The sequence below is a fragment of the Prevotella sp. P5-92 genome, from assembly GCF_002251245.1.
GTDB lineage: Bacteria > Bacteroidota > Bacteroidia > Bacteroidales > Bacteroidaceae > Prevotella.
Genome location: NZ_NPJG01000082.1, coordinates 57,672 through 115,342 on the forward strand (window position 1 = coordinate 57,672; position 57,671 = coordinate 115,342).

Genomic DNA, 57,671 nt, shown 5'->3' on the forward strand with positions numbered 1-57,671 from the left:
TCACCTACAAGGTTTATACCGTGGTGGGACTTACCAGCCTGCGCGGCGACATGCCCGACATGAAGGGCTTCCACTCTCAGGAGATTCCTTTGCCCAGGGAGAAGAACTTCGTCGTGGAGATGTTTAACGGCCGACCATACAAGACGGTGAAATGGCAGCAGTGGGTGGTGTTCCCGCAGATGACCGGCAAGCTGCAGATACCAAGCATCACCTTCGAGGGTATCGTGGTGCAGCAGAACAGGGACGTGGATCCCTTCGAGGCGTTCTTCAACGGCGGCTCGGGTTATGTGGAGGTGAAGAAGAAGATTGTGGCTCCGGGACTTGAGATACAGGTCGATCCGCTCCCCTCGCGTCCTGCCAACTTCTCGGGCGGCGTGGGTAAGTTTAACATCACCGCACAGATAGACAAGACCGAGGTGAAGGCCAACGACCCCATTTCGCTCAGGATCATCGTGAGCGGTTCGGGCAACCTTAAGCTCATCAAGGAACCTGCCGTCGTCTTCCCAAAGGACTTTGACAAATACGACGCAAAGGTCACCGACAAGACAAAGATCACTCCTAACGGTGTGGAAGGCAGTATGGTGTATGACATCATGACTGTGCCGCGCCATCAGGGTACTTACGAGATATCGCCAGTGGAGTTCACCTACTACGACACCTCGACCAACTCCTACAAGACCCTCAAGAGCGAAGGGTTTAAGATAAACGTGGTCAAGGGCAGCAGCGCAGCTGTGACCACCTACTCTGAGGATGTGGAACAGCTTAACAAGGACATACGTTACATCAAGACCGGCGACGCTGAGGTACGCCCGCTCGACGACTTCTTCTTTGGCTCAGCAGCCTACTGGATATCACTCGCCGTGCTTGCTGTCATCTTTGTCTCACTGTTTGTAGTCTTCCGCCAGCGTGCCATCGACAATTCCAACATCGGCAAGATGAGGGGCAAGAAGGCCAACAAAGTGGCCACACGACGCCTGCGTGCCGCAAAGAAGCTCATGGCCGAAAATCGCCAGGCTGAGTTCTACGACGAGACCCTCCGTGCCCTCTGGGGCTATGTGGGCGACAAGCTCAACATGCCCGTCGAGAGTCTCTCGCGCGAGAACATTCAGCAGCGTCTCGCCGAACGCGAGGTGACCGACGACACTATAATGAAGTTTATCAACGCCATTGACGAGTGTGAGTTTGAGCGCTACGCCCCTGGCGATGCCAAGGGAAATATGAACAAGACTTTTGAAGCTGCCATGACAGCCATAATGGATATCGAAGACAAGATGAAAAGCAAGCGAAATACAGCATCCGCCAAGTCGGTGATGCTACTCATGTGGCTCATGCTGCTCTGTTCTAACGGGGCAATGGCAATGGCCACAAAGGCAAATGCCGACCGCGCCTACGCCAAGGAACAATACCAGCAAGCCATAGCCGACTACGAGGAACTGCTAAAGGGCGGCTCCTCGGCAGAGATATATTTCAACCTCGGCAACGCATACTACCGCAGTGGCAACATCACACGTGCCATCATCAACTACGAGCGTGCTTTGCTCCTCGCACCAGCCGACGGCGACATCCGCTTCAACCTGCAGCTGGCACGCTCAAAGACCATCGACAAGATCACACCACAGTCGGAGATGTTCTTCTTCGACTGGTACAGACAGCTGGTCAATGCCATGAGTGTTGACGGATGGGCACGCGTGGCGCTGCTCGCCCTTGCCATAGCCATCGTCTGTGCCCTCTACTATCTCTTCTCCGAGAGAATGTGGATGCGTAAGGGTGGATTCTTCGGCGCCATAGCGATGGTGCTCCTGTTTGTTATGGCAAATGTGATGGCACAACAGCAGAAGTCGCGCCTGCTTAACCGCACTGGAGCCGTCGTCGTCTCGCCAGCGGCAGAGGTGAAGAGCTCTCCGGCAAGTAATGGCACCGTACTGTTCAACATCCACGAGGGAACAAAGGTGGAGATAACAGACGGCACCATGAAGCAGTGGAAGGAGATAAAGATTGCCGACGGAAAGCGCGGATGGATAGAATCCTCAAAAATTGAACTTATATGATAGACTCGATACTGCAATACGATAAGCAGTTGCTGCTCAGCCTGAACGGCAGCCATTCGCTCTTCGCCGACGGACTCATGCTCACGCTGACCGACGCCAAGACGTGGATACCGATGTATGTGGCTTTGCTCTATCTCGTCATCAAAAACAACAACTCGATGACAAAGATACTCGCCATCATTGCGGGTGCAGCCCTCTGCGTGCTGTTCACGGGCACCCTCGACGACCTCTTCGTCAAGCCCGTGGTGGCACGATGGCGACCCACCCACGACCCTGAAATAGGATACATGGTAGATGTGGTGGATGGCTACAGGGGAGGCCGCTACGGATTCTTCTCAGCTCATGCCGCAAACACGTTCTCGATTGCCCTCTTCTTCGTACTGCTGGTGCGCAGCCGCTGGTTGAGCGTCGCGCTCGTCTTATGGTCGCTCATCAACTGCTGGACACGCATCTATCTTGGCGTCCACTATCCCATTGACATCGCCGTGGGACTACTCTGGGGAGCCTTCGTGGCGGTGCTGGTGTATGTCCTCTTCAATGTCGTCACTCGCAGTACCAACGGTCACAACAATTACATCTCCACGCAATATACCTCCACGGGATATGTCGTCACCGACACCGACGTGGTGGTGAGCGTATTCGTGTTTACCCTAATGTACGCCCTCGTGAGGGCAAGCATCATAATATAGTACATACACCGACAATGGATACAAGACATATACATATCAGCGACTATAACTATCCCCTCCCCGACGAGCGGATAGCCAAGTTTCCGCTTTCGCAGCGCGACCATTCCAAACTCTTGATATACAGGAAGGGCGAGATATCAGAAGACCATTTCTATAATCTGCCCTCATACTTGCCAAAGGGGGCGTTAATGATATTCAACAACACCAAGGTCATACAGGCACGTCTGCACTTCCGTAAGCCTACGGGCGCCCTCGTGGAGGTGTTCCTTCTCGAACCCGCCGCGCCAGCTGACTACGAGCAGATGTTTCAGACACGTCAGAGCTGCGATTGGCACTGCCTCGTGGGCAACCTCAAGAAGTGGAAAGAAGGCACACTCGAGCGCACGTTTGACGTAGCTGGCCACACCATCACCCTCACCGCCTCTTATCTCGAGGCGGAACGCACGTGCCACCTCATACGCTTCACATGGGACAACAGCTCCGTGTCGTTTGCCGAGATACTTGATACCGTCGGCGAACTGCCCATACCGCCCTACCTCAACCGCGACACCGAGGAGAGCGATAAGACCACATACCAGACGGTATATTCGAAGATCAAGGGCAGCGTAGCAGCTCCCACCGCCGGACTACACTTCACCGACAAGGTGCTTGCCGACATCGACGCCCAGGGCATAGAGCGCGAGGAACTGACGCTGCACGTGGGAGCAGGCACGTTTAAGCCTGTGAAGAGCGAGGAGATCAACGAGCACGAGATGCACACTGAGTTTATCGCCGTGCATCGCGACACCATAAGGAAACTCATCGCACATAATGCCGAGGCCATAGCCGTGGGCACCACCAGCGTGCGCACCCTTGAGAGCTTGTACTTCATGGGACTTAAGGTAATGGTCAACCCCGACATCGCCTCCGAACAACTGCATGTATTGCAGTGGGAGCCATACGACAATGCCACAGACGTCAGTCCGCTCGACTCCCTGCGCGCCCTCGACGCTTATCTCGAGCGTCACCAGCTCTCCACCCTTCATTCCAGCACACAGATCATCATTGCCCCGGGCTATGAGTATAAGATCGTGAAGACACTCGTCACCAATTTTCATCAGCCGCAGAGCACCCTCCTGTTGCTTGTCAGCGCTCTCGTCAAAGGTGACTGGCGCCGCATCTACGACTATGCCCTCGACCACAACTTCCGTTTCCTGAGCTATGGCGACAGTTGCCTGATATTACCATAAAGGAGACAGTTGATTGACAATAGCTTTTTTACTTTTTGATAAGAACAATTAATGAATATACAATGAAAATAGGAGATAAAGTAAGATTTCTTAGCGAGACCGGAGGCGGCCGCGTAGCCGGCTTCCAAGGTAACAACATCGTGCTCGTGGAAGACGAGGACGGATTCCAGGTGCCAACACCAATAAAAGAGGTGGTCGTGATAGACAACGACGACTACAGCACCGCACGCATGGTGGCCGAGAAACAGAAGAACGCCAACCTTCAGGCTGACGACGACACCGACTACGACCCAGCCGACCGCCCCATCACCTTCAAGGCTCCCGCCGAGGAACGCAAGGGCGGCGACAAGCTCTCGGCATATCTCGCCTATGTACCCATGTCGCCAAAGGAGATGACCACCACACGCTTCGAGACATATATTGTCAACGACAGCAACTACTACATGCACTTCGCCTACATGACCGCCGAAGGCAACAACTGGACCCTCCGCGCCACAGGCGAGATTGACCCAAACACGAAACTCTATATCGAAGAGTTCGGACGCGAGGACCTCAACAGTCTCAACCGCGTGGCGATGCAGCTCATAGCCTATAAGCGCAGCAAGACATTCCTCATCAAACCCGCTGTCGATGTGCAGTTGAGAGTCGATCCCGTGAAGTTCTACAAGCTACACACATTCCAGGAAAACGACTTCTTCGAACAGCCAGCTTACGTGCTCACACTCGTGGAAAACGACGAGGAGGCACGACCGCTGGTCATCGACACCAAACGACTTAAACAGGAGATGATGGGGAAGATAAACGCCGACCGGCCGAAGTCACATGCGCCAAAGCACAAGAAAGACGACCCCGACGCTCCCGTAGTGGTCGATCTGCACGCCTCAGAACTACTTGAGACCACAGCAGGCATGTCGGCCTCCGACATACTCAACTACCAGCTCGACCACTTCCGCAAGACCCTCCAGCAGTATTCTGACAAGAAGGGCAAGAAGCTCGTCTTCATCCACGGCAAGGGCGAAGGCATACTTCGTCAGGCTCTCGTCAACGAGCTGCGCTACCGGTATAAGACATACACTTATCAGGACGCCTCGTTCCAGGAATATGGCTATGGGGCGACACAGGTAACCATAAAATAAAACACATTCAACATGAAGTACGGATTAGTAACTGTAGCGGCAGCCATACCACGAGTGAGGGTGGCTGACACATCTTACAACGAACAGGCCATCGAGGAACAGATAGCCGCCGCCGAGCAACGTGGAGTGGATATCATCGTCTTCCCCGAACTCTCCATCACGGGATACTCATGCCAAGACCTCTTCCGCTCCGAACTGCTTCTCGAACGCGCCGAGGAAGCCATCGTCCATCTGCTCGACTTCACACGCAAGCTCGACATCATCTCCATCGTGGGCATGCCAGTCGTGGTGGGCAACACGCTGCTCAACTGCGCCGTGGTTATACAGCAAGGCTCCATACTCGGCATTGTGCCAAAGACATTTCTGCCCAACTACGGCGAGTTCTACGAGAAACGCTGGTTCGCCTCGTCTCTCGATACCCGTCAGCAACAGATATACATAGCAGGAAGCCCCGTCACCATATCGCCCTCGCCTACGGTGTTCGTCACCGCCGACGACGTGAAGTTCGCCATCGAGATATGCGAGGACCTCTGGTCTCCCCTTCCGCCCAGCGATAACCTCGCCCTCGCCGGCGCCGACATCATCTTCAACCTCTCAGCCAGCGACGAGCTCATAGGCAAGCACGACTACCTGCGTCAGCTCGTCTCGCAGCAGAGCGCACGCACCATATCGGCTTATGTCTATTCAAGCTGCGGATATGGTGAGAGCACACAGGACGTTGTGTATGGAGGCAATGCCATCATAGCCGAAAACGGACATGTACTCGCCGAGGCGTCGCGCTTCTCGCTCGAACCGCAACTCACCATCACACAGATAGACATTGAGCGCCTGCGCAGCGAACGACGTCTCAACACCACCTTCTCCATAGCACAGCGCAAGGCTAATGCCGACTTCATCGACGCTAAGCCAACGGCGATGCGCGACTTCGTGCTCACACGACAGTTCGACCCCACCCCGTTCATTCCCAAAGGCGACGACATGAAACGCTCGTGCGAGGAGATACTCAACATACAGACCTTAGGCCTCGCCCGACGTCTCGACCACACCCACTGCAAGAATGTCGTCGTGGGCATCAGCGGCGGACTCGACTCCACACTCGCCCTCCTCGTGTGCGTCAGGGCGTTCGACTATCTCGGTTTCGACCGTAAGGGCATACACGGCATCACCATGCCTGGCTTCGGCACCACCAACCGAACCCACGGCAACGCCGTCAACCTCATGAAGTCGCTCGGCGTCAGCGTCAGCGAGATATCCATAGCACGCAGCGTGACACAGCACTTTGAGGACATTGGCCACGACATTGCCACCCACGACGTCACCTACGAGAACGGACAGGCACGCGAGCGCACCCAGATACTCATGGACGTGGCAAACAAGGTGGGAGGAATGGTGGTAGGTACCGGCGACCTCAGCGAACTCGCCCTCGGATGGGCCACATACAACGGCGACCACATGTCGATGTATGGCGTCAACGCCAGCATACCCAAGACCCTCATACGCCATCTGGTAAGCTACGTGGCCGACAACGAGGTGGACGAACTCTCGCGCACCACCCTGCTAGACATCATCGACACGCCAATCAGCCCCGAGCTCATCCCCGCAGACGAGCAGGGCAACATCAGTCAGAAGACAGAAGACCTCGTGGGACCATATGAGCTCCACGACTTCTTCCTCTACAACTATCTCCGTTTCGGCTATCGTCCGTCGAAGCTCTTCGTCATGGCAAAGGCAGCATTCAACGGTCACGAGCCGTCGGTCAGCAGCTACGACGACGACACCATAAAGCATTGGCTGAGAGTGTTCTTCCGCCGCTTCTTCGCGCAGCAGTTCAAACGCTCCTGCCTACCCGACGGGCCAAAGGTGGGAAGCGTCAGCCTCAGTCCTCGAGGTGACTGGCGCATGCCATCCGACGCCTCAAGCCAACTCTGGCTTGAGGAAATCGAAGGATTATGATATAAAACATGACTGCCCTTACCAGCCTACAATCCGCCGTTGCCCGCCGACAACGGCGGATTGTAGGCGGATTTTCGGCGACCGTCTGCTACCTTTGCGGCGAATTTTCATTTTAATTTAAGGAGTTTTTTCGATTTATCTGTAGTTTTTCAACCCTAACCGTAGTCAAACGTTCGTAACATTTAAACACAACAATGGACAATAGTGAACAACTCTTCTCCAACCTCGTCCGCGAACACAAGTCCACGATTTACACCGTGTGCTATATGTTCTCGAAAGACAACGACGAGGTGGCAGATCTCTTTCAGGAAATCCTTATCAAACTCTGGAAAGGATTCCAAAGCTTCGAGGGACGAAGCGATATCAAGACGTGGGTCTATCGCGTCAGCCTGAACACCTGTATCTCCCTCGACCGAAAAAAGAAACGCCGTAAGAAAAGCGACTCCCTGGCGATGGACATCAACCTCTATGATGACAACGACAGCGATACACGGCAAGTGAAACAACTCTACGAACGCATCAACCGGCTGGGCGTCTTCGACCGCGCCATCATACTGCTGTGGCTCGAAGGCATACCCTACGACGAGATAGCCGACATCGTGGGCATCTCAACAAAGAATGTATCGGTGAAGCTCTACCGAATACGTGAGCAATTGAAAAACATGAAATAAGAAACTCCTTAAATAAATATTTTTATGACAGACATTGAAAACAGCCAAGAGTTAGCAGACCTCAAGGCGCAACTCAACATACTCAAATCGAAACTTGAGCGTCAGACCATCATCAACGACGAACACATACGCACAGCCATGAAGGGAAAGATGTCGTGGATAAGGCGATACATCTGGATCGAACTCCTCGTGATCCTCCCCTTGTGCATCCTTGACTTCGTCTTCCTAAAGTTTATGATCCCCAACATGTCGTGGGCGCCCATCATAGCCATCCTCGTGTTCCTCGCCATACAGATAGGTCTCGACTTCTACATCAACCGCATCAACGACAACGATTGGGAGAACGAAAACCTCGTGGCCACCAGCCTTAAGCTCGTGCGCATGAAGCGTGCCCGCTGGATACAGGTAGCCGTATCGCTCCCCATAGCCGTAGCCCTCTTTGCTTGGTTCTCAAGCTACTTCGAGGGTCCGCAAGGCCAAGCCATGACCTATGGCATGTATATAGGAGGCGTAATCGGCTTCTGCGTAGGCATCGGCATCCTCGTGAGAATGAACCGCACCAACGACCAACTCGTAAAGCAGATCAACCTCCTGCTTAGCGACAAGTAGCAGGAAAACCGGAACTCCCGGAATCTCCAGAACTTCCGGAATCTCCAGAACTTCCGGAATCTCCAGAACTCCCGGAATCTCTGGAATATCCGGAAACCCCGCTTCCCCCGGAACCTCCGGAAACGCAACGTTACGTTTACAGAAGCGTAACGTTGCGGATAAATAAGCGCAACGTTAGGGATAGTACGTCCTGACGTTGCACCAAATAACCAGGAAGGAGGAGCAGAGAAATCTACTGGAGGTAAGAGCCACAGTATGAGCAGTCTACAGGAGGTAAGGACCACAGCTTGGGCAGACGTGCTTTGTGCTTCCGCCCATCTTATTCTTTTCGAAAACAAAACGATATGTGTTCATACTTTCTATTGTTTTTGCGGAGATTTTCGCCAATCTGCCAATCGCCTACATATACAGGCGAATTGGCAAATTGGCAATGGTATCTTATCTCCGTTGGATTAGAAAAATGGCAAACTTTGCCGACCATTGGCTATCTGATTGGCAACCTTTCTTTTGTCTCTTAGATACTTGGTTTTCATCTGCGCCGGTTTTCGTGCAATATCCAAAAGCTACGGACAAGACAATAGTATCGGAGGTATAAGAAGAAAAAAACGGGAAAACGTTTGGCGGTTTCGCTGAAAATGCGTATCTTCGCGACTTGAATGTTGACAATTTGTCCTACAAATATAGAAAGAGCGAAATAGTCGTCCGGATTTTGTTTCTGACATGGCTGATGAATAAAATTTTTAACTTATAAATAATATTTTTGCATTATGATCAAGAGAATTGTAATTATCGTATTGACGTTTTTGCTGAACGTCTTAGCTATCAACGCACAACTGCTATACAAGATTAGCGGTAAGGATATTAAGAAACCTTCTTACATCGTGGGCACGTTCCATCTGGCACAGTCGTCGTTTATCGACTCCATACCAGGACTGCGCGCCGCTATGGAAGAGGCGGAACAGGTGTGTGGCGAACTCGTGACAAGCGAGATGCAGCAGCCGGAGAACCTTCAGAAGATGACGGAGGCAATGATGTTGGAAGGAGGAAAAACCGTCAACGACATCTTCACCCCCGCGGAGATGACACGTCTCAACGCTTTCACCAAGTCGCTGCTTACGGTGGATTTCACCAATCCGATGGTGATGCAGCAGCTCGGCAAGATGACTCCAATGGCCCTCGGACAGCAGTTTTCGGTTCTTATGGTGGCCAGGCGCATGCCAGGCTTCAACCCTCAAGACCTGCTCGACGACTCGTTCCAGAAATATGCCTTAGAGAAGCAGAAGCCAGTGCTCGGCCTTGAGACATTCGACTTTCAGGTCAAGACACTCTTTCTCGGCAAGACTCTCAAACGCCAGAAGGAGGTGCTGATGTGTCTTGTTGACAATCCCGAATACGAAAACCTGCTGTCCGACAACATGATAGCGGCTTACTATGCCAAGGACTTGCAGAAACTATATGATTTAGTAAACGAAAAGCGTAACAACCAGTGCGACGCTACACCTGAGGAAGACGACCTGCTATTCAACAACCGCAACCGCGACTGGATCACTAAGATGCCTGCCATCATGGCTGCCCACTCTACCCTCTTCTGCGTGGGTGCAGGCCATCTGCCTGGAAAGACAGGTGTGTTGCAGCTGCTGAAGGAAGCTGGATACAGTGTAGAGGAGGTAAAGTAGGTGGAGCGTCAGAGGCGGTCACTCCAAATGGGAGATGGTGACGTCGTCAAACTCGTTGATGAGATTGAGGATGCGCTCGTTATGGCCGCCACGCTTTATCCTTATGTCGGCCGTGACGTCGAAGACTTCGCCGTATTTCGTCGAACGAATTTTCATCTCAAACGAACTGATTGAGATGTCTTCTTGCTTAAGACGGTTGAGCACCTCGCTCACCGTCTTTTTTGATTCTGTGGTGAAGCCAAGCTGTACGGCTGCCTTGCCGAGCTGAGGAAGGAGCGTGTGGAGCGACTCCAGGCCTATGAGGACAAGACCTGTGGTGATGGCTGCCACGGCAAACAGTCCCGTACCGCAGGCAAGACCGATGGCTGCCGTGACCCATAAGCCTGCCGCCGTGGTCAGTCCGCGCACCATGTTCTTCTGGAATATGATAGTGCCTGCTCCAAGGAAACCTATGCCTGACACAACCTGAGCCGCCACACGCGACGAGTCCTTGAGGTCGATGCCGAAGCCATACTGCGATACGACGGTGAAGAGCGCACTGCCGAGCGCCACGAGGAAGTGGGTGCGGAAGCCTGCATCCTTGGAGCGGAACTCCCGTTCTATGCCTATTGCTCCTCCAAGGAACATGGCTGCTACGAGTCGAAATGTTATGTCAAGTATCATATGCAAATGGTTTTATAGTTAACTTACTGATGCCGTATTAAGAATTATCCCCCGATTCACATCGAGGGATAACAACAACACAAACACAAAATTATTCTGGATTAACCAGAAATTCATGATAAATAATTGTCATAATATTCTATTGGATGCCTCTCTCGCGAAGCTTCACCTGCCAGTTCCAGGCAGACTTCAGAGTGTCTTCGAGGCTTGTCTCTGCCTTCCAGCCAAGCACGTTGTTGGCCTTCTCAGGATTAGCCCACACCTTCTCGATATCGCCCGGACGACGGGGAGCGAAGGTCCAGTTAAGCTTCACGCCTGTCGATTTCTCAAAGGCGTCAACAATCTCTTTCGTGCTCACGCCCTTGCCCGTGCCAACGTTAAACACCTCGAGTTTGTCGCTATCGGTATCGAGCACGCGCTGCATGGCCTTCACGTGGGCCTTGGCCAGATCCACTACATAGATGTAGTCGCGTATGCATGTGCCGTCAGGAGTGTCATAGTCGTTGCCAAACACCTTTAGCTGCTCGCGTATTCCCATGGCGGTCTGTGTGACGTAAGGGATGAGGTTCATTGGCACGCCGTTAGGCATCTCGCCGATGATGGCAGAGGGATGAGAGCCTATTGGGTTGAAGTAGCGGAGGAGGATGGCCTTGATGTCGGCACCGCTATTGATAAAGTCACGTATTATCTCCTCGTTTACCTGCTTGGTGTTGCCATAAGGGCTCTCGGCAGGTTTTACGGGAGCATCCTCCGTCACGGGGAGGTTCTCAGGGGCGGGCTGTCCATAGACGGTGCAGCTTGATGAGAAGATGATACCCTTGACGCCGTATTTGGGCATGAGTTCAAGAAGGTTGACAAGGCTGACGATGTTGTTGCGATAGTAGAGTAGCGGCTTTTCGACGCTCTCGCCAACTGCCTTGCTGGCGGCAAAATGGATGATGCCCTCAATATCAGGATATTTTGCAAACACCTTGTCCATGCCGTCGAGGTCGCAGCAGTCCATCTTCTCGAATGCAGGACGCACGCCTGTAATCTTCTCTATACCGTCGATGACGTCTGCCTGTGAGTTTGACAGATTATCGACTATCACTACTTTGTATCCTGCATTGATCAGTTCCACGGTGGTGTGTGAACCGATGAAGCCTGTACCTCCAGTGACGAGTATTGTCTGTTTCATATTAAGATTTTTTTTTAAAAAATTATTGATTAGCGCTGCAAAATTAATGATTTTTTCTTATATAAAAGAAAAAGTGACGTATAAATTCAGTTAAACGCCACTTTTTCCCCCTTTTTAGGCTTGTTTATGAAGCTTTTATTCCAATCCGAAGACTATTTTCAGTCCTCCATCGACACCAGAGAAGCCCATGAAGGCAAGGCTGAGTAGTCCAGCGGTGATCATCGTGATGGCCACGCCCTGCATGCCTTTTGGCAGGTTGGAGAACTCGAGTTGCTCGCGCAGGCCGGCAAATACCGTGAGCGCAACACCAAAGCCGATGGCTGTGGAGAAGGCATAGACGATGCTCTCCACGAGCGAGAAGTCTTTCTGGATGACAAGGATTGCCACGCCGAGCACGGCACAGTTGGTGGTGATGAGCGGCAGGAAGATGCCGAGAGCCTGATAGAGTGCGGGCGACACCTTCTTCATGACTATCTCTACCATCTGCACGAGGGCGGCGATGACGAGGATGAACGCTATAGTCTGCAGGTACTGCAGTCCGAAGGCGTCGAGGACGGTCTTCTGTATTATATAGGTGACGATTGTGGCAAGGGTCATGACGAATGCCACTGCAGCACTCATGCCGAGAGCTGTGCTGACCTTTTTCGACACGCCGAGGAATGGACAGATGCCGAGAAACTGTGAGAGGACAATGTTGTTGACGAATATCGCCGAGATAAATATCAGTATGTATTCCATAACGCTATGCCTTCTTAATGTTGTTGATGATTGCTATGAGATAGCCCAAGGAGATGAAAGCTCCCGGAGGCAGGATGAAGAGAAGGATGTTGTAGGTCTCGGGCAACAGGGCGATGCCGAATAGCGAGCCCGCGCCGAGCAGCTCACGTACCATGCCGAGCAACGTGAGGCCGAGGGTGAAGCCGAGGCCAATGCCGACACCGTCGAAGAGGCTTGCCACAGGACCGTTCTTGCAGGCGAATGCCTCTGCACGGCCAAGGATGATGCAGTTGACCACGATGAGAGGTATGAACAGTCCTAGCGACTTGTTTATCTCTGGCAGATAGGCTTTGAGGCACATCTGGAGGATGGTGACGAAAGAGGCTATGACCACAACAAAGACAGGTATGCGTACCTTATCGGGCGTGAGATTCTTTATCAGTGATATTACGATGTTGGAGCAGATGAGCACAAACATCGTGGCAAGGCCCATCGACAAGCCATTGATGGCTGACGTGGTGGTGGCAAGTGTAGGACACATGCCAAGGAGAAGCACAAACGTTGGGTTCTCCTTTACAATGCCGTTGGTAAGTATCTTAATGTATTGCATAATATTATTTTGATATTTAAATATTGAAATATTGAAATATAAAAATATGGATTATTGAAATATGAGAGGAGACTCTCACCATGTCAATCCTCTGGATTTTGGTGATGTTTACCTGCCTGCTGGCTTGCGCCTGAAGAGCCGTCAGTGTCTTGTCCGCGGTCTTGTCCGGCATACACCTGATATGCCTGGTTGACAGCCTTGAGGAAGGCGCGCGAAGTGATGGTAGAGGCGGTAATGGCTTCAACGTCGCCATCGTCGTTCTTCACCTTCAGAGGATTGTCGGCTTTCTTGCCGATGATAGATCCCTTGCCGTCAGCCTGGAACCACTTGTCGGCCTTTGCGCCTAACCCAGGGGTCTCTGATGCCTGAAGGATAGTGTATCCGAGTACTTTGCCCTCGGCATCGAAACCTACAAGCACCTTCAGATCGCCGCCGAAACCCATGGTGACGCTCTCTACGGCTGCGCCCAAGAACTTGCCGCTGCCGTCTGCCACCTTGTGGACTACAAACTTTAGTTCCTTGCCGTCGAAAGTCTGTGAGATCTCATCGTCGGCAGTGACCTTGAGGTCGTCAGCACACATCACCTCTTTGATACCATTGGCAAGTGCCATTTCGTCCTGTAGCTTTATCGGTCCCTCGGTTACATGGTTTACCCATGCGAGAAGTCCGCCGGTGATGACTGCCACGCCTACGAGTACAGCCACCATATTCACGAGTGTAGATTCGAGCTTTTTCATTTCTTTGTTACCTCCCCGAAACGTTTTGGTTTGATGTAAGTGTTAATTAGAGGTGTAAAGGCGTTCATGATCAGTATGGCAAACGACATTCCCTCTGGATAGGCTCCCCAGTTGCGGATGATGACCGTCAACAGGCCGATGCCCACACCATAGACGATCTGTCCGCGACCGCACATGGGCGAGGTGACATAGTCAGTGGCCATGAAGATGGCACCCAACATCAGACCGCCGCTGAACAGCACGGCAATAGGGTCGGCATAGGCCGGATTAGACAGATGGAGCAAGCCGCTGAGCACAAACACCGTGAGAAGGACGCTCACAGGGGTGTGCCAGGTGATGATCTTGCGCCAGAGCATGAAGGCAAGGCCGAGCAGAAGGGCCAAACCACACACCTCGCCAAGCGAACCAGCACCAGCTTGGCAGCTATCAGGCATGCCGATCATGAGGCTAAGACTGCCGGGAAGCTGTTCAAGGACGCTGGCGTCGCCACTCTTTATCGCCCACTTCATAACCGAGAGAGGCGTGGCGCCCGTCTCAGCATCGAGATAAGAGGTGAGCTGTCCGGCCTGTGGCCATGAGGTCATCTGGGCTGGGAAGCTGACGAGTAGGAAACAACGGCCCACTAGGGCGGGGTTGAACAGGTTACTGCCAAGACCGCCAAACGACATCTTTCCCACGCCGATGGCCACAAGGGCACCGATGATGATGATCCACACGGGGAGGTTTGACGGGAGGTTGAAGCCGAGCAGCAGACCGGTAAGGATGGCTGAACCGTCGCATACCGTGGTGCGCTGACTCTTAAGTATATATTTGGCTATGGCCCACTCGAAGACGACGCAGGCGAGGACGCTGGTGGCGCACACTATAGCAGAGCCGATGCCGAAGAGCACCAGCGACACGATGAGGGCGGGCATCAAGGCAATGATGACGCCATACATGTTGCGCTCTACCGAGTCGGTGCCATGGGCATGGGGCGAAAGTGAAACTATTAGTTTTCCCATTTTTTTCTTTTTGGAGACGTTAATTATTTGCTTTTGCTCCGTGGAGCTTAGCTTGGTTATATATAATAAGGTGGCGACGGCATGTCACCACCAGGGTGAACACTATTTGGCGTTGCGAGCGCGGATGATGCCCATCACCGTCTGCTTGCCGAAACGGATGTTGTCGAGGATGGGGCGATGCGACGGGCAGGTGAACTGACACGAGCCGCACTCGATACACGAGGTGACGTCTTCCGCCTCTACCCTATCCCACATCTTCTTTGCCGACATGGTGGCGAGGAGATATGGCTCAAGACCCATCGGACACACGTTGACACACTTGCCGCAACGGATGCAAGGATCCATGGGCTTGCGGCGTGCCTCGTCGTCGCTGATGATGGTGACGCTGTTAGTGCCCTTACATACAGGTACGTCGGCAGTGGTCAGTGCCTTACCCATCATTGGGCCGCCAGCAAGCAGCTTGTTGTCGCCCTCGGGCATGCCGCCACAAAGGTCGATAAGGTTGCGCATAGGTGTTCCCATACGCACAAGGAAGTTACCTGGACTTTGTAGCTTCTTACCCGTGACGGTGGTGTAACGCTCGAAGAGAGGCTTTTGCTTCATCACTGCTTGATAGACGGCGAAGGCAGTGCCCACGTTCTGCACGATGGCACCCACGTTGACGGGGATGGCAGGGGGAGCTGGCACCTGACGGCGTATGACGGCATCGACAAGCTGTTTCTCGCCGCCCTGTGGATAGCGCTGCTTCAGCGGAACCACCTCGATGCGCGGATCGCCTGCCGTCTTCTCTGTGAGAAGGCGTATGGCCTGAGGCTTATTGGTCTCTATACCTATATATCCTTTCTCCACCTTGGCTGCCTTCATGAGGAGCTCAAGACCCACGATGATCTCGTCGGCATGTTCCATCATCAGACGATAGTCGGAGGTGATATACGGTTCGCACTCCACTGCGTTGATGATTACACACTCGGCCTTGGCTCCTGGAGGCGGACAGAGCTTGATGAATGTGGGGAAGCCGGCACCGCCCATACCGGTGACACCTGCCACCTTGATGCGCTCGACGATCTCCTCGGGAGTGAGCTCGGGATGGTCTTTGAGCAGTTCGAGATTATCGCTGCGGTCGATGCTCTCTTCCCATTCGTCGCCCTCGACATTGATGATGATTACAGGTTTGCGGTAGCCAGTGGCATCGAAGGCGGTATCCACCTTTGCCACAGTGCCGGAAACGGAAGAATATATAGGTGCCGAGACGAAGCCACCGGCCTCGGCTATCAGTGTACCCACTTTCACCTTATCGCCACGCTTGACGACAGCCTTTGCAGGAGCGCCTATATGCTGCGAGAGGGGGAAGATAGCCTGCTTGGGCAGCGGAGCCACAACGGTGGCCGACTCTGCCGAGAGCTTGTTCTCTTCCGGATGGATACCTCCTATGCGGAATGTTCTTATTTTCATACTGTTAGTTGTTTAGTAATAATGTTTTAGTTGATGCTTGTCTCTTTCTCGCCTTCGCCCTCAGATGGAGCGGCTACTGGCTTTGGCTTTGGTGCAGGGAAGTTGACAGCCACGATGGCGTGCTGCGGACATACCTTCTCGCACTTACGGCATACGCGACACTTCTCGTGGTCGATATAGGCGAGACTCCCATTCATGGTGATAGCACCGAACGGACACTCCTTCTCACACTTGCCGCAACCTATACAAGCCACAGAGCAGGCGGCCTTGGCGGCAGGACCCTTGTCTTGGTTGACGCACCTTACATAGACACGACGTCCCTTAGGACCCTTCTTGCGGATCTCGATGACATGGCGCGGGCAAACCCTTGAACAGGCACCACAGCCGCCACACTTCTCCTCGTCAACCTCTACGATACCCGTCTTGGGATTGACATGAATGGCGTCGAGCGAACATACGGCAACACAGTCGCCGCAGCCAAGACAGCCGAATCCACATGCCGACTCGCCTGCACCGCAGGCATGCATGGCGGCACACGTGCGCAAGCCTGAATACTCTGCCACCTGCGGACGATGCTCGCAAGTGCCGTTACATCTCACTACTGCCACTTTCGCCTCGGTATTGGCAACAGCCATGCCAAGGAGGTCGGCAACTTTTTCCATGACCTCATGTCCGCCTACAGGGCAGCTCAGTCCGTCGATGCTTCCAGCGTCGGCACCTTTTACAAGGGCGTCAGCCAGTCCCGAACAGCCTGGAAATCCACATCCGCCACAGTTAGCCTGCGGCAAGAGGGCAGCCACCTCAGCGAGGCGCGGGTCTTCCTTCACAGCAAATTTTTTGGAGCACACGTAGAGCACTGCTGCAGCTACGAGACCTATGGCTCCAAGCACAATAACTGCGATAATGATAAAATCCATTTTCTATTTGTTGTTTTATTAATATTATCGTTTTTATTCGTTTGTCTTCTCTATCTCAAAACTTACGCCACGTGTGACGCGTTCGCCAAGAAAATATATAATAAGGTAGTATGGCACAAGTACTCCAAGTCCGATAAGGGCGGAGAGAATCTCGTCAGAGGTGATCCAAAGGGCTATGAGCACTGCCGCCACCATGACGAGAAAAGGAAAGACAAAAGCTATCGTCATGGCACGACTCACAGCCGAGGGCGATGTTGACACCACCACGGTGTCGCCTATGACATAGTCGGCGGATGCTGCCGTACTTACTTCGATAATCTTCTCCTTAGACTCGGCGGCATTACAATGACTCGCTACCTTACATGCACTGCATGCCGAGGTCTGCAAGATGCGCACGCAGACCTTACTACGGTCGATGCTAACTACCGTGCCATTATGTTTTATTTTGTCATTCATCTATGTAAAAAGACGTCTCATTGACTGAAATATTGTTTTTGCACTGCAAAATTACTACTATCTTTCGAACTAACCAACAAAAAACGTCCTTTTTTGCAAAAAACATTCGTAATCGTTTGCAAAGACACTTTTTTTTACTAACTTTGCCGAAGAATTAATAATATGACAAAGCAATGAAAGCTTCAGAACAGACAATCAAACAGGTAGAACGTGCCATCTGCAAGGTGGCAGACAAGTTTCCATCAAACGTCGAGGCAACATTACTGACCGACATTCACCTTAGGGCAAACCAGGAGACGGGAGAACTTGTCGCGTTTGACGATGATGACAACGAGATAACACGTGCTGTCATCGAACAGTGGATAGGCAATACCGACGAGAAGTTCTATGAGAACATCACGTCGGTGATAAGGAAGTGTATAGAACACAAACGGAACATAGTGGAGGAGATGTCGATAATAAAGCCGTTCTCCTTCGTGTTGGAAGACGACGAAAAGTCTGATGTGGCTGAGTTGTTTGTCGTTGACGGCGACACGGTGATCTTTGACCCTGAACTCATGGCGGATCTCGATCAGGACCTCAACGACTTTCTTGACAAACTTCTGAAAGATTGACTACCTCAACGACATTCTCAGAAAAATGTCGATGGACTAACTATCTCCTCAGTTCCCAAAACGTCACAGCTGCAGCTGCTGCCACATTGAGGGAATCGACGGCGTGCGACATCGGTATGCGCACTACGTAGTCGGAGGAGGAGATTACCTCCCCTGGCAAACCGTCGCCTTCTGTTCCCATGATGACGGCAAGGCGGTCGATGGTCTTCAGCACAGGATGGTTGAGGGGGATGGAGTCGTCAGACAATGCCATGGCGGCTGTCTTGAATCCTTGTTTGGCAAGAGACGTTATGGGCGTGTCGAGCCACGTCCACGGCACCAGGAAGACACTGCCCATCGACACGCGTACCGAACGGCGGTTGAAGGGGTCGCACGAGTCGGGTGTGAGCAAGACGGCGTCAATGCCGAGTGCTGCTGCCGAACGGAATATGGCTCCAATGTTTGTGGTGTCGCATACAGCATCTATCACCACCACACGGTGTGCATCCTTGCATATCTCCTCCACCGTGGGCAACAACGGACGATTCATAGCGCAGAGCACGCCACGGGTGAGTGTATAGCCAGTGAGTTGTGAAAGGAGCTGTCGGTCGCCGGTATAGACTGTGAGGGAAGGGAAACGGCTGATTATATCACTTGCGTCGCCGTCAATATGCCGTCGCTCGCACAGAAGCGACAGAGGCTGGTAGCCAGCGTCGAGTGCCACACGTATCACCTTTGGGCTTTCGGCAATAAACACCCCACCCTCCGCCTCTTTTGACTGGCGCAGTTGTGCCTCGGTGAGCGAACTGTAAACATCAAGTCCTGGCTCGTTAAGTGATGTCACTTCGATAATATTCATAGTGTTTCTTTTCTTCTTTATATCTGAAGTCTTAACTCCAGTATTTGCTTTTTCCGGAAACTTCGGATTTTCCGGAATCTCCGGATTTTCCGGAATCTACAGATTTTTTGGATAGTCCGGATTTTACTGATCCGGATTCTCCACATATCCCTGATATTTCTCTTCCAACGAGCTCATCACTGAGTCGTAAGCTTGGTGCATGGTGGCTTGTATATTACGCTGACCTTTATCTACGGGATAGATGGGCTGATGGATGGTGAGAGAGAGAGGATGCCACTTGGCGAAATGCCAGTCGCGGGTGCGGGGCATGACGTCAAACGGGCCATTGAGCGTGATAGGCACCACGGGCAACTGCAGTTCATCGGCAAGCATAAACGCACCCTTGCGGAACTGTCCCAAGTGGCCGGTGAACGAGCGGGCTCCCTCTGGGAACACGACAACGCTTATACCGCTTGAGAGCGTTTTCCGGGCATCGTCATAAGTCTTTTTTATCTTACTTGGTCCGCGCTTGTCAACAAATATCTGGTGCGACTTGCGACAGGCATAGCCCACGAACGGGATCTTCTTGAGCTGGTACTTCATCATCCACTTGAAATTTCGGCAGAGGAAACCGTAGATGAGGAAGATGTCGAACGCTCCCTGGTGGTTGGCAACGAAGACATATGAGTGACCTTTTTCGAGGTTTTCACGTCCTTCAACCTTCACTGGAAGGAGAAAGGCACGAGTGATGACCCATCCCCAGCAGTGACCAGGGAAATATCCCCAGAAGTGTCCGTTGCCGATGCTACAACCTATTCCGGTGACGATGCCGGTGATGATGGTGGCCACGATAACTATCGGGAAGGCCACGAAGAGCTGATAGATATAATAAAGGTATTTCATTGTTGTTTGTATTTTTACTGTTTTATCTTTTCTTTCTTAGTGTGATGACCACTATCTCGCTTGGCATTCCAAAGCGGAAGGGGATGAAACCGCCGAGACCCGTAGAAACGTTGATGGCTCTGTCGCCCTCGAAAAACATTCCTCCCCACTCGTCATAAATCAGCGAAGCAGGCGACCAACCGAAGAGGGCAAATTGCATGGCGTGGGTATGACCGCTCAGGGTGAGCTGTGCATGGCTTTCGGGCAATATCTTGCGTCTCCACGATGAAGGGTCGTGTTCGAGCATCGTCACGAAAGCCTCTGGGTTTACCCCGTTGAGCGTCTTTTGTATGTCGCCGAGACGGGGGAAGTGGATGCTGTCGCCGTCGTTAGCCATTCCCGCTACTACTATAGAGTCTGACGAGCGGCGCACTGCCACATGGTCGTTGACGAGAAGATGCCACCCCATCTGGCGTATCAGTCTTACCGTTTCGCGCTCGTTGGCTACCTTTGTTGAATGTGAGGCATGGATATAGTTGGCGTAGTCATGATTGCCGAGAACGGAATAGACACCATCTTTCGCCTTTATCGTCGAGAGAATGTCGATACAGGGATAAAGTTCCTGAGGTTCACGGTTCTGGAGGTCGCCGGTAAACATCACCGCGTCGGCATCCTGGGCATTGATGCTATCCACATACTCGCGAAGGATGTCGGTACAGGACTGGTATGTACCCACATGGGCGTCTGAGAAATGAACTATTTTATAGCCGTCGAACGAGGCTGGCAGAGAGGCTGATATATACTCTACGTGCCTTACGTTGAGCTGATGGAAGCCTGCAGTTGAGCCATATATGGATATATACCAGATGAGTAAGACAAATATCCACCCGGTGATATTGCCGTAGTTGCGTGCTGGGTGTTGTCTTGCTTTCTTGAACAGTGTCCTAACGATTCTGCTGCATAGCGTGCCGAAGAGCGAAGATAGGAAAAATACCAACTTTGGGACGACGAGAAGGGCGAGAAGCAGAAGGTAAGTGTTCATTACCGACATGTCTTTGGGTGCAAAGTTTCGTGAGGTGACAAGTCCGACTGTTGCCACTGCCATCATTATCGACGGGAGTAAAAGCATAGCAAGACGTCTTGCCTTATTTTTTCTTTTGCGTATGTAGCGCAGGTAGAAATATATGTCGGGCAAGACAATAGCTATCAGGATTGGAATGAATATCTTGGTAATCATTGTAAGTGTCTGAAATATTGTTGTCTATCGGCTTAAGAAACGCCTCATCAGTTCTATGGGTACGCCTCGACGTCGGGAATAGTCTTCCAGCTGGTCGTCGCCCACCTTGCCAACGGCGAAATAGCGTGCCTTGGGATGGGCTATCATCATACCGCTGACGCTGGCGTGAGGCTTCATCGCACCGCTCTCTGTCAGTCTGATGCCTATCTCTGAGAAATGTATGATGCTGTCGATGACGAAGTTGATGCTGGCATCGGGCAGCGATGGATAGCCTACGGCAGGACGTATGCCTACGAAACGTTCTGAGTGTAGGTCGCTGACTGAGAGACACTCGTCGGGAGCATATCCCCAATAAGTGCGTCGCACCTCTTCGTGCATCTTCTCTGCTGTTGCTTCGGCAAGGCGGTCGGCAATGAGTTGCATCATCATTCGTTCGAAATCATCGTTCTGGAAATCTGTCTCAAGCCCCATATCGACGGTGGTGGCAAAGAGTCCCATTCGGTCGGCTATTCCTTGACCAACAGGACGGATGAAGTCTGACAGACAGAGGTTGGGTTGTGACTCATCGACAATATTCTGCTGGCGTAGCAAAGGGATACGATGACCGTCAAAGATGATGTCGTCGTCGTCGCCATTGGCGTCGGCAAGGGCGACGATGGCATGAGTGTGATAACGGTCGGCAAAGGTCTTTATACGTTCTTCTGCCATGTGTCGCAGTCGCTGTTGTTCTTGACTGTCTTTTACCTGCCATGCATGATAGAAATAGAGCCAATTGATATATGGCTCTATGTCGGTAAGATAGTATGTGAGGACGCGTCGTTGCATTTCTTTCCTTGTGATGCTTATTCCCTGAACCTCACTGCTTCGCCAGCAGTGGTGTCTTGTATCTTTCCGTCGGCATATATTGTCTTTCCATTGCAGATGGTGCGTTCCACACGCCATGAGAACTGGTGTCCTGTCAGCGGAGTCCATCCGCATTTGCTCAGCACATCTCCATCGGTCACTGTCCATGGAGTGCCTTTCCTCACCAGGACGCAGTCTGCCTTGTATCCGGGACGTATGTATCCACGACGACTCACGCCGAAAATACGTGCGGGATTGTGGCACATGAGTTCAACGAGACGTGTCATCGAGATATAACCCTTGTCAACGAGTTCCAGCATAGAACATAGAGAGTACTGTATGCTCGGCATGCCAGAGGCAGCCTTGGCGCATCCTCCATGTTTGTCAGCCAAGAGGTGTGGGGCATGGTCGGTGCCTATCACGCTGATACGTCCGTCGGCGATGGCTTGTCTCAGCGCCTCACGGTCGTCGGCAGTCTTTACGGCAGGATTACACTTTATGCGTGTCCCTTTGGTTATATAGTCCTCGGCAGAAAACATCAGGTGGGCTATGACAGCTTCGGCGGTGATGTTGTCGTCATGCGGTTCGAATAGCTGCAACTCTTCCTTGGTGGAGATATGAGCCACGTGCAGCCTGGTGTGGTGTTGCCTTGCCAATTCAACGGCGAGTCTCGTACATTCTATGCAAGCCTCCCTGCTGCGTATGTCGGGATGATGAGTAACGTCAGGATCGTCTCCATAGAGTCGCTTGGCCTCAGCCATGTTGGCGTTCATCATCGCCGTATCCTCACAATGCGTCATGACGGGCATGGTGGCGGTGGAGAAGATTCGGTCGAGCGACTGTCGGCGATCGACGAGCATATTTCCTGTGGAAGCCCCCATAAAGAGTTTTATTCCAGGTATGCGGTGAGGGTCGAGACGTGCGAAGAGGTCGGCATTGTCGTTGGTAGCCCCAAAGAAGAACGAGTAGTTTACAATGCTATCAGTAGCAGCGATGGCGAATTTCTCTTCCAGTGCCTCCAAGGAGGTTGTCTGTGGCACGGTGTTTGGCATGTCGAAGAAGGTGGTGACGCCACCGGCGGCAGCTGCACGGCTCTCGGAAGCCATGTCTGCCTTCTGCGTCAGTCCTGGCTGGCGGAAGTGTACGTGGTCGTCGATGATGCCGGGCAGCAAAAAACAACCCTCCGCATCCAGTGTCTCATCGACATCAGATGGGAGAGCCTCGTTGTCTGCATCCACATTCACAAAAAAGCCATCTTCAATAAGTACGTTGGTCTTCAGCGACTTACCATCGCTTACGACGGTTACATTCTTTATTAGAGTTGTCATTTCTGCCTGATGATAGATATGTGTTTATTTCTTAATAGAGTCGGTCAGCACTTTTTGAGAAAAAGGAGAGTTGTTGACTTGCTGCCCGGCTGATATGGAGTCGATAGTTTCTTGAGGTTGTGCTTGTGTGGGCGTAGGAGTGCCGTCGGGCTCAAGGCCCTGCATTCTTGCCTCGTTTTCAGAAGCTATCTTATAATATTCGCTTACGTATGGGTTGCTCTTGAACTTGTCTGTAGCCTTGCTCATTATATCCTCAATCTGAGGAGTGAGGATGGGATATTGATAGCCGCTTGTGATCATCATGAAGACGCCTGGACCGAGCACATTGTCGAAGTTATCTACGATAAACGAGGTGACGAGCTTATCCTCTTCCTTGGCTATCTGTGCGGCTTCGATAGAGAGCTTCTGGTTTATCTCATCCTCGTCTATGCCGTCGAGCATCATCTGGCTCTGCTTGTGTGCAAGCTCGTTCATTTGGTTGTCGAGGCGGTTATGCTTGTCGAGAAAGTCGTAGAGCTTCTCGTTAAGAGGCGTTCCGCTCACCTTCTGGCTTGCATTGTCTATCTTTATGGTTATCTCTCCTTCTTCCAGTACCATAGGCATGATGCTCTGGTCGTCCATAAAGAGGTTGACCATTCTCACCGTATCGAGAGTGCCGTTGAAGTTAAACTGCCCGTGCACGACGTCACAAGAGTCGATATTCTTAAGCTCATTGTTTTTAATGGCTTTGAGGTAGAGTTTACTTCCGTCGAGTGCCGACACCGACGATGAGCCCTGCACGTTGTATGAGCCAGTGCAAGAGGCGAAGACACTAACCGCCATGGCTAATGCGTATGTGATTTTCTTCATGCTTTTTCTCTTTTTCTTAAAATTTCACTTACAAATGTACGATGTTATCATGACGTACGGAAATTTTTTTATTAGTTTTAAAACAATTATCGCTTGTTTTATGATTTTTTTTGCTCTTCTGACAGTTCTTTACCCAGTCTATGGTTTGAATAGAGCTGTAACAGTGCCGCAATGAGTAGCGTCACTACCCAGTTGTTTCTAACGTATTGGAGATATGACAACCTGTCGAGACCGAAGAGATTATTTACATTTGCAAACATCAAGACTGCTGTGATGACAAAGAACAGGTCGCTTGCCACTACCATGCGGCGAAGGCGGCGTATTACCACATTGTTGCCTTCGTAGCTTTGTTTTAGTTGCATCAAGACGAAGGCGACCGTTCCCATGGCGAAGATATAGGGAGCCCATGGTTGCAGCATGACGTTGGCAATACTGCCCACGACAATCATCACTGCTCCCATGAGAAAGATGATGTTTTCTACCTTATTCAGTTGTTTCATTTTCAGTGCTTTCTTGTGAGTCATCACGTAGTACAAAGATGTCTTCATCGTCGGCCTTCATGAAATACCGCTCACGGGCTATCTCCACTATCGCCTTCGGGTCTGTCTCCAGTCGGCGCAGCTTGGACATGTTGGTTTCGTACTGTCCGCGATATTCATCAATCTCTTTCTGAAGGTCGCTGATGCGCTCCTTGTTGTTCATGTGTGCCAGGATGCTGTTCTCGCCTACAAATCCCACGAGTGCCACACCAGCCGCCGCCACTACGACATACCTAAGCCATAGCGCGTGTTGCATGAACTTCATCAGTCTCGGCATCTTTTTCATACCTATTTATATATATAAGGGCAAATGGATTAGTCTCTCTTCGAACCCAAGATGCGGAGAAGATAAATGAAGAGATTGATGAAGTCGAGATAAAGCGTGAGGGCGCCGATGAGCGCAAGCTTCTGTCCTGTCTCGCCAGTATCGCCTGATACGGCAAGCATCTGCTTTATCTTCTGTGAGTCGTATGCGGTGAGACCTACAAAGATGAGCACGCCCAGATAACTGATGATCATGTTAAGTCCTGTGCTGCCTATAAACATGTTGACGATGGTGGCTATGATAATGCCGATGAGGGCCATGAAGAGTATGCGGCCTATCGACGTGAGATCTTTCTTTGTGGTGTAGCCTATGACAGCCATCGTGGCAAAGGTGCCTGCGGTGATGAAGAAGACGCTGGTGATAGACTCCATGGTGTATGCAAGGAAGATGAACGATAGCAGAGCACCGTTGATGACGCTATATGCCACAAACATCAGTGTTGCGGTGGCAAGCGAGAGGCGGTTGATAGCTCCGCTGACGCCAAAGACCAACGCGAACTCGGCAATGATGAGTCCGAAGAAGAGAGCCTTGTTTGTGACCAATGCATTTAGGATGCCAGGACTGGTGGCCACACCGTATGCTGTAACGCCGGTGAGGACAAGCGCGAGGGTCATCCATACATATACCTTGCGCATTAATACAGGGAATGCCTGAGACAACATTAGCTCGCGATCGCGGGCTAAAGAATCAATCTGAAAGTTGTTATAGTTCATTGTATATTCATTTTTTTATTATTTCCGAATACAAAATTACTACAAATATCTCGATAAAACAAGAAAAACGCATGACTTATAGCATTTTTTGATTATTATTTTAGTATCTTTAATTATTTTGGTGGCAAAAAACTTGCTATTAAGCCAATTTTGCAATAACTTTGGACCCGATTTCGGATGAATAGACAATAAGTTAATGCTACAATATGAAAAATGCTCAGATTACAATTCGTAAAGGTAAGCCAGATGATGCATCGCGTATAGCGTCGCTCATCATCATGGCCATGACAGAAGAATGCTGTCTCTATTTCTGTGGAGAAAAACAGACCATTGATGACTTTCATGAGGCGATGACTACGCTCGCATTGCGCACCGACTCGCAATACAGCTATCTCAACACTCTTTGCGCCGTTAACGAGAAAGACAATATTGTGGGTGTATGCACAAGTTATGACGGTGCCCTACTCCACCAGCTGAGAAAGGCTTTCATCGACACGGCATGGGAACGATGGGGAATGGATCATAGTAATATGCCAGACGAGACACAGGCAGGAGAACTCTATATCGACTCGCTTGCCGTGGACCCAGAATACAGGGGAATGGGGATAGCAAAGCAGCTGCTTGAGGCTACGATACAGAAATCGAGAGAGATGAACCTGCCTGCCACAGGCCTCCTCGTGGATACAGGCAACCCTCGCGCTGAACTATTATATAATAAGGTGGGATTCCGCGTCGTAGATACCAATACGTGGGGAGGACACCCTATGAAGCATATGACAATAGAAAACAACACGACTAAAATAAATTTTTGAGAACAATGAAAATAGGATTGTTTATCCCTTGTTATGTCGATGCTATCTTTCCAGAGGTGGGTGTAGCGACATACAAACTGCTTACAAGCTTAGGGCTCGACGTGGAATATCCTCTCGACCAGACTTGTTGCGGACAGCCGCAGGCAAATGCAGGATTTGAAAGGATGGCAGAGACACAGGCGCTCTCCTTTGACGAGAAATTCGCCCCTTTCGACTATGTGGTGGCCCCATCGGCCAGCTGTGCAGCCTTCGTGAAGATCAATCATCCACGACTGCTAAAAGATCATCGTCACGAATGCATGGCATCGGAGAAGGTGATGGACGTGGTGGAATTCCTTCACGATGTGGTGAAACCGACATCGCTGCCAAGCCGCTTTCCTCACGTGGTGAGCATACATAACTCATGTCACGGTGTGCGCGAACTGGGTCTTTCGTCGCCCAGCGAACGAAACATGCAGTCGTTTTCGAAGATCAAAGACCTGCTCTCGCTGGTGGATGGCATCACGGTGAAAGAACCCGAACGCGCTGACGAATGTTGTGGCTTCGGAGGAATGTTCTCCATCGAAGAACAGGCAGTGTCTGTGCAGATGGGAACAGACAAGCTGGAACGCCATATAGCCACCGGGGCAGAGTTTATCACGGGACCAGACTCGTCGTGCCTCATGCATATGCAAGGCATCGCCAAGCGACTGGGCAAGCCCATACAGTTTATTCATGTAGTACAGATATTAGCAGCAGGACTATGAGCACATTACATTCAAAGGCGGCAGAGGTTTTCCTCAATAATGCCGAGAAAGCAAAATGGCACGACGCCACGTTCTGGTCGGTACGTACCAAGAGAGACAATATGGCGAAAAACCTCGACGAGTGGGAACAGTTGCGACAGATGGCAAGCGACATCAAGCGTCATACCATAACACACATGGACGAGTATCTCGACCGTTTTGCCACCAATGCCGAGAACAATGGAGTGACAGTACACTGGGCGAAGGACGCGCGCGAGTTTAACGGGACCGTGCTCGACATACTGCGTTCACATGGTGTGAAGAAGATGGTGAAGAGCAAATCGATGCTCACTGAGGAGTGTGAAATGAATCCCTATCTCGAAAACAACGGCATAGAGGTGGTGGAGACCGACCTCGGAGAACGTATCATACAACTAATGCACTCTAAGCCAAGTCATATAGTGATGCCGGCAATACATATCACACAGGAAGAGGTGGGACATCTCTTTGAGAAAGAGTTGGGAAGCGAGAAGGGCAACTACGACCCCACTTATCTCACTTACTGTGCACGTATGAGCCTGCGCGATGAGTTTATGACTGCTCAGGCAGGCATGACGGGAGCTAACTTCGGCGTGGCAGAGACTGGCGACATCGTGGTGTGTACAAACGAGGGCAATGCCGACATGTCAACATCAATGCCTAAACTGCATATTGCCGCTATAGGACTTGAGAAGGTGATACCCGACTACCGCTCGCTCGCCGTGTTCCAACGTCTGCTCAGCCGTAGCGGAACGGGACAACCCACTACGACCTTTACATCTCATTTCCGAAAAGCACGTCCAGACGGCGAGATGCATATCATTCTCGTTGACAACGGACGTAGCGACATCATCGCCGACAAAGAGCACTGGGAGACACTGAAATGTATTCGTTGCGGATCGTGTATGAACACATGCCCCGTCTATAGACGCAGTGGCGGATATTCATATACGTACTTCATACCAGGACCTATCGGTATCAATCTCGGTATGCTGCGCGACCGCTATTCGTTTTCTGACAATGTCAGCGCATGTTCGCTTTGCTGCTCGTGCGACAATGTTTGTCCAGCAAAAGTGAACCTTTCGGAACAGATATATCTCTGGAGACAAAAACTCGAATCGCTGCAACGGGCTAAGAAACAGAAGAAACTCATCAGCGAGGGACTAAAATATGTCTTCGATCGACCGCGACTCTACTCTACCGCACTGAAATTTGCCCCGATAGTCAACACACTTCCGCGTTTCTTGAAATATAATGGACTTAATGACTGGGGAAAGGGACGCGAACTGCCCGAGTTTGCCAAGGAGTCGTTCCAGACGTTGTGGAAGAAAGGTAAGGTGAAATAAATTCTTGTCGTTTTCTGGAAATAATGTATAGTTATGAATAAAGAAGAACTTTTATCAAAGATAAAAAACAACATTCACTCCACTTACGAAATGCCTTCGTTTGAGGAGCTGAATGCCGTGAAGTACGATAATCCACTGCTGCAGTTTGTTGAAATGAGTCAGACTGTGGGAGGAATGGTGGTACATCTGAAGAGTGGCGAAGATGTCAACAAGGTTATTCGTGATATATATCCCGATGCAACCGTGATAACGTCAAACTTACAGGAGGTGACCATAGCAAACAGAAATCCAGACACAGTGACAGAGGCCAATGACCTTAACGGAACTGACGTGGGAGTGGTAAAAGGTGAGTTTGGCGTGGCTGAAAACGGATGTGTCTGGGTGCCTCAGACCATGAAGGAGAAAGCCGTCTGCTTCATCTCCGAAAACCTTGTCATACTGCTCGACAGCGACAAGATAGTCAACAATATGCACGAAGCATACGAACGCATACATTTCACCGACTATGGTTACGGATGTTTTATCAGTGGACCGTCGAAGACTGCCGACATAGCACAAGCTCTTGTCATGGGAGCACAGGCTGCCCGGTCGGTAACAATCATATTAAGGTGATAGAAGCCCATTGTGTGCTTTTTTGACATAAAATAGAGAGGAGTGAGGCAAAAAACTCACTCCTTTAACATAGTTTTACGACAAATGCAACTTATTTATCGATAATTATCGCTATCTTTGCATCGGTTTATTTAGAATTGAGATTATTTATGAAAAGCAATAAGTTTTTTATCCTCCTATTCTCGGCTTTCATCATGTCGTCTTGTTTTAAGGATGAAGCACCGAATGCCGAATGTGACATAACCAGAGCCTGGGTTCATACAGACGATTGGAGTAGCCTCTTCTTTAACGAGGCTGACACGACGAGAACAGTGTTGTATTCTGACAAGAAGATTTATTTCTATATCAAGCCAGATGCAGACGTGACAGCCTTGGCACCGCAGTTTGAGATCACCGAGGGGGCTACCATATCCCCTGCCAACGGAAGCGTACAGGACTTCTCAAACGGACCGGTGAAATATATCGTCACATCTGAAGACGGACAGTGGACAAGGGAATATCTCGTCAATTTCGCTTTTCCGAAGATACCCACTTACTACAGTTTTGACGAGTCGGGAGAAATATACAACGATCCTAACTTAGGGGCAAGATATAACAGATGGTATGAAAAATGTGAGTCCGGCATCGACTCTTATCACAGTATAGAGGTGTTTGCCAATGCCAATGCAGGCTTTGCGCTGAGCAACACTAAGACAGCCGTGGAAGACTATCCTTCAGTAGTCGATATGGGTTATGCAGGAAAAGGCGTGCGTCTGACTACTTGCAGCACTGGGCCCTGGGGATTGCTCGTAAGACGACCTTTGGCAGCTGGCAACTTCTTCATCGGAGAGTTTGACGTGGAGCAGGCTCTTGACAACACTCTTCACACATCGCGCATGGGACGTGTCTTCGATCGTAAACCCTATAAGGTAGAGGGATACTATAAATATAAGGCGGGCAAAGAATTCTGGAAATTCGTGAAAGGCAAGGTGGAGAAGCATCCTGAGATAAAAGACCGTGCAGCCATCTATGCTGTGTTCTACCGCAACCGAGATGCAGAAGGAAAAGAAGTGATGCTTTTCGGCGAGGACAGCAAGACCAATCTGAATATCGTGGCAATAGCCGAGCTAACAGATATCCCAGAGACAGACTCATGGACTCATTTTGAGATGACGTTCAACTGGAAAGCAGATGTTGACTGGACATTGCTGCGCAATCAAGGATATAACCTTACGGTGGTGTTCTCGTCAAGCACCGACGGAGCCTATTACGAAGGAGCGCCAGGCAGTACACTCTGCATCGACGAGGTGAGAATCCTATGTGAAGAGATGGAAGAATAATCATATTATATAATTGACTATTATGAAGAAAAAAATATATCTATCAGCACTGTCGCTTTTGGTTTCCATAGGCTCGTGGGCCATCAGCATACCAGACAGTCTAAACTATACCTTCCGCATTGGTTACAATATCGGCGGTACGGCACCCATTGGGATGCCAAACACGATAAGGAGTCTTAACAGTTACGACTTCCAACCAAATGTCACCCTCGGACTCGATGTATGGAATGATATCTGGGGACAATGGGGATTGCTTTCAGGCGTACACCTGGAGAATAAAGGAATGAAAATAGATGCTACGGTAAAAAACTACCACATGACGATGGTGCAAGGTGGCAACGAGCTCGAGGGTATGTACACGGGAAAACTGGTCACTGACTGCAATCAATGGATGATAACCATACCACTGATGGCTACCTTTCGCACTGGACACTTCCTGCTGAAATGCGGACCATATGTCTCGTATGTCGCCAACACGTCGTTTAAGGGACACGTCTATGACGGATACCTCCGTACCGGCGATCCTACCGGCGACAAGGTGACAATGGGGCCTGAAGGCGACGACAATCCCACTTACGACTTCAGCGACGATATGCGGAAGTTTCATGTAGGCATAGGAATAGGTGCTGACTATTGCATCGGAAGCCGTTTAGGCATCTATGCCGACATCACATGGGGACTGAATGGTGCTTTCAAGAGTTCGTTCAATACTATCGAACAGACGCTTTATCCTATCTATGGTACCATAGGTCTGTCGTATAAGCTAAAATAGAATAACGTTTTAAAAATAATTATTATGAAGAAGATTTTTACACTTTTTGCAACACTGTTGTTTGCAGTAACGGCAATGGCAGAAGATTATGAGTGCAATCTGGCAGTATTTGCCTATGGCACCCCCAGTGACTACCAGAAAGTGAACATCAATTGTACGAAAAACGCCAATGAAAAGTTCGACTTTCTTTTGAAGAATTTCAGTTTCGGTACAATGAATGTCGGTGATATTAACGTAAAGGATATCGACGTCATAGAGCAGAATGGTGATTTCTATCGTTTCAAGACAAAGCAGACGATAACGATTATATTTGTCTTGCCCTGTGAAATAGAACTTGAGGGTACGTTGAATGGGAGTACTCTCGACGTGAAACTCTTCATACCGTCGTTCTCCACAAGTGTTCTCGTCAACAACAACCCCACACTTGAAACATATCCACAGGTCACTGGCCTGAAAGTCTTTGGAACTGATGTTCCTAATTTCGACCCGTCAAAGAACACGGGAAATAGTATAGTATTGCCCACCACACCTACCGATGCCGACATCACATTCACTACCGACGACGCTTCGGCTAAGACATACGTATTGAGCTTTCACGACACACAAAACAAACTGTTTTATGTAGCCTGTTACAGCAACGATCTCGTGGGTATAACAAATTATGTGTTTGATGTCGTTGAATCCTCTGGAGTGGATGCTGTCATGGAACCATCATGCCGCACAGTGATAGGCAGCTACAATGTCGGAGGCAAGACTTCGGGCAATGGCTCTCGTGGTTTGGTAATCACGAAGTATTCTGACGGAACAGTAGAAAAGATCGTTAAATAACTTTTGCAAGAATGGAAGTAAAAAGAAGATAGGGAAGTTGACTTCCCTATCTTCTTTTTACTTATTATGTTTCTTTATTTTATTCCACGCTCGTTAAGAGCCTTAGTGTATTTTGCCGCATTCTTAAGATGTTCGGCGTAGGTGACTGCGAAATTGTGGGTGCCAGAGAAGTCCTCCTTGGCACACATGTAGAGGTAATTGTGCTGTACGTAGTTGAGCACAGCGTCGATACCAGCCACCGATGCTATCTTTATAGGACCGGGTGGAAGACCTGTGTTCTTGTATGTGTTGTATGGGCTGTCGATGGTGAGAAGTTTGTTGTAGATACGGCGAAGGGCAAAGTCCTTGTGAGCAAACTTAATGGTCGGGTCAGCCTGTAGTGGCATGTCGGTCTTCAGACGATTGTAGTACATGCCTGCTATCATCGGCTTCTCGCCGTTGTTTGCCGTCTCCTCGTCGATGATGCTTGCCATGGTTGCCACTTCAACAGGTGTCAACCCCATTGTCTCGGCCTTTCTTTTCCTGCGGTTGTCCCAGAAGCGATCGTGAGCATCTTCCATCTTGTCCATCAGTTTGTCGATACTCACGTTCCAATACACTTCGTATGTATCTGGAATAAACATCGCCATGATCGTAGCGGTGTCGTAGCCATATTTTGAACAGTATGCTTGGTCGGCGAGATGTTCGGCTATCTCCGTACTGTCTATCATCAGCTTCTTCGACAAGATGGCTGCGAGGCGTTCGGTGGTTCGCGCCTCGGGGACAGTGAGCCTGAGTGGACTCTGCAGTCCGTTTTTTAGATGTCTGAAAAGTGTGAAGGTGTTTACACCAGTTTCTACGGCATAGCGTCCGGTACGTATCTTGTCGTTGTTATATCCCCAGTGTCTCATGAGTGTTGACATTCCGGTCATTGAGTGCTCTTTGCCCAACGGTTGTAGTTTGACGATAACAGAGTCTAAAGTATCGTCGTTGTCGATATATACATATTCGGTAGAGCTCTTCTTCGAAAAAGCGGTGAAGAAGAAGTAGAATAGCAGCAGGGCTATTATTACCACAATAGCAGCTGCCGAATAGATGTAAACCTTCGGTGTGACTTTTTTCATGATGGATATTCAGAATTTGTCAGTTGAAAAAATTAACCTGATTACATATAGAGAGGTAGGCATGTCGCCATACCTACCTCTATGCTTAATTGAATTTCTATTTACAGATTCAGTGACTTCTTGATAGCCTCAATCTTGGCGTTTGCAGCTTCGACGCAACGGTCGTAGTCGGCTGCAGTCTTCATGCTGTCGTCCTTAACCTCAATGTAGAACTTTATCTTTGGCTCTGTGCCTGAAGGACGTACGCTGACCTTTGTGCCGTCGCTGCAGAACCACTGGAGCACGTTGCTCGTAGTTGGCATATCGAGTTTCTTCGTGCCTTCAGCTGTGGTGATCTCAAGAGTCTGGAAGTCTTTCCATACGGTGATCTGGCTGCCTGCAAGGTCTTTTGGAGGATTAGAACGGAAGTCGGCAAGCATCTGCTTGATCTCGTCTGCACCAGTCTTTCCGGGTTTAACCACGTTGACAGTAAACTCGCGTGAGAAGCCATAGTCAACATAGATGTCCATGAGCAGGTCGTAGAGAGTGCGTCCGTTGTCTTTAGCCCAAGCAGCAATTTCGCAGATGAGACAGATGGAGGCAGGTGCGTCTTTGTCGCGAACCTTGTCGTATGGCAGGTAGCCGAACGACTCTTCTCCACCTCCGATGTACTTCTGCTTACCTTCTGAGATGGCGATCTCGTTGGCAATCCACTTGAAGCCAGTGTAGCAGTCGCGAATCTCCACGCCGTTGCGCTCGGCTATCTTTGCAATCACCTCTGTTGTCACGATGGTCTTCACCATGAAGTCAGAAGGATTGAGTTTACCGAGTTTCTTCTTGTTTTCGATGATATAGTAAGAGAGCATCATAGCGGTCTGGTTACCATTGATGATGATCCACTCTCCCTTATTGTCTCGGCAAACGATGGCGAGGCGGTCGGCGTCTGGGTCAGAAGCGATGACGAGGTCGGCGTTGAGCTTTGTTCCGAGCTTCATGCCCAAGGTCATGGCTTCTGCATTCTCTGGGTTAGGAGAAACGACTGTTGGGAAATCGCCGTCGATGACCATCTGTTCTGGCACCACGTGTATGTTCTGGAAGCCCCATGAGCGCAGACAGAGAGGAACGATGACGCGTCCAGTGCCGTGCATTGGAGAATAAACGATGTTGAGGTCTTTCTGTCGCAGGATTACATCCTGATCTACCATTGCTTCTTTCACTGCAGATACATAGTCCCAGTCCATCTCGCCGCCGATGATCTCAATAAGTTCCTTGTTACCAGTGAACTTAACGTCGTCGATGGTCACTTTGTTCACCTCGTCGATGATGCCCTTGTCGTGTGGAGCGAGCACCTGTGCGCCATCGCCCCAGTAAGCCTTATAACCATTATACTCGCGTGGGTTGTGGCTTGCTGTCACGTTGACACCAGCCTGGCAGCCGAGTTGGCGTATGGCGAACGAGATCTCAGGTGTAGGACGGAGGCTCTCGAAGAGATAAGCCTTGATGCCATTGGCTGAGAAGATATCTGCTACGGTCTCTGCAAACATACGTCCGTTGTTGCGGCAGTCGTGTCCCACTACAACGGCGAGATCTTTCTTTTCAGGATAAGCCTTCAGCAGATAGTTGGCAAAGCCTTGTGTTGCCATACCCACGATGTATTTGTTCATGCGGTTTGTACCGGCACCCATGATGCCGCGCAGACCGCCAGTTCCGAATTCGAGGTTCTGGTAGAAAGCGTCAACGAGGGCTGTCTTATCCTCGTTATCGAGCATTTCTTGTACTTGCTTTCGTGTTTCCTCGTCGAAAGCTGGTGAAAGCCACTGTTTGGCTTTTTCTTCGCATTGTGCGATAAGCTGTGAGTTGTTGTCCATAAAATTATGTTTTAAGTTTTTATTCTCTAAATCACCACAAAGGTAATACTTTTAATCAACAATTGTCATGTTGACTGCGTTAATTTTTGCTAAAGGCGGGAATTATTGCCTAAAGTTCATTGATTATCTTGTCAATTTCTTCAAATTGATTACCAAGATTCAGGTTCAGATATACCCTATAGAGTGCTGGAGCCCATTTTTGTTTCGCCTCGGGTGCCATCTCTCTGTATCGTTCGAGATATGGTCTTGCCTGGATATAGAGTTTTTTTATCTCCTCTTTCCGTTTAGTTGTCTGTGACCCCTTTTCTGCTATGACGACATTGTTGAGGAAAGCCATTCCCACGTTATAGTATGCTTCAGCGACAGAGTCGTTGAGTTCAATAATCCTGTCCCCTACTTTTATGCAGTCGTCGTTTCGTCCGAGGTTAAGAAGTGCATTCGACTTGGCATAGAGGAAGAGGATATTGGTGGAGTCTGTTTCCAGAGCCTTGTCGGCAGTGGCAAGAGCCTCTTCCATTTCCCCGTTCTTGGTATAGAAGTCGATGAGGTGCGGGAAGAAATAGCTGAATGTAGGAAAGAGGTTAAATCCCCGTTTCAATGTTTCGAAATATTTCTCCGTGTCGTTTGTCTTTTCGTATGCAATGGCTTCATACATGAGCGTATAGCTGAGCCTTGCCGTGTCATTTTCTGCAATTTCGGCATGTCGGAGTGTCATCTCCGCGTTGTCAGCGTTATGTCCGCAGACAGTTGCCCAATATGCTGCTTCAGGCATTCGTTTGTCGTTTTTTGAATAGTCGTATGCGGCAAACATCGGGTGTGTTGAACATGATATATAGGTGTCGAAAAGTGTAAAGGCCCTTTCGTTGTCACCTTTTCTGAGATGGAACGTACCGCCGAAGAAGAGGTTCGGTCGGCAACGGTCGAGCATAACTATGTTTTTCTCCCGGTATTTTGTTTTCACCCTACCCTTTTCGTCAGGCAAGGCGTCAAGCGAGTCGAGTTGCAGAGCCACGTCAAAGAGTTTCTTTGTCAGCGTGAAGAGCTGTGTGGTGTCGTATTTTTGCTTGAGATAAAGTTTTTCGTTGCCCTCGGCATACTGTTTCTCTATTGCCTGTAGCAGGGAAGCATATACGCGTGGGTCTTGACGGCTGCTTGAGTCTTTTTTTATTGCGTCTCTAAGCATCGTCTCGGCCTTAGCCAGTTCCTTGCCACTCTTAATATAAGACCGCGCTTGAGAAATCTCTTTGCGCTGAGCTCTCAAGCACGGTATTATTGTCAATATGAGAAGCGTTATAGCGATAAGCTTCTTTGTCATTATTTATTCGCCTCCCATTAATTTTTCAATCTCTGCGGTCTTGGTAGCATCGCCGAGTCCGTAGTAAACCTGATAGAGGGTGTATGCCCAGTTCACCTTCTTACGGTCTGGGTCAACCGAACGTACATGCTCGAGATACTTCTGTGCCTCGGTATATACGGCCTTCACCTTCTCTGCATCAGCAGGAGCCAAGCGTCCTGTTGTGCCTGAGAGCTGGTCCTTCATCGTTGTAGCCTTCAACACGAGGCTGGCACCGATATTATACTCCACCTCGATGAAGTTTGGATCGATCTCCATGGTCTTCTTGAATGAAGCCACAGCCTCGTCATACTTCTGCTGGTTCATCTGGCTTTCACCGAGGAATGCCCAGAGGAACTTGTCGTTTGGCTGCTTTTTCACCTCTTCGGCACACCATGCTTCTTTCTCGGCGTTACGTCCTGGCTGTGAGAGATACTCGTTGATGGCGAAGAGAACAGACTGGTCGTCGATGTTCTTCTCACGTATCTCTTTCAGCTTGTTGAAGTAAGCTACAGAGTCTTCTTTAGTCTTGCAGGTTCCCTTGAGCGAAGAAACGATAATGTTCATTGCTTCAGCCTTTTGCTTCGCGTCGTTGAGAGCTATTGTTGCGTAGCTGATAGCCTTCTGGTAGTCCTTGCTGAGATAAGCTGCGAGGGCTGCGTAGTCAGCTATCTGATAGTACAAGGTGTCTTTCTGTACCTTGCCTTCAAACATTGCAGCGTCGCCCGACTCAACGAAAGCGCCCCAGAACTGTGCAGCCTTTGCATAGTCCTTAACGTTGTAGAAGTGGCTACCGCCGTCGATGAGTGTATTGCGTACTGCTGCGAGGCGTGTAGCGTTCTTTGAACGATAGCGTGGTTTGATCTTGCCCTTTTCGTTAGGCTGCATGTCAAATTCGTCGCACTTGATGGCTGCCTTGATAGACTCAGCCACGCCATTGTACATGCCAACGGTGTCGATAGGAGTCTTCTCTGTCTTGAACTGGTTCTGTACCATTGCGTCATACGCGATGGAATAGAACTGATACTGAATCTCACTCATGGCACCCCATGCAGCTGCTTTGTCTTTAGTCTCGGCAGATGTCAGTGCAGGTGTCAGGATTTTCACTGCTTCAGCAGGATTGCTCTTCTGCTTCAGTGCTTGCTTTACCAGGTCGTCCTGGCCAAAGGCAGTTGCCGCTGTTGCCAAAGCCACTGCCATCATCATAATTTCCTTCATAAACGTAATTATTAGAGATTGTACTTATTATTCATTAGGAGTGATATTGTCTTCTGTATCTCCTTGGTTTTCAGATGCCATGGCCTCTGTGTCAGGGAGAGATTCCTCCTCTGGTGTCATGGCTTCGATATCTTCCTCAGACGTGTCAGATATGACCTTGCATACGCTTGCTATCACATCGTTCTTCTTAGTGAGGTTGATGAGACGCACGCCCTGAGTAGCGCGGCCCATGACACGCACGTCGGCCACCTTGAGTCGAATGAGTATGCCACTCTTGTTGATGATCATGAGGTCGTTCTCGTCGGTTACCACCTTGATAGCCACCAGACGTCCAGTCTTCTCGGTGATGCTGAGAGTCTTCACACCCTTTGCGCTTCGCGATGTGGTGCGGTAGTCCTCGATGTCGCTGCGTTTTCCGTAGCCGTTTTCGCTTACAACCATGATGGTTTCTGTCTCTGGGTCGTTAACGCACACCATTCCTATCACTTCGTCGTCTCCTCCGTCGAGTTTCATTGCCCTTACACCGGTAGATACACGTCCCATGGCGCGTACCTGGCTTTCGTTGAAGCGTATGGCGCGTCCGTTGCGGTTGGCGAGGATGATCTCGTTGTTGCCGTTGGTCAGTCTTACTGCCACTACCTGGTCGCCTTCAAGTATGTTTATCGCGTTCACGCCGTTGGCACGTGGTCGGCTGTAAGCCTCAAGACAAGTCTTCTTGATAAGGCCATTCTTTGTGGCAAATACCACGTAGTGAGACTTCACGAATTCCTCATCGTCAAACTTCTTTATTCTCAGCACGGCGTTGATGGCATCGTCGGCCTCGATATTGAGTATGTTCTGTATTGCTCGTCCCTTTGCATTCTTTGCGCCTTCTGGTATTTCGTAGCATTTCAGCCAGAAGCAGCGACCCTTCTGTGTGAAGAAGAGCAGCGTATTGTGCATCGTGGCGGGATAGATATACTCTGTGAAGTCCTGGTCGCGTGATGTGGCTCCCTTGCTGCCCACTCCACCTCTGCTCTGCTGGTGGAACTCGGAAAGTGCCGTGCGCTTGACGTAGCCGAGATGGCTGATGGTGATGACCACGGGATCGTCTGGATAGAAATCCTCGGCATTGAATTCCTCGCTCGAATACTTTATCTCTGTGCGGCGCTCGTCGCCGTATTTTGCCTTCACTTCCTGCAGTTCGTCTTTCATTACCTTCTTGCAGAGCTCAGGATCGTCGAGTATCTGCTGCAGGTAAGCGATGAGTTTCTGCAGTTCCTCATACTCGTTGTGGAGTTGATCCATCTGCAGACCGGTGAGCTGACGCAGGCGCATATCCACGATGGCACGCGCCTGCACCTCGTCGAAGTCGAAACGCTTCATGAGGTTGTCGATGGCTTCTTGAGGAGTCTTTGATGCGCGTATGATGTGTACCACCTCGTCGATATTGTCGCAAGCCACGATGAGAGCCTGGAGGATGTGTGCACGGTCTTGTGCTTTCTTCAGGTCGAACTGTGTGCGGCGAATGGTCACGTCGTGGCGGTGCTCCACAAAGTGATGGATACATTCCTTAAGTGTTAGCAGCTTTGGGCGACCGTGTACCAGTGCGATGCAATTCACGGAGAATGAGCTCTGTAGAGCGGTCATCTTAAAGAGCTTGTTCAGCAGTACGTTGGCGTTAGCGTCTCGCTTCACATCTACCACGATACGCATGCCCTGACGTCCTGACTCGTCGTTCACATTGCTTATACCCTCGATCTTCTTCTCATTGGCGAGGTCAGCTATATACTTTACGAGGTCGGCCTTGTTTACTCCGTAAGGAATCTCGGTGACTACTATCTTGTCGTGAGTGTCTCCGGGTTCTATCTCAGCCTTTGCGCGCATGACGATACGTCCGCGTCCTGTTTCGTATGCGTCTTTCACGCCCTGGATGCCATAGATATAAGCACCTGTAGGGAAGTCAGGAGCCTTGATATACTCCATCAGTCCGTCGGTGTCTATGTCGGGGTTGTCAATATACGCGCAGCAACCGTCGATTACCTCGCCGAGGTTATGAGTAGGTATGTTTGTTGCCATACCCACGGCAATACCGTTACCACCATTGACGAGGAGGTTTGGCACCTTTGTAGGCATGACGGTGGGTTCCATGAGCGAGTCGTCGAAGTTGCTTGTCATATCGACCGTGTCTTTGTCGAGGTCGTCCATGATATGTTCGCCCATCTTCGAGAGGCGGCACTCTGTGTAACGCATAGCAGCAGGCGAGTCGCCGTCAACGGAACCGAAGTTACCCTGTCCGTCAACGAGTGTGTATCTCATGTTCCATTCCTGTGCCATTCTGACGAGAGCTCCATATACAGAGCTGTCGCCGTGTGGGTGGTACTTACCGAGCACCTCACCGACGATACGTGCACATTTCTTGTAAGGTTTGTCACTGGTGTTTCCAACGCCCATCATACCGTAGAGGATACGGCGGTGAACAGGCTTGAAACCATCGCGAACATCAGGGAGGGCACGAGCCACAATCACCGACATTGAATAGTCGATGTAAGATGACTTCATCTCCTCCTCGATGTTGATTTTAATGATTCTGTCTTGATCTAATGTCTGATCCATTCGTGTTTATTATGTTAACTTTTTAATTGTTGTCTTCTACTCGTCATATTTTGAGAAAAATGCCGTTTAAGGCCCTTTTTAGCCATTCTGACGCATTTTGTTACTCTTAGAGCGTTCAAAATTACTACATTTTTCTGAGCAGACAAAACAATTAAGCATTTTTTAACGCTTTAGAAGGAAGTTCTTGAAGTCTTCAAACTCCTTTGACATTTCCACGCTTTGCTTAGTGCCTTTCATGAAGGCTGCAAGGCGCTCAGGTATTGCCACCTCTGCTCCGATGACGCTCTCGACTGTCTCCTTGAATTTTGCGGGATGAGCCGTCTCGCAGAACACTCCCGTCTCGCCTTCCTGCAGTTGTTCGGAGAGTGCGCGGTAGCCGCATGCGCCGTGTGGGTCGAGTGTGTATCCCGTAGTGTCGAAGCATGCCTTCATCGTCTCTCGTATCTGCTCGTCGCTATATGTGGCGCCGCTGATGAGCGAGGTGATGGCGTCATGGTCGCCCTTATAGAGGTCGTAGATGCGGGCGAAGTTGCTTGGGTCGCCCACGTCCATGGCATTGGCAATGGTCTGTCGGCTTGCCTTTGGCTCGTATTTGCCTGTCTGCAGATAGTTGTAGAAGATGTCGTTGGCGTTGTTGGCGGCGATGAAACGTTTCACGGGCAGTCCCATGCGGTGGCCAAAGAGTGCGGCGCAGATATTGCCGAAGTTTCCGCTTGGTACGCAAACCACCATCTCGTCAGCCTTGCCCATAGCCTTCAGACGGGCGTAGGCGTTGAAATAGTAGAAGGCCTGAGGCAGGAATCGGGCCACGTTGATAGAGTTGGCCGAAGTGAGCTTCATGTGCTTGTTCAGTTCGTCGTCCATGAATGCGCTTTTCACGAGAGCCTGGCAGTCGTCAAACACTCCGTCCACCTCTACGGCGGTGATGTTCTTTCCGAGTGTAGTGAACTGGCTCTCCTGTATCTTGCTCACCTTTCCTTTGGGATAGAGCACATACACGTGGATGCCATCCACCCCGAGGAATCCGTTAGCTACTGCGCTGCCAGTGTCGCCGCTGGTGGCAACGAGCACGTTCACCTGCTCCTTGCCTTCCTGACGGATGAAGTATTGCAACAGTCGTGCCATGAATCGTGCGCCCACATCTTTGAATGCGAGTGTCGGTCCGTGGAAGAGTTCGAGGCTGTAGATATTCTCCTTCACCTCCACTACTGGGCAGTCGAACTGAAGGGTGTCGTAAACGATGTTCTTCAGGTCGTCTTCATTGACGTCTTCTCCGAAGAAAGCCTTTGCCACGGTGAATGCGATCTCCTGGAACGTCAGCTTGTCGATATTGTCGAAAAACTCCTTTGGCAGAGGCTTTATGCTTTCGGGCATATAAAGGCCGCGGTCGCCCGCCAGTCCCTTTACTACCGCCTCGTGCAAGGTAGCCATGGGAGCCTTTTTGTTTGTACTGTAGTATTTCATTGTTGTCTTTTATCTAATAATATAAGGTATCTTTAATCATTCATGAAGACTTTCATAAACTCGTCTTTTTGGAGCAGTCCGTAGGCTCCGCTGACGCAGCTCACCTCGTCGAACTCTTTCACTCCGTCGGCTTCGATGCCGGGATGATAGATGACAAAGGGCACTGGTTCCTTCACGTGTGTACGTGTCTCCACGGGTGTGGGATGATCGGGCAAGAGTGCTATAGCCACTGGTTCGTCCCATGTCTTCACCTCATTATATATAGGTTCCACGATGCGCCTGTCGAGATATTCTATGGTGCGCAGTTTGAGGTCGAGGTCGCCGTCATGTCCTGCCTCGTCGCTTGCTTCCACATGCAGGAAGACGAAGTCGTCGTTCTTCAGGGCTTCGATGGCTGCCTGTGCCTTTCCCTCGTAGTTGGTGTTGTAGAGTCCGGTAGCGCCATCTACCACGACGATCTTCAGTCCAGCATAATGTCCTATGCCTCTGATAAGATCCACGGCAGAGATGACGGCTCCTGTCTTCACCTCGGGATACATCTCGGCTATGGTCTGCATCGAGGGGCGATAGCCTGGGCTCCAAGGCCAGATAGAGTTTGCCATTGGCTTGCCTTCTGTCTTGCGCTTTTGGTTGATGGGGTGATTCTCAAGGAGCGACTGCGAGCGGAGGATGAGGTCGTTGATGAGGTCGGCAGTCTCTGCGGGAGAGAGTCGGGCGACACTCTGTTGGCATTTCTCGCATGTGTTCTCTGTAGAAGCGTGACCTGTCCCTGTGTTCTCAGGCTTTACCAATAATGGTTGCCATGGCTCGTCGGGATGATCGTGAGGAGGCGAACAGGTGATGTGCTTGTTGCCGCCTCGTATGACGAGTAGATGGCGATACTGTATGCCGGGGATGAACTGCACGCGGTCGTCGCCGAGTTGCTCGTTGAGATAGTTAATGAGCACGGTGCCGTCTTCTGTCGAGAGATGGCCTCCATGGTGATTAAGTATCTTCCCGTCGGCAAGAGTGATGATATTGCAGCGTATGGCCATATCGTCGGGTCTCATCTCATATCCGATGCTGGCAGCCTCAAGCGGACCTCTACCCTCATATACCTTGTCGAGGTCGTAGCCCAGTATGGCGGTGTTTGCCACCTCGCTGCCTGGGCTGTATCCGTCGGGGACGGTGACGAGTCTGCCGCATCGCCCTTTCTTTGCCAACAGGTCCATATATGGTGTGTCGGCGTGTTGAAGAAGGGTCTTTCCTCCCAGTCGGTCAACGGCATGGTCGGCCATGCCGTCTCCAAGAATTATCAAGTGTTTCATTATTGTAGTTTAGTTGTTGGCTATCGACATGATGTTGGCAAAGACGCCGGCAGCTGTCACTCCTGCTCCTGCTCCGTAGCCCTGAATGAGCATTGGATATTCCTTGTAGCGTTCGGTAGTGAGCAGCACTATGTTGTTTGAGCCTTCGAGTCCGTAGAACGGATGGTGTTGACCGACGGCTTCGAGCGAGACACGTGTGGCACCGTGGTCCATCTTGGCCACGAATCGCCATCGTTTGTTTTCCGCTTCGAGCACCTTGCGTTTTTCCTCGAAGTCAGCGTCGAGCGAAGGAAGGTTTTTCCAGAAGTCGTCGATGCTACCTTTAAAGAACTCGTCGGGCACGAAGAGATGTTTCTCTACGTCGTCTTGTTCCACTTTATATCCTGCCTCACGTGCGAGGATGACGAGCTTTCTCACCACGTCTTTTCCGCTGAGGTCAATGCGTGGGTCTGGTTCGCTATATCCTTGCTGCTTGGCTCTGCGTACTGTCTCGGAGAATGGCACGTCGGCTGCTATCTCGTTGAAGATAAAGTTGAGCGTTCCGCTGAGAACAGCCTCTATCTTAAGTATTTTGTCTCCTGAGTCGCGCAGGTCGTTGATGGTGCCGATGATGGGCAGTCCTGCACCGACGTTAGTCTCGAAGAGGAACTTCACGCCGCGTCTGAGTGCTGTTTCCTTCAGCTTGGCGTAGCTTGCATAGTCGCTTGAAGCAGCCACCTTGTTTGCTGCCACCACGTTGATATTGTGTTCGAGGAAGGTCTGGTAAAGTTCTGCCACCTCGCCGCTGGCGGTACAATCGACGAAGACGCTGTTGAAGATGTTCATGCCGATGACCTCGTCGCGCAGGTGGTTGATATTGCTTGGAGCCGACTTCTCCAGTTGTTCGCGGTAGTTGCCGAGGTCGATGCCTTCGCGTGAGAAGATGGCGTTATGACTGCTGGCGATGCCCACGACGTTGAGTTTCAGTCGTCGGGTGTGCATGAGTTCCTCATACTGTGAGTGTATCTGTGAGATAAGGTTTCCTCCCACTGTGCCTACACCGCAGATGAAGAGGTTGAGCACCTTGTATTCGCTGAGGAAGAAGGAGTCGTGCAGCACGTTGAGCGACTTGCGGAGGAATTTTGAATCAACGACAAACGAGATGTTTGTCTCCGATGCGCCCTGGGCACATGCAATGACCGAGATGCCGCTACGTCCGAGAGTGCCGAAGAGCTTTCCGGCAATACCAGGAGTGTGCTTCATGTTCTCTCCCACGATGGCTATGGTGGCGAGACCGCTTTCAGCGTGCATAGGATACATGGCTCCGGTCTCTATCTCCTTTGCGAACTCATAGTCGAGCACTCTCACTGCCTCGTCGGCATCCTCGTCGCGCACGCCGATAGAGGTAGAGTTCTCTGACGAAGCCTGCGACACCATGAATACCGAGATGCCGTGGTCGGCGAGAGCGGTGAAGATACGGCGGTTGACGCCTATCACTCCCACCATCGACAGACCCGTCACGGTGATGAGCGTAGTGCCGTTGATGCTTGATATACCCTTGATAGGCTTGCGGTCGTTGTCGATCTTGTCTTTGATGATAGTGCCGGGGTCGTCGGGGTTGAACGTGTTCTTCACCTTGATAGGTATGTTCTTCACGCATACGGGATATATCGTAGGAGGATATATCACCTTGGCTCCGAAGTTACAGAGCTCCATGGCCTCGACGTAGCTCAGTTCGTTGATGGTATAAGCTGAATGTATGACGCGTGGGTCGGCAGTCATAAATCCGTTGACGTCGGTCCATATCTCGAGCACCTCGGCGTCGAGAGCCGCCGCGATGATAGAAGCGGTATAGTCGCTGCCGCCACGTCCGAGGTTTGTCACTTCGCCCGAGAACTTGTCGCTACTGATAAATCCCGGTACTACGGTTATCTGTGGCAGTTCGGCGAAAGCCTCTCTTACGAGTTGGTTGGTGAGGTCGCTGTCAAGAATATGTTTTCCGAACTTGTATTCTGTTTTGATAAATTCGCGCGAGTCTTTCCATGCCGCATTGTTGATGAGTGTGGCAACGATATTGCTGCTCAGACGTTCGCCATAGCTGACGATGGCTGCGCTTGTCTTTGGGCTGAGGTCGCGAATGAGATACACTCCGTAATAGATGGAACGGAGTTCTTCGAGGAGACTGTCAACGATGTTCAGGAGTCGTGTTCGCTCTGTGGTATTGGTGATAATGGTGTTGACCATGTTGTGATGACGCGTTACGATGGCGTCAAACTCCGCCTTGTACGTCTCGTCTCCTTTAAGGGCGAGTTTTGACGTGGCGATCAACTTGTCTGTTATGCCTCCAAGGGCACTGACCACTACAATCACAGGCTGAGACTGTTTTTCAACGATGCTTTTCAGACTCAGGATGCTTTCTACGGAACCTACGGATGTTCCGCCGAATTTCAATACTTTCATAGTTTTTTTATTGTTATTTTTATTATTGTTGTCCCCTAAACAAGCGGGGGTAGAGTTTACTTTAGTAAATTAGGTGCAAAGGTAACAATAATTATCGTTTTTACAAAATAAAACACCATTTTTTTATTTTCCCGAATGTTATTTGTCCAAATTGTCAGAGAATAGCTTAGTTTTAGGGCACGAAAAAGCCCCACCCTCGCTCACAAAAAGCAAAGGTGGGGACAATCATTGTTCACATATCAATTAATCATCATTGTTTCTTAGTACCAAAGGTCATTGTTTTCTCGTACCCATTGGCTGAAGTTAGGATAAACTGTATCTATGGCTTTGCGCTCAGCACACCAAACGTATCTTGGCTGTACGCAAATCTTACTTGCAACTTTACCTTTCAGTGCCTCTAACTCAATCCATTGGCCATTCTTCTGAACCTTTACTGGAATCTCATTTACGTTTGTTGTGTTTTGTGCGTATTTAAATGTAACAGGCGCCTTAGATACACCCGCACCGGTATTTACCATAGTAGTAGTGGATACACCGAAAAGTTCATGAACCTCACTGTAACCTACCTTCAGAGGCAACGTACCACCTGCTGCCTGAAGGATAATGGTATGTACTCCATTGTTTGGATAGTTCATCTTAACGTCGAACACAACGTCGTTGAAGTCGAAGTCACTTGCTGCATCTTCTACGCTCAAGTCCTCGGCGATGATACGATAGTCAGGTTTAGGAGTTGCCTCGCAAACACGTACAATCCAATCTGAATAGTAACCATCGGCTGCACCAGCAATATACCATCTTTCATCGCTTGTGTTTGGAATATGGAAAGCATCAGGGGTACCTTCAGGCACTTCTGTTACCATATATGTGTTTGTGTTCACCATATGATAAACCCCGTTGTCAAAGTTTGCATCATAGTCGAAACCAACGAAGTACATGCCTGATACATCAGAGTTCTCACCATTAGCTGTAGTTGCAGATTCCCATTGCATAATCACGTCGCCAGGAACGATAACGTAGTTTTTGTTATACTGGTTACCCTGCAGTGAGTTAGAGAAACCAAAGCAGTCGGTCATAGAATTTATCATCAGCATAAGCTTATCAGTATGAAAAATCTTTATATTTTGATTAGAAGGATCGCGCAGGCTGCCATCCCAAATGTTTTCGTTTGGAGAACACTGACCATTGTTGTAGTTGTTGATGTGTTGATTATCTGAACCTGCAGTCAGCTTATCCATCTTTTCGCTACCAATAAATTCATCACCATTAGCAGCTTTATATCTCTCTGTTGACTTTGAACCTTCTGTATTGGTACCTCCTTTATAAACGTCCTGTACCCAGAAGTTGGTGTAGTTGACAGGGGTGTTCTTAGGAGTCTTGTTATTTTGGAAATATCTTCTCACCTTGTCTTTCTGTGCATCGGTAAGAGGCTGAATAACAGTCCAAGTTTCTGCCCACATGTTAGCATTAGGATCAGCCCAACGAGTACCGATAGAAGCTACAGATTTTGTAGATGATTTACCAAATCCCCATGTTTGGTCTGGTGAAGGCTTTCCGAATTTCTGAATGAATTTTGCCTCATAGTCAGCTTTTACCAATTCCTCCTGAGTCATTGGTATTACTTCTTGGTTCGAACAGTTGGCGAAGACTGTGCTTATAGCTACAGCCGCCATTCCATATATTAGTTTTTTCATTTTCTATTGAGTTTATAATTTTGTTCTATTGCAAATACGTTTTTGGATGTATTTGGTTGTTTACTCTCTGTTGGGAATGATATACAACATCCCCTTTACGGGTGCAAATATAGCAAAAAACCGTGAATGGACAATAAAAACAACGCATTTTTTTTCTTAAAAAAGTCAAAATAGTATCACTTAAACGGCATTGCTAGATAAAATAGTAATATACTACGGTCTGAGAAATGAATAATAAGGGTGAGATAAGCCTTCTGACCAAGGGAAATGAGAGGTTAAGGATAGAGACTGATAGCGTTTAGTCAACCCTCTATTCACATGGCGTTTAAAACTACGTTTGATACAACTGTACCACGGGCTGTGACACAGTTGTTCCAAGGCTATGGAACAGTCGTGTCGCTGCCTGTGGTACGACCGTGACACACGAGTGTTCACATGTCATGTGACGTGACAAGTGTTTTGTCGTGTAGTTTAACTATTTATGTTGACTGCTTAGGCTTTAGTCAAAGTAATAGCCTAATGATATAAGAAAAAAATAAATAGGTGAACCAGAGTATGACTGGACACCTATTTATATTTATACTTGCATGGGAGACCTAATTGTCGAGTATTACGGTCTCTCCGTCCTTGGTTGCCTCGAAGTAAGGATACTCGTCGCGTAGGCTGATGTCGTCGTAGATGAAGTCTGCCACGACGGTGTCGTTGCCGTCGGGGAGTACAAGTCCCATCTTGCCGTCGCGTTGCGCTATCACCGGCATGTTGGCACGGTCGTCAACATTGGTAAAGACACGTCTTATGAAGTCGTAGCGGGGATGAAGCATGATGTCGCCCCGATAGTTTTTGATGCCGAACTTCCCGTCCTGTTCAAACACCTCGTGAAGACGTATGTATTTCTCCTTGATGCGATTAAGATAGAAGTCAAACTTCTTTTTGTCGGCGAGCATCTTCTTGAAATAGAAGTAGGTGTCGCAATAGTTGGCCATGGCGCGTGCAAGCACTATCTGCAGGTCAAGTCCGCTGACAGCCTTGCGGTTTATGTCGATATAAGCGGCGATGGCTTCCTCTTTCTGCTCGACAGTCATTCCCTTGAGGCGCTGGATGAACTTGTCCATTATTTCCTTGCTACCATGATACGCCTTGATGTATCGGTGCATCTGTCGATCCATCTCGTCACTGACGAACTTGTCTATGCGTTCTATCTCGATGACGTCCTGGTATTCCATATCAAAGTTATCTTGCGTAATCTGTGTCATAGTTACATGTTTTTTATTTTCGACAAAGTTACACATATTATTCCACTCCACCAAATATAATACGCACTTTTTTCAAAATAGACCAAAAAAAAGTCCTTTGACACGGTATCGGCCATGCAAAGGACTTTGAATTAAATATGATATAAATTATTCGATAACTACGAGAGCCTCGTCTTCCATCACGCTCTGACCAGGTTGTACACAAATGGCCGTTACCTTTCCGCCCTTTTCGGCTTCGAGGTTGTTAGCCATCTTCATGGCCTCGAGCACAACAACGACGTCGCCGGTCTTCACCTCGTCGCCCACGTTCACCTTTACTTCGATGATAGTGCCTGGCAGAGGAGCCTTGACAGCGTTTTGTGAGTTTACGGCCTTGCTGCCTTGAGAGCTGGCAGGAGCTGCGGCTGGTGCTGCCACGGGGCGTACCACTTTTGGCTTCTCTGGTTCCTTTTCAGGTTCCATCTCCACCTTGAAGTCTTCGCCGTTGACAGTGACAGAAGCGATGTTGTCGGCGATGTCGCCAATAGTCACTTCGTAGGTTTTGCCGTCTATAGTATATTTATACTCTTTCATAACTTGAATAATAATTATGGACGCTCAGTCATGCTAAGTGCAAATCCGTTCCACTGGGTGTCGCGCTCGTTGATAGTGATCACGCCCGACACTTTGTCGTGGACATTATTGCCAAGATGCTCATGAAGAGCAAGAGCGATGGCAGCGTACACATTTTTGTCGTATGCCATAATAATGATTTTAATTACATTGGAATGTTGCCGTGCTTCTTGGCTGGCAGGCTCTCACGCTTGGTGGCGAGCTGCGCCAGTCCGCGGCAAATGCGGAAGCGAGTGTTGCGTGGCTCGATGACATCGTCGATGTAGCCGTATTTCGCTGCCTGGTATGGAGTAGCGAAGAGGTCGTTGTATTCCTCCTCCTTCTCTGCCAAGAATGCCTTCACGTCCTCGCCAGCTTCCTTCTTTGCCTTAGCCTCCTTAGCGCAGAGGACTGCCACGGCACCTGATGCACCCATAACGGCGATCTCGGCAGAAGGCCATGCGTAGTTGAGGTCGGCGCGGAGCTGCTTACAGCCCATAACGATATGGCTACCGCCGTAGCTCTTGCGCAGTGTGACGGTGATCTTTGGCACTGTGGCCTCGCCGTAAGCGTAGAGCAGCTGTGCTCCGTGGAGGATGACAGCGTTGTACTCCTGGCCTGTGCCTGGGAGGAATCCTGGTACATCGACGAGAGAGACGATAGGAATGTTGAACGCGTCGCAGAAACGAACGAAGCGGGCACCCTTGCGGCTGGCGTTAACGTCGAGCACACCGGCATATACCGATGGCTGGTTGGCCACGATACCTACGCTCTGACCGTTGAAGCGGGCGAAGCCGATGATGATGTTGCGTGCGAACTTTGGCTGTATCTCGAAGAACTCGCCATTGTCAACAATGCCTCCAATCACCTTGTACATGTCGTAAGCCTCGTTGCCGTTGTCAGGGATGATCTCGTTGAGAGTGTCCTCAAGACGGTCGATAGGGTCGTTGCACTGTTTGCGTGGTGCTGTCTCCATATTGTTTGAAGGGATGTAGCTCAGCAGGGTCTTGATCATCTCCAGACCCTCCTCCTCGGTAGAAGCTGTGAAGTGAGTTACACCGCTCTTTGATGCGTGTACGCTGGCACCGCCGAGGTGTTCCTGGTCGATGTCTTCGCCAGTCACTGACTTCACTACCTTTGGACCGGTGAGGAACATGTATGACGTGTTCTCCATCATCAGGGTGAAGTCGGTCAAGGCAGGTGAATACACTGCACCGCCGGCACAAGGACCGAAGATACCGCTGATCTGGGGGATGACACCAGAGGCGAGGATGTTACGCTCGAAGATTTCGCCATAGCCAGCGAGAGCGTTGATACCCTCCTGGATGCGTGCGCCACCCGAGTCGTTGATACCGATGATTGGAGCACCCATCTTCATGGCCATGTCCATCACCTTGCAGATCTTCTGTGCCATGGTCTCAGAGAGCGAACCGCCGTTGACGGTGAAGTCCTGGGCGAAGATAAACACGAGACGTCCGTCGATGGTACCTGAACCTACTACGACACCGTCGCCGAGATACTGCTTCTTCTCCATGCCGAAGTTGGTGCAACGATGGAGTTTGAACATGTCATATTCCTCGAAGCTACCCTCGTCCAGGAGCATATTGATACGCTCACGAGCGGTATATTTGCCACGCTGATGCTGCTTTTCGATAGCCTTCTCACCGCCTCCGATGCGTGCTTCTTCACGCTTGGCGATAAGCTGCTTGATTTTCTCTAATTGCTTGCTCATTGCTATTAATTGTTGTTTTTATGATTTTGTCAGAACTTCTTTCTTTTCTTAGTGCTCGCAGAGCTCGGTAAGGATGCCTGCTGTTGACTTTGGATGAAGGAAAGCGATGTTAAGGCTTTCAGCGCCCTTGCGTGGAGCCTTGTCGATGAGACGTACGCCCTTCTCCTCGCACTCGGCGAGAGCGTTAGCCACACCGTCTTCTACGGCGAAAGCCACGTGGTGAACACCCTTGTTGCCCTTGTCGAGCCACTTCTGGATAGTGCTCTCAGGCGATGTTGGCTCGAGGAGTTCGAGCTTTACTTCACCACACTTGAGGAAGGCTGTCTTCACTTTCTGGTCAGCCACTTCTTCCACTGCATAGCACTTCAGACCGAGAACATTCTCGAAGTATGGGAGTGCCTCTTCGATGCTCTGGACAGCTATGCCCAGATGCTCAATATGAGAAATCTTCATAGTTATTTGTATTTAAATTGTATAATGTTTCATTTAAAAAACCGTGCAAAGATAGTTATTTTTGTGAATACTGACAAAGATTGTATTGAAAATATTGTTAATTTCAGCATTTATAGCTTATAAATATCTATCTTGTAATTGTTTTAAGTTACAATTCCACCGAAACACGCACGTTGAAGCGTCGGCCGGTGAGATAATTTGGCACGGCAAACTGGTTGCTGCTGACGTCGGTTACCCAGTAGTAGGAGTTGACGTTGCTGATGCCAAAGAGGTTGAGCGCGTCGCAGCTCAGCCATAGTCTTTTCAGCGTAGCTCCCCTCTCGTTCTTCCTGTCGATGAGCAGGTAGTTGAGTCCTATGTCGGCGCGTCGGTATGCTGGTGCACGGAACTGCATTGCCTCGAGTCCTTTGTGTGGAGGTCCGAACGGCAGTCCGTCGATGAGCGCGAGTTTAAGCGACACCAGCAGTCGGCGCATACCTGGGAAGTAGTCGGTGAAGTGTACGTTGATGCCCCATCGTTGGTCTGTGGGCAGTGGCACGCTGACGCCGGCAATGTTTTGCTTTGTCTTCATCAGCGACAGGGTTACCCATGATCCAGTCTCGGGTACGAACTCTCCATAGAGTTTCATGTCTAATCCCGTGGCATAGCCGTCGGCGATGTTTTCGCCGTAGTATGTCACCTTCACATTATTTATATTATAAGGGATGAGATTGGAGAGATGCTTGTAGTATGCCTCTGCTGAAAACTTAAACGCTCTTCCGAGCATCTTGAAGCGATAGTCGAAGCCTGCCACAAACTGTATTGACTGTTGGCTTTTGATGTTTTTGTTAAGGGTGGCTATTGTGGTGCCGTTGACAGTGGTGGTGTCGCGAACGTCTTTGTAGAACGGGGCCTGATAGTAGAGTCCGGCGGCAAGTCGAATGGTGGCATTGTCGTCAAACGAAGGTACTATAGACAACGACGCCCTTGGCGAAACGGTTGTCTCGCGGTTGAACGACCAGTGGTTGAACCTCAGTCCGTAGTTGAGTGTGTAGTAAGAGGGACGTTCGGTGTTGCTTTGGAATCGGTAGGTGTCCATGATGTAGCCTTCGAGGCGTCTTGAGCGCATCTCGTTGACCGAGCGCAGCGAATAGATAAGGTCGAGGCGGTCAGGAGTGTGGGGAATGGAATAGCCGCTGGAGTCGCGCATCTCGTATTCTGTAGCACGTTCTTTTACGTTTTCAAATTTTATTTCCAACGCTCCTTCGCTCTCGTGCTTGCGTGTCTTGTGTCTTAGGAGCATCTTGACGTTTTCCACGTGTCCGGTGAGGTAGTTGCGTGCGTGTTCGAGGTAGGTGCCTACGGCGATATTCGTATTTTGGTTTACATCGTCGAGCCAATACTGTCCCTGTATGTCGTATGTCTCCTGCTCTTTGGTGTAGAATGCCGAGGCGAGGAGCGAGAGCGAGGTGTTCTTTCCCAGTTGTCTTGTAATGTCGAGTGCTCCGAAGAAAGTGCGGAAAAGATCTTTCTCCTGTCCGTCGAAATACACCTTGAACTTCTTCACCTCTTCGAGTGTGCCGAACGACGTCTCGCGGTTGTCTGGCACGAAGTTGAAGTGGTTTTCTGAGATATTGCCGATGAAGTCAATCTTCCACAGCGAGTCGGGGCGATAGCTGATGAAAGTCTGGTAGTCGAGGAAGTCGGGTCTGTATTCACCTTTTGTATCCACAGAACCGAGGAGATACTTGTTGGTCTTGTATCTTAAGCCGTGGCTCATGGCCCATTTCTTTCCCACGAGGGCGGCGAAACCACTGGCGCCGAGTAGCGACAGCTGAGCCTTTGCCTCGTTTCTTTTCGGCTGTTGATAGGTGATGTCGAGCACCGACGACATCTTGTCGCCGTATTTTGCCTCAAAGCCTCCGGTAGAGAAGCCTATCGAGCCCACCATGTCGGGATTGATGACGCTGAGTCCCTCTTGCTGTCCGCTTCTGACGAGGAAGGGTCGATAGACCTCGATATTGTTGATATACACGGCATTCTCGTCAAACGAGCCACCACGCACATTATACTGCGACGACATCTCGTCGTGTGACGACACGCCGGCCTGTTGTTGTATCAGTTCCTCTACGGCGTTGCCCGTGGTGGAGGGATTGTTTTTTGCGTCTTCAATGTCGAGACGTTCAGTCTGTGAGGTCTGTCGGCGCCGCTCGGTGACAACGAGTTCGTCGAGTGCCGCCATAGGGGTGAGCACTACTCTCAGCGTCTGTTTGCCTGATGGCTTGTGCAGTATTCTCTCCCTTGTCTTGTATCCCACCATCGAGAATCTTATCGTCACGCTGTCAGCCGATTGCAGTTGCATGCTAAACTTACCCTTTAAGTTTGTCATGCTCACCTTTGCCTGTTTCACACAAGCCACGGTGGCGAGTTCCACGGGATTTCCGTCTTCATCCACTACCGTTCCAGTCAGCGTGAACGACTGCGCCATAGCTGTGAAGCACGTCAAGAATATTATGGCTATAAGAGCCATAGTACGATGAATATATGTCTGCATTTTATGTTTTTTGTCCTAATACTGTACAAGACTATAAACGTTTCTTCACCTTATTTATTGTGTTAAGGAGGCAATAATTGATAAACTTTCATGAAAGGGGAAGTTAACTTTTTTAACTTCTAAAACTTATCCTTTAATAGCTTTACAAGCTAAATATTCTCGAAAGGATTCGATTAATGAAAGAGTATCTGAATCTGAACCACCTCAACGAGCTGACCTGTTTGCCGCCGAAACCGAGGATGAAGTCGCGTAGTTTGTTCTTGCGGTATGGCAAGCCTACGTCGAGGAAGCAGAAATGGTCGCATCCTTCGTCGTAAGCCCTTTTTATCGCTCCCCAGATGGTCATGTCGGCAGGATGTAGTTTTACAAACGACTTCCGGCGGTATGCGGCAAACCAAAGGTAGGCGTTGCCTTGCGAAAGAGCATAGGCGCAACAGCCGATGACGTTGTTGTGATAAGTGGTGAGCAACAAGTGGATGTTGGGGTTGTCCTTGACCAGTCGGAAGAATTGTTCTGAGGGAATGAATCGTTTGGGTTTGAAGAAGTTATGGGCTTTCAGCAGATGAACAAAATCGTGCAGGTCGTCGTCGGTAGTCACCTCACGCATGGCCACGCCTTTTTTCTGTATTCGCAGGACTCTTTCGAGATGTCTTTGCGAGATACGTTCCTCGGGCGACTTGCTGTGAAGCGAGTTGTGAATGTTTAGCCAGTTGACGGGAAAGAACCCCTTGAGGCTGAGAGCCTTGTAACCGAACATCTTCGTGGAGAAATGGCTCATCTCGGTGTATGCCACCCTAATAGGCATGTTTCTCATCAGTTCAGTCATCATGCGAGTGAAGAGTTGCTCGCGATAAGGGCTCTCCACGGCATAGCTCCCCTCCCCCATGACGCGGCAATGCCAGGAGAAGAACGGCGGTAGCCACATCGCACGCCGTCTGACTACGGCAAGCATACATCCTGCCATAGTGCCGTCGGCATTCCTCGCTACCACCATCATCGGCGAGTGGCGTGGCGTCTGCTCGTAAATATGGAACAGTTCGGCGCTGTGGAAAAAGTTGTCGCCCGGCAGCTGTGGTAGTTCCATACCCGACGTGTATATTATAATCTCCTTGTCATTCACTGCTGCAAAAATAATAAATAAAACATAAAAAACAAAGCATCTATCGTATTTTTTTTCATATTTTGCTTACCTTTGTACTCAAATTACGATTATTCACTTTAATTAATACAAAAATATGACAGATTTCAACGAATTAGTAAAAATCAGAAGAAGCCATCGCAAATTCACCGACGAAGAGATAAGTCCTGAGCACGTGCAGTCTATACTTAGGGCAGCGCTGATGTCACCCACGTCTAAGAGCCAGCGTGCATGGCAGTTTGTTGTGGTGGATGACAAGACTGACATAGAGAAACTTGCCGACGCGAAAGACCTCGGTTCGCAGTTTATGAAAGGAGCTCCACTCGCTATCGTAGTGCTCGGCGATCCACAGAAGAACGACTGCTGGGTGGAAGACGGATCGATAGCTGCCGTGTCGATGCAATATCAGGCAGAGGAACTCGGACTGGGCTCGTGCTGGGTGCAGATGCGTGGTCGCGGACTGGCTGACGGCACACCGGCCGACGAGGTGATACGTGGCGTGCTCGATATTCCTGCCAACCTCAACACTCTCTGCATCATCGCCGTGGGACACAAGGCCGACGAGCGCAAGCCACAGAACGAGGACAACCTGAAGTGGGAGAACGTACACGCAGAAAAGTATTAAACCAAGCTATGAACATCACACTCATTGGTGCAGGTAACCTCGCCACCCAGCTCGGTATAGCCGCAAGAGAAGCAGGACATGCCATCATACAGGTCTATAGTCACACTCTGTGTAATGCCACGGCACTTGCCGAGCAGTGTGGTGCCCAGGCTATAGACAGTCTCTCGAAGCTCAGCGACACAGCTGACATCTATGTGGTTGCAGTGAAAGACGCAGTGCTTGCCGACGTGGTGAGTGAGGCTTGTCGTGGACGCGAAGAGAAAGTGTTTGCCCACACGGCGGGCAGCATGCCCATCGACATCTTTAATGGTCAGGCCCGTCACTATGGTGTCCTCTACCCTATGCAGACATTTTCCAAGCAGCGGAAGGTGGATTTCAGCCTCATTCCGGTCTTTACGGAATATAACGACGCCAAGGCTAATAGTCTTATTACCGCCCTTGCCAACAGTCTGTCTGATAAGGTCACCGCGCTTTCGTCAGCTGACCGGCGCCACCTGCATCTCGCTGCCGTCTTTGCATGTAACTTTGCCAACCACTGTTTCTCGCTTGCAGCCGACGTGATGGAGCGTCACGGCATGACCTTCGACATGCTCCTTCCGCTCATCGACGAGACTGTGGAAAAGGTTCATGAGATGCATCCGCTAAGAGCACAGACAGGTCCCGCCATACGCTACGACGAGAACGTGCTCAGTCGCCAGCGCAGTCTGCTCGACGGCGATGACCTCGCCCAGACTATCTACGACACTATGAGCAAGAGTATTCATGAAAAGTCAAAACAGATATGATAAATTACGACCTAAAGAAGATAAAAGCAATAATATTTGATGTTGACGGTGTGCTCAGCGCATCCACCATCACCCTCCACCCCTCAGGCGAACCCATGCGCACAGTGAATATCAAGGATGGTTATGCCATACAGCTTGCCATGAAACAAGGTCTGCGCATCGTGATCCTCACGGGCGGCAAGACGGCAAGCATACGCCAGCGTTATGAAGGACTTGGCGTAGAGGATATCTTCATGGGCTGTGCCGTGAAGATAAATGTATATGACGAGTTCCTTGCCAACTACGGCTATACAGATGAGGATATCATGTATATGGGCGACGACATCCCCGACTATGAGATAATGCAGCGTGTGGGCTGTCCGGTTTGTCCAAAGGATGCCTGTCACGAGATCAAAGAGCTCTCTGTATATGTCAGCCAATACGACGGCGGCTATGGCTGTGGGCGCGACGTCATCGAGCAGGTCTTGGCGGCGCAAGGCAAATGGCTGGAAAACGAAAAGGCTTTTGGATGGTAGTGTAGATAACCCCACGGCTCATAAGAAGTAGAACAAAACAAGAACTTGGATATGCTTGAAAATATTAAGAAATATCACGTGGTGTTGGCCAGCAAGTCGCCACGCCGACAAGAACTGCTCTCGGGACTTGGCATCGACTTTACGGTAAAGATTATCCCAGGCATTGACGAGAGTTATCCCGACAGTCTTCCTGCTGCCGATGTCGCACAATATATATCGGAGAAGAAAGCCGCAGCATATAAGGCGGAAATGGACACCTCTGATCTCATCATCACTGCAGACACCGTGGTCATCGTCGGCGACAAGATTCTCGGCAAGCCAAAAGACGCTGCCGATGCCCACGCGATGCTTGAGAGCATCAGCGGACGCACACACTCGGTGGTCACTGGTGTTACCATCACCACGACAGACTTCCACAAGAGTTTCTCCGTCGAGACAGAAGTAACCTTCGCCTCTCTCTCGTCCGACGAGATAGACCATTATATCGAGACCTATCGCCCTTACGACAAGGCGGGAGCATACGGCATACAAGAATGGATAGGATATATCGGTGTCACGTCGCTTGCGGGCAGTTATTATAATGTAATGGGACTCCCCGTCCAGCGTATCTACAGCGAACTAAAAGGTATCGTCTGAACGATAAATTCACGATGGTAACATGATGAATAATGCCGCTTTTGAAAGTGCTCTCTGAAAAGTGCCAAGACG

General features: G+C 50.1%; 54 protein-coding genes (1 of these 54 only partly in view). 20 read left to right on the forward strand and 34 right to left on the reverse strand.

All coding sequences use genetic code 11. The annotated features are described in order from the left end of the window. The 8 genes from CIK99_RS08640 to CIK99_RS08685 form a co-directional block, all read left to right on the forward strand. Positions 1-2,048, forward strand: partial view of a BatD family protein gene (locus CIK99_RS08640; RefSeq protein WP_094381196.1) — the 3' portion only. 532 nt of this gene lie to the left of the window's left edge; 2,048 of the gene's 2,580 nt are visible here — the last part of the coding sequence; its start codon lies off the left edge, out of view; it ends in the stop codon at positions 2,046-2,048. Next, positions 2,045-2,737 carry a phosphatase PAP2 family protein gene (locus CIK99_RS08645; protein ID WP_094381125.1) on the forward strand — a complete coding sequence of 231 codons (693 nt, stop codon included), beginning with the start codon at positions 2,045-2,047 and terminating at the stop codon, positions 2,735-2,737. The genes CIK99_RS08640 and CIK99_RS08645 overlap by 4 nt, the downstream gene beginning before the upstream one ends. A gap of 14 nt (positions 2,738-2,751) precedes the next feature. After that, the gene (locus tag CIK99_RS08650) at positions 2,752-3,966 is read left to right on the forward strand and encodes an S-adenosylmethionine:tRNA ribosyltransferase-isomerase (RefSeq protein WP_094381126.1); all 1,215 of its coding nucleotides are present in this window, start codon (positions 2,752-2,754) and stop codon (positions 3,964-3,966) included. A 62-nt stretch (positions 3,967-4,028) separates the two neighbouring features. Continuing rightward, positions 4,029-5,102 (forward strand): DUF2027 domain-containing protein, encoded by a 1,074-nt coding sequence (locus CIK99_RS08655; RefSeq protein ID WP_094381127.1) that lies wholly within the window; start codon positions 4,029-4,031, stop codon positions 5,100-5,102. 12 nt (positions 5,103-5,114) lie between these two features. After that, positions 5,115-7,055 carry an NAD(+) synthase gene (locus tag CIK99_RS08660; protein WP_094381128.1) on the forward strand — a complete coding sequence of 647 codons (1,941 nt, stop codon included), beginning with the start codon at positions 5,115-5,117 and terminating at the stop codon, positions 7,053-7,055. A 194-nt stretch (positions 7,056-7,249) separates the two neighbouring features. After that, complete coding sequence (locus CIK99_RS08665) at positions 7,250-7,726, forward strand: RNA polymerase sigma factor (protein WP_094381129.1); 477 nt, start codon at positions 7,250-7,252, stop codon at positions 7,724-7,726. Positions 7,727-7,750: 24 nt separating this feature from the next. Continuing rightward, positions 7,751-8,335 carry a hypothetical protein gene (locus tag CIK99_RS08670; protein ID WP_094381130.1) on the forward strand — a complete coding sequence of 195 codons (585 nt, stop codon included), beginning with the start codon at positions 7,751-7,753 and terminating at the stop codon, positions 8,333-8,335. Between the two features lie 767 nt (positions 8,336-9,102). Then, positions 9,103-10,011, forward strand: coding sequence for a TraB/GumN family protein (locus CIK99_RS08685; protein WP_094381132.1), 909 nt, complete (start codon positions 9,103-9,105; stop codon positions 10,009-10,011). A gap of 18 nt (positions 10,012-10,029) precedes the next feature. Here the strand turns inward: CIK99_RS08685 and CIK99_RS08690 are convergent, their stop codons facing one another. The 9 genes from CIK99_RS08690 to CIK99_RS08730 all read right to left on the reverse strand — a co-directional run bounded on the left by CIK99_RS08690 (position 10,030) and on the right by CIK99_RS08730 (position 17,741). After that, entirely contained in the window at positions 10,030-10,680 is a 651-nt protein-coding gene (locus tag CIK99_RS08690) for an MgtC/SapB family protein (RefSeq protein WP_094381133.1), read from the reverse strand. Between the two features lie 133 nt (positions 10,681-10,813). Beyond that, a complete protein-coding gene (gene galE / locus CIK99_RS08695; protein ID WP_094381134.1) occupies positions 10,814-11,851 on the reverse strand; it encodes a UDP-glucose 4-epimerase GalE in 1,038 nt (345 codons plus the stop codon). A 135-nt stretch (positions 11,852-11,986) separates the two neighbouring features. Further along, on the reverse strand, positions 11,987-12,589 hold the full coding sequence (gene rsxA / locus CIK99_RS08700) for an electron transport complex subunit RsxA (protein ID WP_094381135.1): 603 nt from the start codon (positions 12,587-12,589) through the stop codon (positions 11,987-11,989). Positions 12,590-12,593: 4 nt separating this feature from the next. Continuing rightward, positions 12,594-13,178, reverse strand: a complete 585-nt coding sequence (rsxE, locus tag CIK99_RS08705; protein WP_094381136.1) for an electron transport complex subunit RsxE — start codon at positions 13,176-13,178, stop codon at positions 12,594-12,596. 83 nt (positions 13,179-13,261) lie between these two features. After that, positions 13,262-13,915: an RnfABCDGE type electron transport complex subunit G gene (locus tag CIK99_RS08710; protein ID WP_094381137.1), complete on the reverse strand. Its 654-nt coding sequence runs from the start codon at positions 13,913-13,915 to the stop codon at positions 13,262-13,264. Beyond that, complete coding sequence (locus CIK99_RS08715) at positions 13,912-14,916, reverse strand: RnfABCDGE type electron transport complex subunit D (protein WP_094381138.1); 1,005 nt, start codon at positions 14,914-14,916, stop codon at positions 13,912-13,914. The genes CIK99_RS08710 and CIK99_RS08715 overlap by 4 nt, the downstream gene beginning before the upstream one ends. Positions 14,917-15,018: 102 nt before the next feature. Next, positions 15,019-16,368 (reverse strand): electron transport complex subunit RsxC, encoded by a 1,350-nt coding sequence (gene rsxC / locus CIK99_RS08720; RefSeq protein ID WP_094381139.1) that lies wholly within the window; start codon positions 16,366-16,368, stop codon positions 15,019-15,021. A gap of 26 nt (positions 16,369-16,394) precedes the next feature. Then, positions 16,395-17,285 carry a Fe-S cluster domain-containing protein gene (locus tag CIK99_RS08725; protein ID WP_094381140.1) on the reverse strand — a complete coding sequence of 297 codons (891 nt, stop codon included), beginning with the start codon at positions 17,283-17,285 and terminating at the stop codon, positions 16,395-16,397. Positions 17,286-17,318: 33 nt separating this feature from the next. Further along, entirely contained in the window at positions 17,319-17,741 is a 423-nt protein-coding gene (locus CIK99_RS08730; RefSeq protein ID WP_094381141.1) for a SoxR reducing system RseC family protein, read from the reverse strand. A 173-nt stretch (positions 17,742-17,914) separates the two neighbouring features. Between CIK99_RS08730 and CIK99_RS08735 the strand changes: the two genes are divergently transcribed. Continuing rightward, positions 17,915-18,355 carry a hypothetical protein gene (locus CIK99_RS08735; RefSeq protein ID WP_094381142.1) on the forward strand — a complete coding sequence of 147 codons (441 nt, stop codon included), beginning with the start codon at positions 17,915-17,917 and terminating at the stop codon, positions 18,353-18,355. A 40-nt stretch (positions 18,356-18,395) separates the two neighbouring features. Here CIK99_RS08735 and CIK99_RS08740 read toward each other — a convergent pair whose 3' ends face one another. The 9 genes from CIK99_RS08740 to CIK99_RS08780 all read right to left on the reverse strand — a co-directional run bounded on the left by CIK99_RS08740 (position 18,396) and on the right by CIK99_RS08780 (position 25,888). Continuing rightward, positions 18,396-19,193, reverse strand: a complete 798-nt coding sequence (locus CIK99_RS08740) for an RNA methyltransferase (RefSeq protein WP_094381143.1) — start codon at positions 19,191-19,193, stop codon at positions 18,396-18,398. Positions 19,194-19,316: 123 nt separating this feature from the next. Next, the gene (locus CIK99_RS08745; RefSeq protein WP_094381144.1) at positions 19,317-20,075 is read right to left on the reverse strand and encodes a 1-acyl-sn-glycerol-3-phosphate acyltransferase; all 759 of its coding nucleotides are present in this window, start codon (positions 20,073-20,075) and stop codon (positions 19,317-19,319) included. 22 nt (positions 20,076-20,097) lie between these two features. Further along, positions 20,098-21,291, reverse strand: coding sequence for a metallophosphoesterase (locus CIK99_RS08750; RefSeq protein WP_094381145.1), 1,194 nt, complete (start codon positions 21,289-21,291; stop codon positions 20,098-20,100). A 24-nt stretch (positions 21,292-21,315) separates the two neighbouring features. Continuing rightward, positions 21,316-22,116, reverse strand: coding sequence for a vitamin B12 dependent-methionine synthase activation domain-containing protein (locus CIK99_RS08755; protein WP_094381146.1), 801 nt, complete (start codon positions 22,114-22,116; stop codon positions 21,316-21,318). Between the two features lie 17 nt (positions 22,117-22,133). Then, the gene (locus CIK99_RS08760; protein WP_094381147.1) at positions 22,134-23,462 is read right to left on the reverse strand and encodes a dihydroorotase; all 1,329 of its coding nucleotides are present in this window, start codon (positions 23,460-23,462) and stop codon (positions 22,134-22,136) included. A 24-nt stretch (positions 23,463-23,486) separates the two neighbouring features. After that, positions 23,487-24,311 (reverse strand): DUF4369 domain-containing protein, encoded by an 825-nt coding sequence (locus tag CIK99_RS08765; RefSeq protein ID WP_094381148.1) that lies wholly within the window; start codon positions 24,309-24,311, stop codon positions 23,487-23,489. Positions 24,312-24,409: 98 nt separating this feature from the next. Then, complete coding sequence (locus tag CIK99_RS08770; RefSeq protein ID WP_094381149.1) at positions 24,410-24,811, reverse strand: hypothetical protein; 402 nt, start codon at positions 24,809-24,811, stop codon at positions 24,410-24,412. Then, a complete protein-coding gene (locus CIK99_RS08775; protein ID WP_254047763.1) occupies positions 24,795-25,136 on the reverse strand; it encodes a septum formation initiator family protein in 342 nt (113 codons plus the stop codon). Before CIK99_RS08775 ends, CIK99_RS08770 begins: the two co-directional genes overlap by 17 nt. Before the next feature lie 29 nt (positions 25,137-25,165). Next, positions 25,166-25,888, reverse strand: a complete 723-nt coding sequence (locus tag CIK99_RS08780; protein ID WP_094381150.1) for a Bax inhibitor-1/YccA family protein — start codon at positions 25,886-25,888, stop codon at positions 25,166-25,168. Between the two features lie 206 nt (positions 25,889-26,094). On the opposite strand from CIK99_RS08780, the gene CIK99_RS08785 reads away from it, so the two are divergent. The 7 genes from CIK99_RS08785 to CIK99_RS08815 all read left to right on the forward strand — a co-directional run bounded on the left by CIK99_RS08785 (position 26,095) and on the right by CIK99_RS08815 (position 32,341). Further along, the gene (locus CIK99_RS08785) at positions 26,095-26,700 is read left to right on the forward strand and encodes a GNAT family N-acetyltransferase (RefSeq protein ID WP_094381151.1); all 606 of its coding nucleotides are present in this window, start codon (positions 26,095-26,097) and stop codon (positions 26,698-26,700) included. Between the two features lie 5 nt (positions 26,701-26,705). Further along, a complete protein-coding gene (locus CIK99_RS08790) occupies positions 26,706-27,446 on the forward strand; it encodes a (Fe-S)-binding protein (RefSeq protein ID WP_094381152.1) in 741 nt (246 codons plus the stop codon). After that, the gene (locus CIK99_RS08795; RefSeq protein ID WP_094381153.1) at positions 27,443-28,810 is read left to right on the forward strand and encodes a lactate utilization protein B; all 1,368 of its coding nucleotides are present in this window, start codon (positions 27,443-27,445) and stop codon (positions 28,808-28,810) included. The genes CIK99_RS08790 and CIK99_RS08795 overlap by 4 nt, the downstream gene beginning before the upstream one ends. Before the next feature lie 33 nt (positions 28,811-28,843). Further along, complete coding sequence (locus tag CIK99_RS08800) at positions 28,844-29,422, forward strand: LUD domain-containing protein (protein WP_094381154.1); 579 nt, start codon at positions 28,844-28,846, stop codon at positions 29,420-29,422. Between the two features lie 149 nt (positions 29,423-29,571). Continuing rightward, positions 29,572-30,741, forward strand: a complete 1,170-nt coding sequence (locus CIK99_RS08805) for a PCMD domain-containing protein (RefSeq protein WP_094381155.1) — start codon at positions 29,572-29,574, stop codon at positions 30,739-30,741. A gap of 22 nt (positions 30,742-30,763) precedes the next feature. Further along, entirely contained in the window at positions 30,764-31,513 is a 750-nt protein-coding gene (locus CIK99_RS08810; protein ID WP_094381156.1) for a porin family protein, read from the forward strand. 24 nt (positions 31,514-31,537) lie between these two features. Beyond that, positions 31,538-32,341: a calycin-like domain-containing protein gene (locus tag CIK99_RS08815; protein WP_094381157.1), complete on the forward strand. Its 804-nt coding sequence runs from the start codon at positions 31,538-31,540 to the stop codon at positions 32,339-32,341. A 74-nt stretch (positions 32,342-32,415) separates the two neighbouring features. Here CIK99_RS08815 and mltG read toward each other — a convergent pair whose 3' ends face one another. From mltG to CIK99_RS08890, 16 genes are all read right to left on the reverse strand, one after another. After that, the gene (mltG, locus tag CIK99_RS08820) at positions 32,416-33,444 is read right to left on the reverse strand and encodes an endolytic transglycosylase MltG (RefSeq protein WP_094381158.1); all 1,029 of its coding nucleotides are present in this window, start codon (positions 33,442-33,444) and stop codon (positions 32,416-32,418) included. Between the two features lie 101 nt (positions 33,445-33,545). Continuing rightward, entirely contained in the window at positions 33,546-35,291 is a 1,746-nt protein-coding gene (locus CIK99_RS08825) for a phospho-sugar mutase (protein ID WP_094381159.1), read from the reverse strand. 109 nt (positions 35,292-35,400) lie between these two features. After that, the gene (locus CIK99_RS08830) at positions 35,401-36,606 is read right to left on the reverse strand and encodes a tetratricopeptide repeat protein (RefSeq protein WP_094381160.1); all 1,206 of its coding nucleotides are present in this window, start codon (positions 36,604-36,606) and stop codon (positions 35,401-35,403) included. Between the two features lie 3 nt (positions 36,607-36,609). Beyond that, positions 36,610-37,842, reverse strand: coding sequence for a hypothetical protein (locus CIK99_RS08835; protein WP_094381161.1), 1,233 nt, complete (start codon positions 37,840-37,842; stop codon positions 36,610-36,612). 27 nt (positions 37,843-37,869) lie between these two features. Next, the gene (gene gyrA, locus CIK99_RS08840) at positions 37,870-40,437 is read right to left on the reverse strand and encodes a DNA gyrase subunit A (protein ID WP_094381162.1); all 2,568 of its coding nucleotides are present in this window, start codon (positions 40,435-40,437) and stop codon (positions 37,870-37,872) included. A 162-nt stretch (positions 40,438-40,599) separates the two neighbouring features. Next, entirely contained in the window at positions 40,600-41,901 is a 1,302-nt protein-coding gene (thrC, locus tag CIK99_RS08845) for a threonine synthase (RefSeq protein WP_094381163.1), read from the reverse strand. A 32-nt stretch (positions 41,902-41,933) separates the two neighbouring features. Then, positions 41,934-43,208 carry a cofactor-independent phosphoglycerate mutase gene (locus CIK99_RS08850; protein WP_094381164.1) on the reverse strand — a complete coding sequence of 425 codons (1,275 nt, stop codon included), beginning with the start codon at positions 43,206-43,208 and terminating at the stop codon, positions 41,934-41,936. 9 nt (positions 43,209-43,217) lie between these two features. Continuing rightward, on the reverse strand, positions 43,218-45,647 hold the full coding sequence (thrA, locus tag CIK99_RS08855) for a bifunctional aspartate kinase/homoserine dehydrogenase I (RefSeq protein WP_094381165.1): 2,430 nt from the start codon (positions 45,645-45,647) through the stop codon (positions 43,218-43,220). A gap of 260 nt (positions 45,648-45,907) precedes the next feature. Then, positions 45,908-47,338: a hypothetical protein gene (locus CIK99_RS08860; RefSeq protein WP_094381166.1), complete on the reverse strand. Its 1,431-nt coding sequence runs from the start codon at positions 47,336-47,338 to the stop codon at positions 45,908-45,910. Between the two features lie 596 nt (positions 47,339-47,934). Next, a complete protein-coding gene (locus CIK99_RS08865) occupies positions 47,935-48,591 on the reverse strand; it encodes a hypothetical protein (protein WP_094381167.1) in 657 nt (218 codons plus the stop codon). 147 nt (positions 48,592-48,738) lie between these two features. After that, on the reverse strand, positions 48,739-49,164 hold the full coding sequence (locus CIK99_RS08870; RefSeq protein ID WP_094381168.1) for a biotin/lipoyl-containing protein: 426 nt from the start codon (positions 49,162-49,164) through the stop codon (positions 48,739-48,741). Between the two features lie 14 nt (positions 49,165-49,178). Continuing rightward, complete coding sequence (locus CIK99_RS15530) at positions 49,179-49,334, reverse strand: hypothetical protein (RefSeq protein WP_173805341.1); 156 nt, start codon at positions 49,332-49,334, stop codon at positions 49,179-49,181. A gap of 14 nt (positions 49,335-49,348) precedes the next feature. Beyond that, complete coding sequence (locus CIK99_RS08875; protein WP_094381169.1) at positions 49,349-50,914, reverse strand: acyl-CoA carboxylase subunit beta; 1,566 nt, start codon at positions 50,912-50,914, stop codon at positions 49,349-49,351. Positions 50,915-50,962: 48 nt separating this feature from the next. After that, entirely contained in the window at positions 50,963-51,367 is a 405-nt protein-coding gene (gene mce, locus CIK99_RS08880; RefSeq protein WP_094381170.1) for a methylmalonyl-CoA epimerase, read from the reverse strand. 148 nt (positions 51,368-51,515) lie between these two features. After that, positions 51,516-53,900 carry a TonB-dependent receptor domain-containing protein gene (locus CIK99_RS08885; RefSeq protein WP_371591005.1) on the reverse strand — a complete coding sequence of 795 codons (2,385 nt, stop codon included), beginning with the start codon at positions 53,898-53,900 and terminating at the stop codon, positions 51,516-51,518. A gap of 142 nt (positions 53,901-54,042) precedes the next feature. After that, a complete protein-coding gene (locus CIK99_RS08890) occupies positions 54,043-55,020 on the reverse strand; it encodes a GNAT family N-acetyltransferase (protein ID WP_094381171.1) in 978 nt (325 codons plus the stop codon). A gap of 115 nt (positions 55,021-55,135) precedes the next feature. On the opposite strand from CIK99_RS08890, the gene CIK99_RS08895 reads away from it, so the two are divergent. Genes CIK99_RS08895 through CIK99_RS08910 form a run of 4 tightly spaced genes read left to right on the forward strand, consistent with a single transcriptional unit; the run spans position 55,136 to position 57,599 of the window. Then, a complete protein-coding gene (locus CIK99_RS08895; protein ID WP_094381172.1) occupies positions 55,136-55,663 on the forward strand; it encodes a nitroreductase family protein in 528 nt (175 codons plus the stop codon). A gap of 8 nt (positions 55,664-55,671) precedes the next feature. Beyond that, positions 55,672-56,448 (forward strand): Rossmann-like and DUF2520 domain-containing protein, encoded by a 777-nt coding sequence (locus tag CIK99_RS08900; protein WP_094381173.1) that lies wholly within the window; start codon positions 55,672-55,674, stop codon positions 56,446-56,448. Beyond that, entirely contained in the window at positions 56,445-56,963 is a 519-nt protein-coding gene (locus CIK99_RS08905; RefSeq protein WP_094381174.1) for an HAD family hydrolase, read from the forward strand. Before CIK99_RS08900 ends, CIK99_RS08905 begins: the two co-directional genes overlap by 4 nt. Positions 56,964-57,014: 51 nt before the next feature. Next, positions 57,015-57,599 (forward strand): Maf family nucleotide pyrophosphatase, encoded by a 585-nt coding sequence (locus tag CIK99_RS08910; RefSeq protein ID WP_094381175.1) that lies wholly within the window; start codon positions 57,015-57,017, stop codon positions 57,597-57,599. Positions 57,600-57,671 lie beyond the last annotated feature (72 nt).

What these genes read in the sequence shown, in the direction of transcription:
- CIK99_RS08830 (WP_094381160.1), bottom strand. Translation starts at nt 36,606, where the DNA reads ATGACAAAGAAGCTTATCGCTATAACGCTTCTCATATTGACAATAATA.
- CIK99_RS08905 (WP_094381174.1), top strand. Translation starts at nt 56,445, where the DNA reads ATGATAAATTACGACCTAAAGAAGATAAAAGCAATAATATTTGATGTT.
- CIK99_RS08815 (WP_094381157.1), top strand. Translation starts at nt 31,538, where the DNA reads ATGAAGAAGATTTTTACACTTTTTGCAACACTGTTGTTTGCAGTAACG.
- CIK99_RS08850 (WP_094381164.1), bottom strand. Translation starts at nt 43,208, where the DNA reads ATGAAACACTTGATAATTCTTGGAGACGGCATGGCCGACCATGCCGTT.
- CIK99_RS08670 (WP_094381130.1), top strand. Translation starts at nt 7,751, where the DNA reads ATGACAGACATTGAAAACAGCCAAGAGTTAGCAGACCTCAAGGCGCAA.
- CIK99_RS08710 (WP_094381137.1), bottom strand. Translation starts at nt 13,915, where the DNA reads ATGAAAAAGCTCGAATCTACACTCGTGAATATGGTGGCTGTACTCGTA.
- thrA (WP_094381165.1), bottom strand. Translation starts at nt 45,647, where the DNA reads ATGAAAGTATTGAAATTCGGCGGAACATCCGTAGGTTCCGTAGAAAGC.
- CIK99_RS08735 (WP_094381142.1), top strand. Translation starts at nt 17,915, where the DNA reads ATGAAAGCTTCAGAACAGACAATCAAACAGGTAGAACGTGCCATCTGC.
- mce (WP_094381170.1), bottom strand. Translation starts at nt 51,367, where the DNA reads ATGAAGATTTCTCATATTGAGCATCTGGGCATAGCTGTCCAGAGCATC.
- CIK99_RS08800 (WP_094381154.1), top strand. Translation starts at nt 28,844, where the DNA reads ATGAATAAAGAAGAACTTTTATCAAAGATAAAAAACAACATTCACTCC.
- CIK99_RS08665 (WP_094381129.1), top strand. Translation starts at nt 7,250, where the DNA reads ATGGACAATAGTGAACAACTCTTCTCCAACCTCGTCCGCGAACACAAG.
- CIK99_RS15530 (WP_173805341.1), bottom strand. Translation starts at nt 49,334, where the DNA reads ATGGCATACGACAAAAATGTGTACGCTGCCATCGCTCTTGCTCTTCAT.
- CIK99_RS08900 (WP_094381173.1), top strand. Translation starts at nt 55,672, where the DNA reads ATGAACATCACACTCATTGGTGCAGGTAACCTCGCCACCCAGCTCGGT.
- CIK99_RS08750 (WP_094381145.1), bottom strand. Translation starts at nt 21,291, where the DNA reads ATGATTACCAAGATATTCATTCCAATCCTGATAGCTATTGTCTTGCCC.
- CIK99_RS08745 (WP_094381144.1), bottom strand. Translation starts at nt 20,075, where the DNA reads ATGAAATACCTTTATTATATCTATCAGCTCTTCGTGGCCTTCCCGATA.
- CIK99_RS08645 (WP_094381125.1), top strand. Translation starts at nt 2,045, where the DNA reads ATGATAGACTCGATACTGCAATACGATAAGCAGTTGCTGCTCAGCCTG.
- CIK99_RS08775 (WP_254047763.1), bottom strand. Translation starts at nt 25,136, where the DNA reads ATGAAAAAGATGCCGAGACTGATGAAGTTCATGCAACACGCGCTATGG.
- CIK99_RS08655 (WP_094381127.1), top strand. Translation starts at nt 4,029, where the DNA reads ATGAAAATAGGAGATAAAGTAAGATTTCTTAGCGAGACCGGAGGCGGC.
- CIK99_RS08660 (WP_094381128.1), top strand. Translation starts at nt 5,115, where the DNA reads ATGAAGTACGGATTAGTAACTGTAGCGGCAGCCATACCACGAGTGAGG.
- CIK99_RS08765 (WP_094381148.1), bottom strand. Translation starts at nt 24,311, where the DNA reads ATGAAGAAAATCACATACGCATTAGCCATGGCGGTTAGTGTCTTCGCC.
- CIK99_RS08730 (WP_094381141.1), bottom strand. Translation starts at nt 17,741, where the DNA reads ATGAATGACAAAATAAAACATAATGGCACGGTAGTTAGCATCGACCGT.
- CIK99_RS08865 (WP_094381167.1), bottom strand. Translation starts at nt 48,591, where the DNA reads ATGACACAGATTACGCAAGATAACTTTGATATGGAATACCAGGACGTC.
- CIK99_RS08875 (WP_094381169.1), bottom strand. Translation starts at nt 50,914, where the DNA reads ATGAGCAAGCAATTAGAGAAAATCAAGCAGCTTATCGCCAAGCGTGAA.
- rsxA (WP_094381135.1), bottom strand. Translation starts at nt 12,589, where the DNA reads ATGGAATACATACTGATATTTATCTCGGCGATATTCGTCAACAACATT.
- CIK99_RS08835 (WP_094381161.1), bottom strand. Translation starts at nt 37,842, where the DNA reads ATGAAGGAAATTATGATGATGGCAGTGGCTTTGGCAACAGCGGCAACT.
- CIK99_RS08780 (WP_094381150.1), bottom strand. Translation starts at nt 25,888, where the DNA reads ATGAACTATAACAACTTTCAGATTGATTCTTTAGCCCGCGATCGCGAG.
- CIK99_RS08870 (WP_094381168.1), bottom strand. Translation starts at nt 49,164, where the DNA reads ATGAAAGAGTATAAATATACTATAGACGGCAAAACCTACGAAGTGACT.
- CIK99_RS08825 (WP_094381159.1), bottom strand. Translation starts at nt 35,291, where the DNA reads ATGGACAACAACTCACAGCTTATCGCACAATGCGAAGAAAAAGCCAAA.
- CIK99_RS08740 (WP_094381143.1), bottom strand. Translation starts at nt 19,193, where the DNA reads ATGAATATTATCGAAGTGACATCACTTAACGAGCCAGGACTTGATGTT.
- thrC (WP_094381163.1), bottom strand. Translation starts at nt 41,901, where the DNA reads ATGAAATACTACAGTACAAACAAAAAGGCTCCCATGGCTACCTTGCAC.
- CIK99_RS08715 (WP_094381138.1), bottom strand. Translation starts at nt 14,916, where the DNA reads ATGGGAAAACTAATAGTTTCACTTTCGCCCCATGCCCATGGCACCGAC.
- CIK99_RS08790 (WP_094381152.1), top strand. Translation starts at nt 26,706, where the DNA reads ATGAAAATAGGATTGTTTATCCCTTGTTATGTCGATGCTATCTTTCCA.
- CIK99_RS08885 (WP_371591005.1), bottom strand. Translation starts at nt 53,900, where the DNA reads ATGCAGACATATATTCATCGTACTATGGCTCTTATAGCCATAATATTC.
- rsxE (WP_094381136.1), bottom strand. Translation starts at nt 13,178, where the DNA reads ATGCAATACATTAAGATACTTACCAACGGCATTGTAAAGGAGAACCCA.
- CIK99_RS08860 (WP_094381166.1), bottom strand. Translation starts at nt 47,338, where the DNA reads ATGAAAAAACTAATATATGGAATGGCGGCTGTAGCTATAAGCACAGTC.
- CIK99_RS08805 (WP_094381155.1), top strand. Translation starts at nt 29,572, where the DNA reads ATGAAAAGCAATAAGTTTTTTATCCTCCTATTCTCGGCTTTCATCATG.
- CIK99_RS08755 (WP_094381146.1), bottom strand. Translation starts at nt 22,116, where the DNA reads ATGCAACGACGCGTCCTCACATACTATCTTACCGACATAGAGCCATAT.
- gyrA (WP_094381162.1), bottom strand. Translation starts at nt 40,437, where the DNA reads ATGGATCAGACATTAGATCAAGACAGAATCATTAAAATCAACATCGAG.
- CIK99_RS08795 (WP_094381153.1), top strand. Translation starts at nt 27,443, where the DNA reads ATGAGCACATTACATTCAAAGGCGGCAGAGGTTTTCCTCAATAATGCC.
- rsxC (WP_094381139.1), bottom strand. Translation starts at nt 16,368, where the DNA reads ATGAAAATAAGAACATTCCGCATAGGAGGTATCCATCCGGAAGAGAAC.
- CIK99_RS08650 (WP_094381126.1), top strand. Translation starts at nt 2,752, where the DNA reads ATGGATACAAGACATATACATATCAGCGACTATAACTATCCCCTCCCC.
- CIK99_RS08785 (WP_094381151.1), top strand. Translation starts at nt 26,095, where the DNA reads ATGAAAAATGCTCAGATTACAATTCGTAAAGGTAAGCCAGATGATGCA.
- galE (WP_094381134.1), bottom strand. Translation starts at nt 11,851, where the DNA reads ATGAAACAGACAATACTCGTCACTGGAGGTACAGGCTTCATCGGTTCA.
- CIK99_RS08910 (WP_094381175.1), top strand. Translation starts at nt 57,015, where the DNA reads ATGCTTGAAAATATTAAGAAATATCACGTGGTGTTGGCCAGCAAGTCG.
- CIK99_RS08895 (WP_094381172.1), top strand. Translation starts at nt 55,136, where the DNA reads ATGACAGATTTCAACGAATTAGTAAAAATCAGAAGAAGCCATCGCAAA.
- CIK99_RS08810 (WP_094381156.1), top strand. Translation starts at nt 30,764, where the DNA reads ATGAAGAAAAAAATATATCTATCAGCACTGTCGCTTTTGGTTTCCATA.
- CIK99_RS08685 (WP_094381132.1), top strand. Translation starts at nt 9,103, where the DNA reads ATGATCAAGAGAATTGTAATTATCGTATTGACGTTTTTGCTGAACGTC.
- mltG (WP_094381158.1), bottom strand. Translation starts at nt 33,444, where the DNA reads ATGAAAAAAGTCACACCGAAGGTTTACATCTATTCGGCAGCTGCTATT.
- CIK99_RS08725 (WP_094381140.1), bottom strand. Translation starts at nt 17,285, where the DNA reads ATGGATTTTATCATTATCGCAGTTATTGTGCTTGGAGCCATAGGTCTC.
- CIK99_RS08770 (WP_094381149.1), bottom strand. Translation starts at nt 24,811, where the DNA reads ATGAAACAACTGAATAAGGTAGAAAACATCATCTTTCTCATGGGAGCA.
- CIK99_RS08760 (WP_094381147.1), bottom strand. Translation starts at nt 23,462, where the DNA reads ATGACAACTCTAATAAAGAATGTAACCGTCGTAAGCGATGGTAAGTCG.